The organism is Streptococcus infantis, from assembly GCF_047464615.1.
Classification (GTDB): Bacteria; Bacillota; Bacilli; order Lactobacillales; family Streptococcaceae; genus Streptococcus; species Streptococcus infantis_Y.
Map to the genome: position 1 here is coordinate 57,672 of NZ_JASHBO010000004.1, position 57,671 is coordinate 115,342.

General features: G+C 37.8%; 60 protein-coding genes and 1 pseudogene (2 of these 61 cut by a window edge). 26 read left to right on the forward strand and 35 right to left on the reverse strand.

The genetic code is table 11. The features are described from left to right. Positions 1-331: the end of an ABC transporter permease gene (locus QM450_RS03235; RefSeq protein ID WP_414319636.1), read on the forward strand. The gene continues 1,661 nt to the left of window position 1, outside the view; only the last 331 of its 1,992 coding nucleotides appear in the window; its start codon lies off the left edge, out of view; it ends in the stop codon at positions 329-331. Positions 332-472: 141 nt separating this feature from the next. Here QM450_RS03235 and tnpA read toward each other — a convergent pair whose 3' ends face one another. Beyond that, entirely contained in the window at positions 473-937 is a 465-nt protein-coding gene (tnpA, locus tag QM450_RS03240) for an IS200/IS605 family transposase (protein WP_000057435.1), read from the reverse strand. Positions 938-1,125: 188 nt separating this feature from the next. Continuing rightward, positions 1,126-1,821 (reverse strand): VIT family protein, encoded by a 696-nt coding sequence (locus tag QM450_RS03245; RefSeq protein WP_414284810.1) that lies wholly within the window; start codon positions 1,819-1,821, stop codon positions 1,126-1,128. Between the two features lie 191 nt (positions 1,822-2,012). On the opposite strand from QM450_RS03245, the gene QM450_RS03250 reads away from it, so the two are divergent. Together QM450_RS03250 and radC are read left to right on the forward strand one after the other, a co-directional pair. Continuing rightward, on the forward strand, positions 2,013-3,293 hold the full coding sequence (locus QM450_RS03250; RefSeq protein ID WP_414319637.1) for an O-acetylhomoserine aminocarboxypropyltransferase/cysteine synthase family protein: 1,281 nt from the start codon (positions 2,013-2,015) through the stop codon (positions 3,291-3,293). Positions 3,294-3,356: 63 nt separating this feature from the next. After that, on the forward strand, positions 3,357-4,037 hold the full coding sequence (radC, locus tag QM450_RS03255) for a RadC family protein (RefSeq protein ID WP_414319638.1): 681 nt from the start codon (positions 3,357-3,359) through the stop codon (positions 4,035-4,037). Between the two features lie 23 nt (positions 4,038-4,060). On the opposite strand, the gene QM450_RS03260 is transcribed toward radC, so the two are convergent. From QM450_RS03260 to QM450_RS03290, 7 genes are all read right to left on the reverse strand, one after another. Beyond that, positions 4,061-4,750 carry a gamma-glutamyl-gamma-aminobutyrate hydrolase family protein gene (locus tag QM450_RS03260; protein WP_075231365.1) on the reverse strand — a complete coding sequence of 230 codons (690 nt, stop codon included), beginning with the start codon at positions 4,748-4,750 and terminating at the stop codon, positions 4,061-4,063. 15 nt (positions 4,751-4,765) lie between these two features. Next, positions 4,766-5,407 carry a redox-sensing transcriptional repressor Rex gene (locus QM450_RS03265; RefSeq protein WP_075231364.1) on the reverse strand — a complete coding sequence of 214 codons (642 nt, stop codon included), beginning with the start codon at positions 5,405-5,407 and terminating at the stop codon, positions 4,766-4,768. An 81-nt stretch (positions 5,408-5,488) separates the two neighbouring features. Next, positions 5,489-5,704 carry a DUF4649 family protein gene (locus tag QM450_RS03270; RefSeq protein WP_070460469.1) on the reverse strand — a complete coding sequence of 72 codons (216 nt, stop codon included), beginning with the start codon at positions 5,702-5,704 and terminating at the stop codon, positions 5,489-5,491. A gap of 9 nt (positions 5,705-5,713) precedes the next feature. Continuing rightward, a complete protein-coding gene (locus tag QM450_RS03275; RefSeq protein ID WP_248034256.1) occupies positions 5,714-6,061 on the reverse strand; it encodes a DUF1831 domain-containing protein in 348 nt (115 codons plus the stop codon). Between the two features lie 4 nt (positions 6,062-6,065). Beyond that, the gene (locus QM450_RS03280; protein WP_414319639.1) at positions 6,066-7,181 is read right to left on the reverse strand and encodes a cysteine desulfurase family protein; all 1,116 of its coding nucleotides are present in this window, start codon (positions 7,179-7,181) and stop codon (positions 6,066-6,068) included. A gap of 15 nt (positions 7,182-7,196) precedes the next feature. Next, positions 7,197-8,141, reverse strand: coding sequence for a ribose-phosphate diphosphokinase (locus QM450_RS03285; protein WP_049526337.1), 945 nt, complete (start codon positions 8,139-8,141; stop codon positions 7,197-7,199). A 124-nt stretch (positions 8,142-8,265) separates the two neighbouring features. Continuing rightward, positions 8,266-8,835, reverse strand: coding sequence for a CYTH domain-containing protein (locus QM450_RS03290; RefSeq protein ID WP_414319640.1), 570 nt, complete (start codon positions 8,833-8,835; stop codon positions 8,266-8,268). A 134-nt stretch (positions 8,836-8,969) separates the two neighbouring features. Between QM450_RS03290 and QM450_RS03295 the strand changes: the two genes are divergently transcribed. The 19 genes from QM450_RS03295 to QM450_RS03385 all read left to right on the forward strand — a co-directional run bounded on the left by QM450_RS03295 (position 8,970) and on the right by QM450_RS03385 (position 25,053). Next, positions 8,970-9,641, forward strand: coding sequence for a GTP pyrophosphokinase family protein (locus tag QM450_RS03295; protein ID WP_000627444.1), 672 nt, complete (start codon positions 8,970-8,972; stop codon positions 9,639-9,641). After that, positions 9,625-10,443, forward strand: a complete 819-nt coding sequence (locus QM450_RS03300) for an NAD kinase (RefSeq protein WP_414289617.1) — start codon at positions 9,625-9,627, stop codon at positions 10,441-10,443. Before QM450_RS03295 ends, QM450_RS03300 begins: the two co-directional genes overlap by 17 nt. Beyond that, positions 10,440-11,348: an RluA family pseudouridine synthase gene (locus QM450_RS03305; protein ID WP_414319641.1), complete on the forward strand. Its 909-nt coding sequence runs from the start codon at positions 10,440-10,442 to the stop codon at positions 11,346-11,348. Before QM450_RS03300 ends, QM450_RS03305 begins: the two co-directional genes overlap by 4 nt. A gap of 6 nt (positions 11,349-11,354) precedes the next feature. After that, positions 11,355-12,329, forward strand: a complete 975-nt coding sequence (gene pta / locus QM450_RS03310; protein WP_414319642.1) for a phosphate acetyltransferase — start codon at positions 11,355-11,357, stop codon at positions 12,327-12,329. Between the two features lie 104 nt (positions 12,330-12,433). Further along, a complete protein-coding gene (locus QM450_RS03315; protein ID WP_049509199.1) occupies positions 12,434-12,727 on the forward strand; it encodes a hypothetical protein in 294 nt (97 codons plus the stop codon). Then, positions 12,720-13,055, forward strand: coding sequence for a type II toxin-antitoxin system RelE/ParE family toxin (locus QM450_RS03320; RefSeq protein ID WP_414319643.1), 336 nt, complete (start codon positions 12,720-12,722; stop codon positions 13,053-13,055). The genes QM450_RS03315 and QM450_RS03320 overlap by 8 nt, the downstream gene beginning before the upstream one ends. 79 nt (positions 13,056-13,134) lie before the next feature. Beyond that, positions 13,135-13,827 (forward strand): YjjG family noncanonical pyrimidine nucleotidase, encoded by a 693-nt coding sequence (locus QM450_RS03325; protein ID WP_414319644.1) that lies wholly within the window; start codon positions 13,135-13,137, stop codon positions 13,825-13,827. A 39-nt stretch (positions 13,828-13,866) separates the two neighbouring features. Next, entirely contained in the window at positions 13,867-14,223 is a 357-nt protein-coding gene (locus QM450_RS03330; RefSeq protein WP_414319645.1) for a hypothetical protein, read from the forward strand. Between the two features lie 47 nt (positions 14,224-14,270). After that, positions 14,271-14,654, forward strand: a complete 384-nt coding sequence (locus QM450_RS03335) for a hypothetical protein (RefSeq protein WP_414319646.1) — start codon at positions 14,271-14,273, stop codon at positions 14,652-14,654. Positions 14,655-14,771: 117 nt separating this feature from the next. Continuing rightward, positions 14,772-15,425, forward strand: a complete 654-nt coding sequence (locus QM450_RS03340; protein WP_414319647.1) for a uracil-DNA glycosylase — start codon at positions 14,772-14,774, stop codon at positions 15,423-15,425. Between the two features lie 9 nt (positions 15,426-15,434). Further along, positions 15,435-15,899: an NUDIX hydrolase gene (locus tag QM450_RS03345; RefSeq protein ID WP_001135768.1), complete on the forward strand. Its 465-nt coding sequence runs from the start codon at positions 15,435-15,437 to the stop codon at positions 15,897-15,899. A gap of 12 nt (positions 15,900-15,911) precedes the next feature. Further along, positions 15,912-17,183: a dihydroorotase gene (locus QM450_RS03350; RefSeq protein WP_414314990.1), complete on the forward strand. Its 1,272-nt coding sequence runs from the start codon at positions 15,912-15,914 to the stop codon at positions 17,181-17,183. Positions 17,184-17,193: 10 nt separating this feature from the next. Further along, positions 17,194-17,454 (forward strand): hypothetical protein, encoded by a 261-nt coding sequence (locus QM450_RS03355; protein ID WP_414260838.1) that lies wholly within the window; start codon positions 17,194-17,196, stop codon positions 17,452-17,454. Between the two features lie 11 nt (positions 17,455-17,465). Beyond that, the gene (locus QM450_RS03360; RefSeq protein WP_414319648.1) at positions 17,466-18,806 is read left to right on the forward strand and encodes an MATE family efflux transporter; all 1,341 of its coding nucleotides are present in this window, start codon (positions 17,466-17,468) and stop codon (positions 18,804-18,806) included. A 179-nt stretch (positions 18,807-18,985) separates the two neighbouring features. Beyond that, positions 18,986-19,954, forward strand: a complete 969-nt coding sequence (locus QM450_RS03365) for a thiamine pyrophosphate-dependent dehydrogenase E1 component subunit alpha (protein WP_000105346.1) — start codon at positions 18,986-18,988, stop codon at positions 19,952-19,954. Between the two features lie 17 nt (positions 19,955-19,971). Then, complete coding sequence (locus QM450_RS03370; protein WP_414319649.1) at positions 19,972-20,964, forward strand: alpha-ketoacid dehydrogenase subunit beta; 993 nt, start codon at positions 19,972-19,974, stop codon at positions 20,962-20,964. Positions 20,965-21,219: 255 nt separating this feature from the next. Further along, positions 21,220-22,263 (forward strand): dihydrolipoamide acetyltransferase, encoded by a 1,044-nt coding sequence (locus tag QM450_RS03375; protein ID WP_414319650.1) that lies wholly within the window; start codon positions 21,220-21,222, stop codon positions 22,261-22,263. A 38-nt stretch (positions 22,264-22,301) separates the two neighbouring features. After that, positions 22,302-24,005, forward strand: a complete 1,704-nt coding sequence (gene lpdA / locus QM450_RS03380) for a dihydrolipoyl dehydrogenase (protein WP_414319651.1) — start codon at positions 22,302-22,304, stop codon at positions 24,003-24,005. A 58-nt stretch (positions 24,006-24,063) separates the two neighbouring features. After that, positions 24,064-25,053 carry a lipoate--protein ligase gene (locus QM450_RS03385; protein WP_414319652.1) on the forward strand — a complete coding sequence of 330 codons (990 nt, stop codon included), beginning with the start codon at positions 24,064-24,066 and terminating at the stop codon, positions 25,051-25,053. A 60-nt stretch (positions 25,054-25,113) separates the two neighbouring features. Here QM450_RS03385 and xerS read toward each other — a convergent pair whose 3' ends face one another. The 17 genes and pseudogenes from xerS to QM450_RS03470 all read right to left on the reverse strand — a co-directional run bounded on the left by xerS (position 25,114) and on the right by QM450_RS03470 (position 45,845). Next, positions 25,114-26,184, reverse strand: a complete 1,071-nt coding sequence (gene xerS / locus QM450_RS03390; protein WP_414319653.1) for a tyrosine recombinase XerS — start codon at positions 26,182-26,184, stop codon at positions 25,114-25,116. Between the two features lie 353 nt (positions 26,185-26,537). Then, on the reverse strand, positions 26,538-28,088 hold the full coding sequence (locus QM450_RS03395; RefSeq protein ID WP_414319654.1) for a chloride channel protein: 1,551 nt from the start codon (positions 28,086-28,088) through the stop codon (positions 26,538-26,540). 11 nt (positions 28,089-28,099) lie between these two features. Next, the gene (locus QM450_RS03400) at positions 28,100-28,882 is read right to left on the reverse strand and encodes a ribonuclease HII (protein WP_414319655.1); all 783 of its coding nucleotides are present in this window, start codon (positions 28,880-28,882) and stop codon (positions 28,100-28,102) included. Continuing rightward, positions 28,869-29,720: a ribosome biogenesis GTPase YlqF gene (gene ylqF / locus QM450_RS03405; RefSeq protein WP_414319656.1), complete on the reverse strand. Its 852-nt coding sequence runs from the start codon at positions 29,718-29,720 to the stop codon at positions 28,869-28,871. Before ylqF ends, QM450_RS03400 begins: the two co-directional genes overlap by 14 nt. Before the next feature lie 168 nt (positions 29,721-29,888). Further along, positions 29,889-30,221, reverse strand: coding sequence for an Imm40 family immunity protein (imm40, locus tag QM450_RS03410; protein WP_414319657.1), 333 nt, complete (start codon positions 30,219-30,221; stop codon positions 29,889-29,891). A gap of 76 nt (positions 30,222-30,297) precedes the next feature. After that, positions 30,298-32,310: a glucosaminidase domain-containing protein gene (locus QM450_RS03415; protein ID WP_414319658.1), complete on the reverse strand. Its 2,013-nt coding sequence runs from the start codon at positions 32,308-32,310 to the stop codon at positions 30,298-30,300. Positions 32,311-32,529: 219 nt separating this feature from the next. Beyond that, positions 32,530-32,976, reverse strand: coding sequence for a hypothetical protein (locus tag QM450_RS03420; protein WP_414319659.1), 447 nt, complete (start codon positions 32,974-32,976; stop codon positions 32,530-32,532). Continuing rightward, positions 32,957-33,868, reverse strand: a complete 912-nt coding sequence (locus QM450_RS03425; protein ID WP_414319660.1) for a phosphodiester glycosidase family protein — start codon at positions 33,866-33,868, stop codon at positions 32,957-32,959. The genes QM450_RS03420 and QM450_RS03425 overlap by 20 nt, the downstream gene beginning before the upstream one ends. Continuing rightward, complete coding sequence (locus tag QM450_RS03430; RefSeq protein WP_414319661.1) at positions 33,865-34,239, reverse strand: GtrA family protein; 375 nt, start codon at positions 34,237-34,239, stop codon at positions 33,865-33,867. The genes QM450_RS03425 and QM450_RS03430 overlap by 4 nt, the downstream gene beginning before the upstream one ends. 206 nt (positions 34,240-34,445) lie before the next feature. Next, positions 34,446-35,144, reverse strand: a pseudogene (locus QM450_RS03435) (glycosyltransferase family 2 protein); the annotation flags it as partial. Positions 35,145-35,367: 223 nt separating this feature from the next. Next, positions 35,368-35,865, reverse strand: coding sequence for a YkgJ family cysteine cluster protein (locus QM450_RS03440; protein WP_000031465.1), 498 nt, complete (start codon positions 35,863-35,865; stop codon positions 35,368-35,370). A gap of 128 nt (positions 35,866-35,993) precedes the next feature. Continuing rightward, positions 35,994-37,172: a hypothetical protein gene (locus QM450_RS03445; RefSeq protein WP_414319662.1), complete on the reverse strand. Its 1,179-nt coding sequence runs from the start codon at positions 37,170-37,172 to the stop codon at positions 35,994-35,996. A 16-nt stretch (positions 37,173-37,188) separates the two neighbouring features. Beyond that, positions 37,189-40,830, reverse strand: coding sequence for a helicase-exonuclease AddAB subunit AddA (addA, locus tag QM450_RS03450; RefSeq protein WP_414319663.1), 3,642 nt, complete (start codon positions 40,828-40,830; stop codon positions 37,189-37,191). Further along, positions 40,827-44,078, reverse strand: a complete 3,252-nt coding sequence (gene rexB / locus QM450_RS03455; protein ID WP_414319694.1) for an ATP-dependent nuclease subunit B — start codon at positions 44,076-44,078, stop codon at positions 40,827-40,829. The genes addA and rexB overlap by 4 nt, the downstream gene beginning before the upstream one ends. Before the next feature lie 175 nt (positions 44,079-44,253). Then, positions 44,254-44,781 (reverse strand): DUF308 domain-containing protein, encoded by a 528-nt coding sequence (locus QM450_RS03460; RefSeq protein ID WP_414319664.1) that lies wholly within the window; start codon positions 44,779-44,781, stop codon positions 44,254-44,256. Between the two features lie 30 nt (positions 44,782-44,811). Next, on the reverse strand, positions 44,812-45,141 hold the full coding sequence (locus QM450_RS03465) for a branched-chain amino acid transporter permease (RefSeq protein WP_414319665.1): 330 nt from the start codon (positions 45,139-45,141) through the stop codon (positions 44,812-44,814). Positions 45,142-45,167: 26 nt separating this feature from the next. Beyond that, positions 45,168-45,845: an AzlC family ABC transporter permease gene (locus QM450_RS03470; protein ID WP_414319666.1), complete on the reverse strand. Its 678-nt coding sequence runs from the start codon at positions 45,843-45,845 to the stop codon at positions 45,168-45,170. A 150-nt stretch (positions 45,846-45,995) separates the two neighbouring features. On the opposite strand from QM450_RS03470, the gene QM450_RS03475 reads away from it, so the two are divergent. Further along, complete coding sequence (locus QM450_RS03475) at positions 45,996-47,171, forward strand: helix-turn-helix domain-containing protein (RefSeq protein WP_414319667.1); 1,176 nt, start codon at positions 45,996-45,998, stop codon at positions 47,169-47,171. A gap of 50 nt (positions 47,172-47,221) precedes the next feature. On the opposite strand, the gene QM450_RS03480 is transcribed toward QM450_RS03475, so the two are convergent. Continuing rightward, positions 47,222-47,893: a lysostaphin resistance A-like protein gene (locus QM450_RS03480; protein ID WP_414319668.1), complete on the reverse strand. Its 672-nt coding sequence runs from the start codon at positions 47,891-47,893 to the stop codon at positions 47,222-47,224. A 179-nt stretch (positions 47,894-48,072) separates the two neighbouring features. Here QM450_RS03480 and QM450_RS03485 point away from each other — a divergent pair, with 179 nt between their 5' ends. From QM450_RS03485 to QM450_RS03495, 3 genes are all read left to right on the forward strand, one after another. Further along, positions 48,073-48,882: a Cof-type HAD-IIB family hydrolase gene (locus QM450_RS03485; RefSeq protein WP_414319669.1), complete on the forward strand. Its 810-nt coding sequence runs from the start codon at positions 48,073-48,075 to the stop codon at positions 48,880-48,882. 269 nt (positions 48,883-49,151) lie between these two features. Next, complete coding sequence (locus tag QM450_RS03490; RefSeq protein WP_075231329.1) at positions 49,152-50,060, forward strand: ATP-binding cassette domain-containing protein; 909 nt, start codon at positions 49,152-49,154, stop codon at positions 50,058-50,060. 10 nt (positions 50,061-50,070) lie between these two features. After that, positions 50,071-50,829, forward strand: a complete 759-nt coding sequence (locus QM450_RS03495; protein WP_075231328.1) for an ABC transporter permease — start codon at positions 50,071-50,073, stop codon at positions 50,827-50,829. A gap of 39 nt (positions 50,830-50,868) precedes the next feature. Here QM450_RS03495 and QM450_RS03500 read toward each other — a convergent pair whose 3' ends face one another. The 8 genes from QM450_RS03500 to glmU all read right to left on the reverse strand — a co-directional run. After that, a complete protein-coding gene (locus tag QM450_RS03500) occupies positions 50,869-51,747 on the reverse strand; it encodes a sensor histidine kinase (protein WP_414319670.1) in 879 nt (292 codons plus the stop codon). After that, positions 51,744-52,445, reverse strand: coding sequence for a response regulator transcription factor (locus QM450_RS03505; protein ID WP_414319671.1), 702 nt, complete (start codon positions 52,443-52,445; stop codon positions 51,744-51,746). The genes QM450_RS03500 and QM450_RS03505 overlap by 4 nt, the downstream gene beginning before the upstream one ends. A 105-nt stretch (positions 52,446-52,550) precedes the next feature. Then, a complete protein-coding gene (locus QM450_RS03510) occupies positions 52,551-52,811 on the reverse strand; it encodes a SemiSWEET family transporter (RefSeq protein WP_045763891.1) in 261 nt (86 codons plus the stop codon). A gap of 540 nt (positions 52,812-53,351) precedes the next feature. Next, positions 53,352-55,640 carry a DNA helicase PcrA gene (gene pcrA / locus QM450_RS03515; protein WP_414319672.1) on the reverse strand — a complete coding sequence of 763 codons (2,289 nt, stop codon included), beginning with the start codon at positions 55,638-55,640 and terminating at the stop codon, positions 53,352-53,354. A 140-nt stretch (positions 55,641-55,780) separates the two neighbouring features. Next, the gene (locus QM450_RS03520) at positions 55,781-56,476 is read right to left on the reverse strand and encodes a 5'-methylthioadenosine/adenosylhomocysteine nucleosidase (RefSeq protein ID WP_414319673.1); all 696 of its coding nucleotides are present in this window, start codon (positions 56,474-56,476) and stop codon (positions 55,781-55,783) included. A gap of 10 nt (positions 56,477-56,486) precedes the next feature. Continuing rightward, positions 56,487-56,798 carry a cell wall synthase accessory phosphoprotein MacP gene (macP, locus tag QM450_RS03525; RefSeq protein WP_000517859.1) on the reverse strand — a complete coding sequence of 104 codons (312 nt, stop codon included), beginning with the start codon at positions 56,796-56,798 and terminating at the stop codon, positions 56,487-56,489. Then, a complete protein-coding gene (locus QM450_RS03530; protein ID WP_311522314.1) occupies positions 56,791-57,354 on the reverse strand; it encodes an NUDIX hydrolase in 564 nt (187 codons plus the stop codon). Before QM450_RS03530 ends, macP begins: the two co-directional genes overlap by 8 nt. Before the next feature lie 9 nt (positions 57,355-57,363). Then, positions 57,364-57,671 carry the 3' end of a bifunctional UDP-N-acetylglucosamine diphosphorylase/glucosamine-1-phosphate N-acetyltransferase GlmU gene (gene glmU, locus QM450_RS03535; RefSeq protein WP_414319674.1) on the reverse strand. 1,072 nt of this gene lie beyond the right edge of the window, so 308 of the gene's 1,380 nt are visible here — the last part of the coding sequence; the start codon falls outside the window, past its right edge; its stop codon occupies positions 57,364-57,366.

Below are 57,671 nucleotides of genomic sequence, written 5' to 3' on the forward strand. Positions count from 1 at the left end.
TGTACTGGTTATCTACTATAAACAAATCTCAGAAGGTTATGAAGACCGTGAACGCTTTGTCATTCTGCAAAAAGTTGGCTTGGATCAAAAACAAATCAAGCAAACCATTAACAAGCAGGTCTTGACTGTTTTTTTCCTACCTCTGGCCTTTGCCTTTCTTCATCTGGCTTTTGCTTATCACATGTTGAGCCTGATTCTCAAGGTCGTTGGTGTTGTTGATTCAGCCATGATGTTAAGCGTAACTCTTTCCATTTGTGGTATCTTTGCTTTAGTCTATGTTCTAATCTTTATGATTACTTCAAGAAGCTATCGTAAGATTATCCAGCTATAATCATAACCACCCGTCAAACGGGTGGTTTGTACCAGGGCTATAAGCCCAAATTACCAGCCAGAGCCTAAAGACGCTGGCTTTCACGTTGTTCAAGCCTTATTGCTCTTGACTCGTCACTTGCCTCTTAAAGAGACATTGGTACTACTTACCACTATCCCTAAAGGGATCCTCATATTCTTTCACACTTAATTTATCTAGTGCTATATCATGTTTTTCCTGTTCTTGGATATATTTCTTAATTGTGGCTTCATTGAGTCCAACCGTACTCACATAATAACCTTCTGCCCAAAAATGCCGATTCCCAAACTTGTACTTGAGATTGGCGTGTTTGTCAAACATCATGAGTGCACTTTTGCCTTTTAAATAACCCATGAAACTTGAAACACTTATCCTTGGTGGAATACTTACTAACATATGTACATGATCAGGCATTAAGTGTCCTTCGATAATCTCAACACCTTTATAACTACATAATCGGTGGAATATTTCTCCCAAACTACTTCGATATTGATTATAAATGATTTTTCGTCTATACTTAGGGGTGAACACAATGTGATATTTACACATCCACTTTGTGTGTGATAAACTATGTGCCTTTTGTGCCATATTTTTCTCCTTTCGCTTTACAATTGGCTTGAACACCTTTATTGTATCGCGTTTGGAGTTTTTTTGGTATAACCTTCGACGCGCACCCGCATAGCGGGTGGTTTATTTGTCTCGCACCTAACGGAGCGAGACGGACTGAAAGTCACATAATAAAAAATACCTCGATTTTTTCGAGGTATTTTTATGTTTTAAATACTAAACAACTGTCCCAATAGATAGGTAACTCCCATGGTCAACAAACCGATACAGAGGTTACGAATCATGGCTGTTTTTGTTGGGGCTTTTCCAAGTTTAGCACTAGTGTAGCCGGTAACTAATAGAGAAATCGCTACGATAAAGACAGTGGCAGGAATTCTGTATTCGCTTGGGAAAATAATAATCGAAAGCATTGGTGGCAGGCTACCAAGTACAAAGGCGATGAAGCTAGATGCTGCAGCATGCCAGGGATTAGTGAATTCCTCATACTCGATTCCGTACTTTTCCTCAACTAAGGCTTTGAGAGGATTTTTAAGAAATGCTTTATTGGTTAAGAGTTGGGCTGATGTTTCACACTCACCATTTTGAAGATAGGCTGCGTAGAGTGATTTTTTAGCAGCTTCCATATCTTTATCCAAAAGTAATTGTTCGCGGGCTACAGCAGCTTCCTCCGTGTCTTTTTGAGTAGATACGGATACATACTCGCCACCAGCCATAGAAAAGGCACCAGCAAGAATTGCGGCTAATCCTGAGAGGAAGATAATCCAGATATTGTTAGTCGCACTGGCAACCCCAATAACAACTCCAGCGATAGAGATGATTCCATCATTAGCTCCCAGCACACCAGCTCTCAAGATATTTAAACGGCCAGCAAAGTTTGCATCAATTTCATGTGTAATTTCTGACATAAATTTCTCCTTCTTGACCATTATAAAGTAAAGAGGAAGTGAATACAAACTTTTTAAACTATCTGAAAAAAGTTCTACAATTCTAATAATAGCCATAGCTATTTCTTATGCCAAGATATAACAAAGTTGTATTTGTAACCTAGTGAAATAGGTGATACAATGAACCTAATGAAATCTTTGGAGGTCTAAATATGACTCGTGAATTTAAATTTGAAACTCTTCAATTGCATGCTGGTCAAGTGGTCGATGCGACTACAAAATCTCGTGCTGTTCCAATTTACCAAACAACGTCCTTTGTATTTGATGATACACAAGAAGGTGCAGATCTTTTTGCCCTTCAAAAAGCTGGTAATATTTACACCCGTATCACTAACCCAACAACTTCAGCCTTTGAAGAGCGTATCGCAGCGCTTGAAGGAGGTGTAGGTGCACTTGCTACTGCATCAGGTATGGCAGCTATTACCTACACAATTTTAGGACTGGCTCACGCAGGAGACCATGTGGTTGCAGCTTCAACTATTTACGGTGGTACCTTTAACCTCTTGAAAGAAACCCTTCCTCGCTATGGAATCACCACAACTTTTGTTGATATTGATAATCTTGAAGAAGTAGAAGCAGCGATTAAAGACAATACCAAGCTTGTCTTGATTGAAACTTTGGGAAATCCGGCTATCAATATTCCAGATATTGAAAAAATAGCTGAAATTGCTCATAAACACCAGATTCCTTTGGTCGCTGACAATACTTTTGCAACACCATATCTTATCAATGTCTTTTCTCACGGTGTTGATATTGCAGTTCACTCAGCAACTAAGTTTATCGGTGGACACGGTACAACTATTGGCGGTGTTATCGTTGATAGTGGCAAATTTGACTGGGCTGCTTCAGGAAAATTCCCTCAATTAGTCGAAGAAGATCCAAGCTACCACAATATCAGTTATACACGTGATGTTGGTGCTGCAGCTTTTATCGTGGCTGCTCGCGTGCAATTGCTTCGCGATATGGGAGCTGCCCTTTCACCATTTAACTCATTCTTGCTCTTACAAGGTCTTGAAACACTTTCTCTTCGTGTTGAACGTCATGTTCAAAATGCTGAGAAAATCGTTGATTTCCTTGTGAACCATCCAAGAGTTGAAAAGGTCAACTATCCAAAACTTCCAGATAGTCCATACCATGCCTTGGCTGAAAAATACTTACCAAAAGGTGTTGGTTCAATCTTTACCTTCCACGTTAAAGGTGGAGAAGCAGAAGCTCGTAAAGTGATTGACAACTTGGAAATCTTTTCAAACTTAGCCAATGTAGCAGATGCTAAATCATTGGTAGTTCATCCCGCGACTACAACACATGCTCAGTTGTCAGACTCTGATTTAGAAGCAGCAGGAGTAACTAAAAATCAAATCCGTCTCTCAATCGGTCTTGAAAATGTCGATGATTTGATTGAAGATTTGCGACTAGCTCTTGAAAAAATCTAAAAATAACTAGTTTTTATTGAATTAAGCATCCTTCTCACGAATAGTAATGTGAGGAGGATTTTTATGTATAGTATTTCATTTCAAGAAGATTCGCTCTTACCAAGGGAACGCTTGGTGACAGAAGGAGTAGAAAGTTTGAGTAATCAGGAATTACTAGCCATTTTATTACGAACAGGAACTCGTCAATCTACCGTTTTTGAAATTGCACAGAAAGTATTGTCTCAATTGAACAGTTTAACTGATTTAAAAAAAATGACCTTGCAAGAACTGCAGAGTTTATCAGGAATCGGGAGAGTGAAAGCTATTGAGTTGCAAGCCATGATTGAACTGGGCCATCGTATTCATAAGCAAGAAACCATGGAGGCAGAGAGTATTCTCAGTAGTCAAAGGTTGGCTAAAAAGATGCAAGCTGAACTGGGAGATAAAAAACAAGAGCACCTGGTGGCGCTCTATCTTAATACTCAAAATCAAATCATTCATCAGCAAACCATTTTTATCGGCTCAGCTACTAGAAGTATTGCTGAACCACGGGAAATTCTCCACTATGCTTTAAAGCATATGGCAACATCTGTGATACTGGTTCACAATCACCCTTCTGGTGCTGTCATGCCAAGTAGAAATGATGACCATGTTACGAAGCTTGTCAAAGAAGCCTGTGAATTAATGGGGTTGGTCTTATTGGATCATCTTATCGTCTCACACTCCGATTATTTTAGTTACCGTGAGAAGACGGATCTGGTGTAAAAAACCTGTATATGATACAGGTTTTACAATTCATTGACGACATAGTCGAAAAGTGTTTTATCTTTGGGGCGATTTTCAAAGAGAAATTCAGGATGCCATTGAACACCGAGGTAAGGGAAACCATCCGTTGTTGTAACAGCCTCGATAATTCCATCTTTAGGATCATGAGCTACAACCTTGAGATTTGGAGCTAGGTCCTTAATACTCTGATGGTGGAAAGAGTTGATATGAGAGATTTCTCCATAGATTTCTCGAAGAATAGTATCAGGCTCGGTGACTAAACGTTGAGTTGTATACTCGGCTGAAGTATCCTGCCAATGGTCTTCAATATCTTGATAAAGAGTTCCTCCCATAGCCACATTAAAGAGCTGGGTGCCTCGACAAACAGAAAAAATTGGTTTCTTTTGTTTGATTGCTTCTTCAATGAGTGCCAACTCAAAAAAATCGCGTTGAAGGTGGTAGTCATCGCTATCGATCGTTTTAGATTCACCATAGAACTTTGGATCGACATTTTGTCCACCAGTTAAAATGAGTTTATCAATCAAGCTAATGTAGTAACTGGCCATTTCTTGATCACCAATTGGTAGGATAATGGGAATTCCCCCAGCTTCCTTGACTCCTTCAACAAAGCCCTTCGCAGCATAGCTCATCATCAGCTCATCATCAGGATGAGCTTTTTCGTTTCCTGTAATCCCAATAACTGGTTTTTTCATAAATGCTTACGCTTTCTAATCCTCTTTTCTCATGAAATAGAGGAGAGTTTGCAATTCACTAGTTAAATCCACATACTGAGCTACCACATCTTTTGGTAGTTGGAGATGAACGGGTGAAAAGCTTAAAATTCCTTTAATACCTGCTTCAACAAGAAGATTAGCTACTTCTTGTGATTTGACACTCGGAACAGTTAAGATTGCAGTTTTAACATCTGCATTTTTTATTTTCTCCTTGATTTGGGAAATTCCATAAATTGGGATTCCATCGGGAGTTTTTGTCCCAACCTCAGGATGATCATCCAAATCAAAAGCCATAATGATTTTCATTTTGTTTCGTTCGTGGAAACGGTAGTGAAGGAGAGCGTGCCCCATATTACCAATACCCACCAACATAACATTTGTAATAGAATTATCATTTAGAAGATCAGCAAAAAACGTCATTAGTTTTTTGACATCGTAGCCAAATCCACGGCGACCAAGTTCACCAAAGTAGGAAAAATCTCGTCTAACGGTAGCAGAATCAATACCAATGGCCTCGGCAATTTGTTTTGAGTTGGCTCTTTCAATCTTTTCTGCATGAAATCTTTTAAAGATACGATAATAAAGAGAAAGTCTCTTTGCTGTTGCTTTTGGAATAGCAGACTGTTTTTCTTTCACAAAATCACAACCTTTCTAAATACTATTTTATAGAAAGATTGTGAAAAAATCAACAAAAATAAGAAAAAACTAAGAAAAATCTTAGCTTATCTTCGTAAAATCATAGTGAGATAGAAAACGATAGAGATTTCCCAGAAGCCCCTGATAGATTTCTTTTCCATTATAGGTCAGAGAAGTAATGACAGTAGTATCTGGAAGAGTCACACAGCCTGAAAGTGATAGCATGAGTGCTTCATAATCTTCGTATTCTAAAACGCGATCGACTTGATAGGTGTCTTTGTAAGTTAATCGAAACATGATTGCCTTCTATCTTTCGCTTTTAGTAAAGACATCACGTTCAACAAGACTATCCATCAAGAAGTAAAATTTCTCTTGGTGGATATGAGTTTTTTCTGACTTAAAGATATCGACTAAACGTAGACCAAATTTATCAGTGATGTTGATTTTTGCACCTGTTAAGTCTTTGTTGATGATAATCTTAAGTTGGAAACCTTCCCCACTATTTGGAACTTTTTCAAGAAGACGTGTTAGTTCATAGTTACCAACCTTAGTTTCAAAAAAAGTGTTATCTTTTAGAGTGAACTTTTTGACGGTTGGGCTAAGTGTGTAATTATAACGGCAATTTTTAAGACTAATGGTTTTTTCGAATGCCATTGAGTTAACCTCCAATGATTTCTTTTAGAGTTTGTGCGAGAGTGATTATTTCTTGCTCTGTATTTTGAGGTGAAATGCTGACGCGAACGGATTCGTGTAAGCGAGGAGAGTCTTCACCGTAGAAAGCCTGAAGAACATGACTAACTTGAACGACACCTGCAGTACAAGCAGAGCCAGTTGAAATAGAAATACCTTCAAGATCTAGACGAAGGAGTAGTAGATCATTACGTTGACCTGGGAATCCAATATTAAGGACATAAGGTAGCTGGTCATTTCCTTGATTGAGGTAATAGTCTGTGTCAGCCATTTCCTTTAAGAATGTTTCTTTTAGTTTTTGAACCTTTTCAAAGTTTTGTGCTTGGTTTTCAAGATCATCCTTTAGAGCTGCTACCATTCCCACAATGGCAGGAAGATTTTCTGTTCCTGCTCTTTTTTTCTGCTCTTGATCGCCACCATGAAGGTAGGAGTCAAAATCTGTAGATGCAGCATAGAGAAAACCAACTCCTTTTGGACCATAAAATTTGTGTGCAGAAGCGCTAAGAAAATCAATTCCCAATTTTTCGGGAAGAATCTCTAATTTACCGACCGCCTGAACTGCATCGACATGATAGACGGCTGGATGATTTTTTAGAACCTCTCCAATTTCAGCAATAGGTAACAGTGTACCCGTTTCATTGTTGGCAAACATAGTAGAAACAAGAATGGTATCTTCACGCAGTGCATTTTTGACCTGGTCTGCAGTGATTTCTTGATGTTCAGGCTGTAAAATAGTCACTTCAAAACCAAAATTTTCAACCAAGTATTTGATGGGTTCTAGAACAGCATGGTGCTCAATCGCAGTAGTGATAATGTGCTTTCCACGATTTTGATGGCGAAGGCAGTAGCCGATGATAGCAGTATTATTGCTTTCAGTACCACCAGTGGTAAAGAATATATGTTGTGGCTTTGTTCCTAGTAAACTAGCTAGTTCTTGACGAGCTTCTCGTAATAGTTTACCTGCTTGGCGCCCATGTCCATGAATACTAGAAGGGTTGCCATAAGTTTCTTGCATGACTTGAGTCATTGCTGAGATAGCTACTGAAGACATCGGAGTCGTTGCAGCATTATCCAAATAAATCAAAAACTCACCTAATTTCTATTTAAATAGTGGACTAACTGGTTTTCTTTCATGAATACGAACCATAGCATCACCAATCAATTCGCTAGCAGTGATGTATTGCACGTTTTTAGGTTTTCTACTTTCTGTCAAAACAGAATCTGTAACCAAGATTTCCTTAATATTTGTTGCATCTAATAACTCTGCAGCACCGTTAACGAATAGTCCATGACTTGAAACCGCATAGATTTCAGTTGCTCCGTCGCGCTCTAGGATTTTAGCGGCTTCAGAGAAGGTACGACCAGTGTTAAGAATGTCATCAATCAAGATTGCCTTCTTACCTTCAACATCACCGATAATGTAACCTTGACTGCGTTCAGAATCATCTTGTGCATAATCAATGATGGCAATTGGAGCATCTAGGTATTCTGCAAGACTACGCGCACGTTTTACACCAGAGTTTTTAGGACTGACAACAACCACATCTGAACCAGTCAAACCTTTATCGCAGTAATGTTTTGCAAAAAGTGGAATTGTATAGAGGTTATCTACAGGAATGTCAAAGAATCCTTGAACCTGAACGGCATGGAGGTCAAGAGTCAATACACGACTAACTCCAGCTTTCACCAACATATTTGCAACCAGTTTTGCAGTAAGTGGTTCGCGCGAAGAAGCGATACGGTCTTGGCGAGCGTAGCCGAAGTATGGAAGTACAACGTTAATGGTATTAGCGCTAGCACGAACACAAGCATCAACCATAATCAAGAGTTCCATCAAGTGGTTATTTACTGGATAACTAGTTGATTGGATGATATAAACATCATATCCACGAACACTTTCTTCGATGTTAACTTGGATTTCACCATCTGAAAATTGGCGTGAAGATACTTTTCCAAGTGGAACACCTGCAGCATCTGCGATTCTTTGAGCAATTTCCTGGTTGGAAGATAGTGCGAAAAGTTTCATGTTTTTTGTATCTGACATCGATAAACCGTCCTCTTTAAACTAAGTGAATCGTTGTAGTGAAACACTTTTAGTGATAGATGCTCTCTACAACAGATTCTATTATTTTTCATCCCTTTTATTTTATCAAAAAAAGAAGATTATTTCAGTATTTTTTCATATTTTCTATAAAACGAACCAATTTTGAAGGAGCTTTTTTGTAATGGATTTCATTGTCTTGTAAAAATTCTTGGAAGTCAAGACTTCCTTGGTTGCCATCTTCCACTTCTAATTCAAGCTCATAGTCAACAATATCAAAGTATTGGCTCTGATCAAGTGCCATGAGTCCGATCGGAGTTTGCTTTTCGTAACGAACAGTAGTTAGGCAACCTAAAACTACCCAGCCACTGGTTGAAAGTCCACGGCTAGTCAATTCGTCAAGAATCATTCCTTGTGGAAGTTTACATTCTTTAAGATAATGGTTTGCTTCCTCAAGGCAGAGATCTTGATTGAACTCCATATTCCCAACTTTTTGTGGGATTTTTATGGTCAATTCAGCGCTATCTTCAAAAGTACGAATGCGCATGGCGATTTTATGTTTGCGAAGGTAAAAATCAGGCGTGTCTAGGTAGTAATTTCTTTGTGTAATAGGTGTAACTCCTGAAAAGTGATCCTGCAATCTTTGATATTCATCCTTGTTTAGAAGTGTTTTCATTTCAATTTCTAAATGTTTCATTTTTTTTACTTTTTCCTTATCTTTGAAAGCGATTGTATGGTATAATAAGCATTGTATTTATTGTATAAGATTTTTCCTAGAAAATCAAAAACTAGATAAATCGAAGTGTATAGAGAATTGGATGAAAAAGATATATGATTACAGAATGGGAAGAATTTTTAGATCCTTACATTCAGGCTGTCGGAGAGCTGAAGATAAAACTCCGAGGTATTCGAAAACAATACCGCAAACAAAATAAACATTCTCCAATTGAGTTTGTAACTGGTCGAGTCAAACCGATCGAAAGTATAAAAGAAAAAATGGCTCGTCGAGGGATTGGATACGATACGTTGGAACAGGACTTGCAAGATATTGCAGGTTTACGCGTCATGGTTCAATTTGTAGATGACGTGAGCGAGGTTGTTGCCATCCTTCGTAAGAGGCAAGATATGAGAGTGGTACAAGAACGTGACTACATTACTCATCGAAAGGCTTCAGGCTATCGTTCTTACCATTTGATTATTGAGTATACAGTTGATACGATCAATGGGGCAAGAACGATTCTGGTGGAGATTCAGATTCGTACTTTGGCTATGAATTTCTGGGCTACCATCGAGCATTCTCTCAATTATAAATATCAAGGGGATTTTCCAGAAGAAATTAAGAAACGCTTGGAAATCACAGCAAGAATCTCTCACCAATTGGATGAAGAAATGAGTAAAATTCGTGATGATATCCAGGAAGCACAGGCACTCTTTGATCCATTGCATAGAAAGTTAAATGACGGGGTAGGTAATAGTGACGATACCGATGAAGAATACAGGTAAACGAATCGATCTAATCGCTAATCGCAAACCTCAAAGTCAACGAGTCTTATATGAATTAAGAGATCGACTAAAAAAGAATAACTTTATATTAAATGATAAACATCCCGATATCGTGATTTCCATAGGTGGGGATGGGATGCTTTTGTCTGCTTTTCACAAGTATGAAGACCAGCTGGATAAGGTTCGCTTCGTTGGTGTTCACACAGGTCATTTAGGTTTCTATACGGATTACCGTGATTTTGAACTAGATCAACTGCTTACTAATTTACAGTTGGATACTGGGGCTCGTGTGTCTTATCCACTGTTAAATGTAAAGATATTTTTGGAAAATGGAGAAGTGAAAATTTTCCGTGCTTTGAATGAGGCTAGCATTCGGAGAGCTGATAGGACCATGGTTGCCGATATTATCATTAACCACGTGCCATTTGAACGTTTTAGAGGAGATGGCCTGACGGTATCGACGCCAACTGGGAGCACAGCCTATAATAAATCTCTTGGTGGAGCTGTTTTGCACCCTACTATTGAGGCCCTACAATTGACAGAAATTGCGAGTCTTAACAATCGTGTCTACAGAACCTTAGGTTCTTCTATTATTGTGCCTAAGAAGGATAAGATAGAATTGATACCAACTCGTAATGACTATCATACGATTTCTGTTGACAATAGCATTTATTCTTACCGTAATATTGAAAGAATAGAATACCAGATAGACCATCATAAGATTCATTTTGTAGCAACACCAAGCCATACTAGTTTTTGGAATCGTGTTAAAGATGCCTTTATTGGTGAGGTGGATGAATGAGGTTTGAATTTATTGCTGACGAACACGTCAAGGTAAAGACATTTTTGAAAAAGCATGAAGTCTCTAAAGGTTTGCTGGCCAAAATCAAGTTTCGAGGTGGAGATATTCGCGTAAACGGTCATCCACAAAATGCAACCTATCTCTTAGATATAGGAGATGTGGTTGTCATCGACATTCCTCCTGAGGAAGGTTTTGAGACACTGGAAGCAATTGATTATCCACTGGATATTCTGTTTGAAGATGATCATTTCTTAATCCTAAACAAACCCTTTGGTGTGGCCTCGATTCCTAGTGTCAATCATTCCAATACCATCGCTAACTTTATCAAGGGCTATTATGTGAAACAGAACTATGAAAATCAGCAGGTTCACATTGTAACCAGACTAGATCGCGATACTTCGGGTCTCATGCTTTTTGCTAAACATGGTTATGCTCATGCTAGACTAGACAAGCAGTTGCAAAAGAAAGCCATTGAAAAGCGCTATTTTGCTCTGGTTAAAGGAGATGGGTTTCTGGAACCTCAAGGTGAAATTATTGCCCCGATTGCCCGTGACGAAGATTCCATTATCACTAGACGAGTGGCAAAAGGTGGTAAATATGCCCATACCTCCTATCGTATAGTGCAGTCTTATGGCAATATTCATCTAGTTGATATTCGACTACATACGGGAAGGACACACCAGATTCGTGTTCATTTCTCCCATATCGGTTTCCCTTTGCTTGGCGATGATCTCTATGGTGGTAGTCTTGAACATGGCATAGAGCGTCAAGCTCTGCATTGCCATTACTTATCGTTTTATCATCCTTTTCTTGAAGGGCAGTTGGAGGTGGAAAGTCCACTGCCGGATGATTTCAACACCCTTATTACTCAGTTATCAAATAATAATTTATCTAAAAAGGAGTAAAAACTCATGGAAGTTTTTGAAAGTTTAAAAGCCAACCTAGTTGGTAAAAATGCACGTATTGTCTTGCCTGAAGGTGAAGAACCACGTATTCTTCAAGCAACAAAACGCATCGTAAAAGAAACAGAAGTTATTCCTGTCCTACTAGGAAACCCTGACAAAATTAAAATCTATCTTGAAATCGAAGGAATTATGGATGGTTATGAAGTGATTGATCCTGCACATTATCCTCAATTTGAAGACATGGTGGCATCACTTGTAGAACGTCGTAAAGGAAAAATGACTGAAGATGAAGCTCGCGAAATCTTGGTTAAAGACGTAAACTATTTTGGTGTTATGTTGGTATACATGGGCTTGGTAGATGGAATGGTTTCGGGAGCTATTCACTCTACTGCGGCAACTGTTCGCCCAGCCCTTCAAATCATTAAAACTCGTCCTAATGTTAGCCGTACTTCAGGTGCCTTCCTCATGGTTCGTGGTACTGAACGTTACCTCTTTGGTGACTGTGCCATCAATATCAATCCTGACGCTGAAGCTTTGGCAGAAATTGCGATTAACTCTGCAATTACAGCTAAGATGTTTGGTATCGAACCAAAAATTGCTATGCTAAGCTATTCAACTAAAGGTTCTGGTTTTGGTGAAAGCGTAGATAAAGTTGTTGAAGCAACTAAGATTGCTCATGATCTTCGTCCTGACCTTGAAATTGATGGTGAATTGCAATTTGATGCTGCCTTCGTTCCAGAAACAGCTGCTCTTAAGGCGCCAGGAAGCAAGGTTGCTGGACAAGCAAACGTCTTTATCTTCCCAGGTATTGAAGCAGGAAATATTGGCTACAAGATGGCAGAACGTCTCGGTGGCTTTGCAGCAGTTGGTCCAGTATTGCAAGGTTTGAACAAACCAGTTAATGACCTTTCTCGTGGATGTAACTCAGATGACGTCTTCAAACTTACTCTAATCACAGCAGCACAAGCTGTACACCAATAACATACAAGATAGCTCCTTTTCTGTTAAAGGAGCTTTTTGTTGAATTTTAAATCTAAAGATGATAAAATGTATTTACAAATCATCTTTACAAAGAGGTATTAATCATGGCAAGTACTCAACCAGTTAATTTTAGAGCAGATTCGACTTTTTACCAACAAACGAAAGAAATCTTAGCTGATGAAAAGTTAACACTATCAGATATTTTTAATGCTGCACTTCGTAAAATTGCGACAGGTGCAGTTGATCCTAAAGAGTTCGTATTTAGTGATTTACAAGAGACTCAATATCAGGTTGCTTTTGAAGACTTGAAAAAGGAAATCTTGATGGGACATCAAGAAATTGAGCAAGGTAAACTAACGTCTTTGGCAGATGTAAGAAAGGAATTTGGACTTGACTAATCATAAACGTTACCATGTTTCTCTTACGGATCAAGCTAAGAAAGACTTGAGAGAAATACATGATTATATTGTACTGAATTTTTACAGCCAGCAATCTGCCGATAGTAAACTAGACCTTATTTTAACGGCACTAGAAACTTTAGAAACCTTTCCAGAAGTATGCCCTTTGGTGTCGAGCCGAGGTTATGGTGAATTAACAGATGACGGAAAACGTTATCGATATATGCCAATTGAAAATTACTTAGCTTTTTATTATATCGACAAATATGAGGTTTATGTCTCCAGAATTTTAAATTCCAAGCAGAATTGGGCTAAGTTATTAAAGTAAGTAGAGGTGAAAATTTTTTAAATTTTTTTGAATCATTTAGTCCCACTCTTTGTCCCCCAAAGAAAGGAAGTTTTTAAAATTGAAATACAAATTTCTATTATTCGACCTTGACCATACCTTACTCGATTTTGATGCTGCTGAGGATGTTGCCTTAGACTTTCTACTCGCTGAAGAAGGAGTTGAGGATATCCAAACTTACAAAGATTATTATGTGCCCATGAACAAAGCCCTTTGGAAGGATTTGGAACAGAAAAAGATTACCAAATCAGAATTGATCAATACACGTTTTGCAAAATTGTTTGCTCACTTTGGCATTGAAAAAGATGGCGCCTACTTAGCAGAGCGCTACCAGTTTTTTCTATCTAAACAAGGTCAGACTTTCCCAGGTGTCGAAGATTTATTAAAAAATTTGATAAAACAAGGCTATGAGCTCTATGCTGCGACAAATGGAATTACATATATTCAGACAGGTCGTTTGGAACAATCTGGTATTAAACCGTACTTCAAGGAGATTTTCATTTCAGAGCAACTCCATACCCAAAAACCAGATGCTGCATTTTATGAGAAAATTGGAGCTCGAATCCCTAACTTTGATAAAAACCATGCCCTTATGATTGGTGATTCTTTGTCAGCTGATATTCAAGGTGGGCAAAATGCAGGAATTGATACTGTCTGGTACAATCCTCAATATTTAGAAAATACAGCACAACTACATCCAACATATGAAGTTCATTCTTATAAAGATTTGCTGAATTGTTTGGGGAAACTTTAAAGATTCTAAAATAAAATTAAATAAAAGGAGCATAAAATTATGGGAACATGGGATGCAACCATTTTTGGAAATGACACTTCCTTAGATATTAAAGAAGAATTCTTCGAGAGATACAATCAAGGAGAAGATGCAATTACAATCAAAAATGACCTGACATCGGATTTATACGATGATGATATGTATGATGTCTTGTTTGCCTTAGCACACTGTTTATGGGAAGTTGGGCAATTAGATGACGAATTCTTGATTGAAATTAAAGAAATCATTCTCAACAAAGAAGATTTAGAACTTGCCCAAGAATTAGGTGCAGATAGTGAATTTTTAGAACAAAGAAGTGAAAATCTAGAAAAGTTTTTAGAAAAAATTAGTGTAAAAAATAAAAACTTAAATAACTAATTGCTTGTCTACCTCAGTCTGATATTAAAATGACGAGGAAACCCACCATGGAAGATGTACGATCAGCACGGATTCTTGATCCTAGTTTTCATAGTGTAGAATTCAATTCATTTCGTGACTCTAAGTATTACTACTCTTTTGTAAATTGTATTTCAGGTTATTTAAAAAGTACAGCAACTAAAAAATTTGAAAAATACAACGATAGTGTTTTTGAAATAATAGGCTATCTTTCAGATTGGGGGAGTTGCTGTAGCGCGGCTTCTGGAGGATTTGATTACTATAAACAAAAATCAAGTGATGAGTTTAAGATAAGCGTTGTAAAGGAATTGAATATAAGATTTGATGAAAAACTTAATACTCGAACAGAATTGATTATTGATGAAATCGACAAAGAATTCATCCTTTCTAATACGAGAAAAGGTGTTGAATAAAGGCTCTTTAGTATAAATTCTCTATAAAACTTCTCAAATCTCAATAGATACTTTTAAAAGTGGTTTAGGTAGCCACTTTTTGCTATAATAGAGGCAGTATTAACGAAGGAGTCGGCTATGGAACACTCATCTTGGCATGCTTTGATTAAAGAGCAATTACCTGAAGGTTATTTTGGGAAAATCAATCACTTTATGGAGCAAGTCTATGCTCGGGGAACTGTTTATCCGCCAAAGGAAAAGGTTTTTCAAGCTCTTTTGACAACTCCTCTAGAAGAGGTTAAGGTGGTTGTCCTTGGTCAAGATCCTTATCATGGACCAGGTCAGGCTCAGGGCTTGAGTTTTTCAGTTCCAGATTCTATTCCAGCACCTCCTTCTTTGCAAAATATTCTAAAAGAACTGTCAGACGATATTGGAGTTAAGAATTCACATGACTTGACTACTTGGGCAGAGCAGGGAGTCTTGCTTCTAAATGCTTGCTTGACGGTTCCTGCTGGTCAAGCAAATGGTCATGCTGGTCAGATTTGGGAGCCATTCACGGATGCAGTAATTAAGGTTGTCAATAATTTAGATAGACCTGTGGTTTTTGTACTCTGGGGTGCTTATGCACGTAAGAAGAAGTCCTTGGTTAAAAATCCTCAGCACTTGATTATCGAATCAGCCCACCCAAGTCCTCTTTCTGTTTACAGAGGATTTTGGGGCTCCAAGCCTTTTTCCAAGGCCAGTGCATTCTTAAAAGAAACAGGACAAGAGCCAGTCGATTGGCTTAGATAAGGAGAGAATATGCCTCAGTTAGCGACGATTTGCTACATTGATAACGGGAAAGAACTGCTCATGCTCCACCGTAATAAGAAACCCAATGATGTTCATGAAGGGAAATGGATTGGTGTGGGTGGTAAGCTAGAGCGAGGAGAGACACCTCAGGAATGTGCTGCGCGTGAAATCCTCGAAGAAACAGGGCTTAAAGCCAAGCCAGTTCTAAAAGGCGTAATCACTTTTCCTGAATTTACGCCAGATTTAGACTGGTATACCTATGTTTTTAAGGTGACAGAGTTTGAGGGGGACTTGATTGACTGCAATGAGGGAACGCTGGAATGGGTTCCCTATGATGAAGTTCTGAGCAAGCCAACTTGGGAAGGTGACCACACCTTTGTTGAGTGGCTTTTAGAGGATAAGCCCTTCTTTTCAGCCAAGTTTGTTTATGATGGGGATAAACTATTGGATACCCAAGTCGATTTCTATGAATAAAGGAGAAAGTAGATGCTACTAATCAAAAATGGTCGTGTAATGGATCCCAAGTCTAGTTTGGATCAAGTGTGTGATGTCTTGGTTCAAGATGGGAAAATTGTCAAAATTGCGCCTGAAATCAAAGAAGAAGGAGCAGATGTGCTTGATGCTACTGGTCTAGTCGTTGCTCCTGGCTTGGTAGATATCCATGTTCATTTCCGTGAACCTGGTCAGACCCACAAGGAAGATATCCATACTGGTGCCCTAGCAGCCGCTGCAGGTGGTTTTACAACGGTTGTCATGATGGCTAATACTAGTCCAACTATTTCAGATGTGGAGACTTTACAAGAAGTTCTTCAGTCAGCTGCCAAGGAAAAAATCAATGTCAAGACGGTTGCCACTATCACCAAAAACTTTAATGGCCAAGACTTGACTGACTTTAAGGCGCTTTTGGAAGCAGGTGCCGTTGGTTTTTCTGATGACGGTATTCCGCTTGAAAGCAGTAAAGTTGTCAAGGAAGCCATGGAAGAAGCCAAAAAGCTCAATACCTTTATCAGTCTTCATGAGGAAGATCCAGGTTTGAATGGGATTCTTGGCTTTAATGAAAATATCGCTAAAAAACATTTCCATATATGCGGTGCGACTGGGGTGGCTGAGTATGCTATGATGGCGCGTGATGTTATGATTGCCTATGCGACCAAGGCTCATGTTCATATCCAGCATTTATCTAAGGAAGAAAGTGTCAAAGTTGTGGAGTTTGCTCAAAATATGGGAGCAAACGTAACTGCAGAAGTAGCTCCACAGCATTTTTCTAAGACTGAAGCTCTGCTTTTGACTAAAGGAAGTAACGCTAAGATGAATCCACCTCTTCGTTTGGAGTCTGATCGTCGCGCCGTCATTGAAGGTTTAAAATCTGGAGTTATTTCTGTCATTGCTACTGACCACGCGCCTCACCATGCTGACGAAAAAAATGTTGAGGATATTACCAAAGCTCCATCAGGTATGACAGGTTTGGAAACTTCTTTGTCACTAGGTTTAACCTATCTGGTGGAAGCTGGCGAGTTGAGTTTAATGCAATTGCTAGAAAAAATGACCTACAATCCAGCAAAACTTTATAATTTTGAAGCAGGTTATCTAACTGAAAATGGGCCAGCTGATATTACGATTTTCGATGATAAAGCTGACCGAATCGTAGACACGCATTTTGCTTCTAAAGCAGCTAATTCACCATTCATTGGTGAACAATTAAAAGGGCAGGTCAAATATACTATCTGTAAGGGACAAATCGTTTATCAAGCAGATTAGGAGCTTGAGGATGAATTATTTTCGTAAACTTAGAAATCGTAAACGAAATGCTTGCCATGGAGTATATTGTCCAGCCGCTAACCGTGCTAAAATTCAGTATGAAACCAAGGAAAAAGCTGATCACGCCGTAGACTATGATAATGGTGGCTTGGTTAGAAGCTATTATTGCGCCTCATGTAATTGTTGGCACACGACATCAAAAGCTAGTAATCCACCCTTGAGCTTGAGAAAATACGGCTTAAAGCTTTTTGGCTTGGATGAAAAGGAGTAGAAAGAGTAGGTATGCATACAACAGAAACTATTAAAGACAAAATCATCTTATTTTTAAAAATTTTCTTTCCTATTTTAATTTATCAATTCGCTAATTTTTCCGCATCTTTTGTCGATACCACGATGACGGGCCAATATAATACTCTTGATCTAGCGGGGGTTTCAATCGCAACTAGTTTATGGAATCCTTTCTTTACCTTTTTGACAGGGATTGTCTCAGCCTTGGTCCCTATTATCGGGCACCATTTGGGACAAGGAAAAAAGAAAGAAGTTTCTTCGGATTTTTATCAATTTCTTTATTTGGCTTTAGCCTTATCTATCGTACTTTTTGGCTTGGTTTTCTTTTTAGCACCAATTGTCTTACAATTCATGGGGCTGGAAGTGGCTGTATCCAGTGTTGCTATACGTTATCTGTGGCTCCTAGCCATCGGTATTATTCCACTTTTGCTTTTTAGTGTGATACGTTCTCTACTTGATACACTCGGACTGACAAAATTGTCTATGTATCTTATGCTTCTTTTACTTCCTTTAAATAGTGGATTTAACTATTTACTAATATATGGAGCTTTTGGTTTTCCTGAGTTAGGAGGTGCAGGAGCAGGTCTGGGGACTTCCCTTGCGTACTGGGCATTGTTGCTGATTTCAGTTTTGGTCTTGTTAAAGCATAAAAAGCTTAAGGAATATCAACTCCAAAAGCCTATGCCCCTACAAATCAAAAAAATCAAGGAAGCTATTTATCTTGGTCTACCAATTGGTGGGACGGTATTTGCTGAAGTAGCCATTTTTTCAGTTGTTGGTTTGATTATGGCGAAATTCTCATCACTTATTATTGCAAGTCATCAGTCAGCTATGAACTTTTCAAATCTGATGTATGCTTTTCCTATGAGTATTTCAACTGCGATGGCCATTGTGATTTCTTATGAGGTAGGAGCTAAACGGTTAGACGATGCAAAACAGTATATCCATATTGGCCGTTTAACAGCTATGGTGTTTGCGGTTTTAACACTTAGTTTTCTCTACATCTATCGTGAAAATGTAGCTAGACTATATGGTCAAGATTCAGAATTTATTCAACTGACAGCATCTTTTATGACCTATAGCTTGTTCTTCCAGTTAGCTGATACCTTTGCGGCACCTTTACAAGGTATTTTAAGAGGTTATAAGGATACGATTGTTCCTTTTTGTCTTGGTCTTCTCGGATACTGGGGTGTTGGGATTCCGCTTGGGTTATATCTTGATTATTCGACTAGTTTAGGTGCGTACTCCTATTGGATTGCTCTTATCATTAGTTTAATGGTAAGTGGAATTCTTTATCAGTGGCGTTTACAGGTTATTATGAAAAGATTCAAATAATTTGTTGAAAAACGATGAAAAAACATCTTGTGAAATTTGTATTTTATATAAAGAAAAGTCTTGATTTTACTGACTTTTCTTTTTTTATATTGTGAAAAATTGCAAGCATATTTTTTGACACTAATTAACCTATAAAGTAAAATAGAACTATAAGAATTTAAACTTAGAAAGGCAAGATTATGTCAACTTTAGATAAAAATCTTTTGCTTGAGATGTTCCGTAAGATGGAAGAAATTCGTCGTATGGACTTAAAAATTGCTCAATTAGTAAAAAAAGGAAAAGTGCCCGGTATGACGCACTTTTCTGTTGGTGAGGAAGCTGCTAACGTCGGAGCTATGTTAGCTCTAAACGCAGATGATCTGATCACTTCAAATCACCGTGGTCACGGTCAAGCCATCGCTAAAGGTATTGACCTTAATGGCATGATGGCTGAAATCCTAGGTAAGTATACCGGAACTTGTAAAGGTAAAGGTGGATCAATGCACATCGCCGATCTTGATGCAGGTAACCTTGGTGCCAACGGTATTGTAGGTGGTGGTATGGGAATCGCAGTAGGTGCTGCCCTTACTCAACAAATGAAAAACACTGGTAAAATCGTTGTCTGCTTCTTTGGTGACGGTGCAACAAACGAAGGTGTCTTCCACGAAGCGGTGAATATGGCTTCAATCTGGAATCTTCCTGTTATTTTCTACTGTATCAATAATGGTTACGGAATTTCAGCAGATATTAAGAAAATGACCAATGTTCAACATATCCATGAACGTAGCGCAGCTTACGGTATTCCTGGTATGTTTATCGAAGATGGTAACAATGTAATCGATGTCTACGAAGGATTTAAGAAAGCAGTTGACCATGTTCGTTCTGGTAAAGGTCCTGTCTTGATTGAGAGTGTAACCTACCGTTGGCTTGGTCACTCATCTTCAGACCCAGGTAAATATCGTACACGTGAAGAAGTAGAAGAGTGGAAACAAAAAGATCCAATCGAAAATCTTCGCAAGTACCTTGTTGAGAACAAGATTGCTAGTGCAGAGGAACTTGAAGAAATTCAAGCACAAGTTAAGGAAGCAGTGGAGGCATCTGTTAAATTTGCAGAAGAAAGTCCATTCCCTCCACTAGAATCAGCATTTGAAGATATTTACGCAGACTAAGGAGAAGTAGAGAAAATATGGAAACTAAATTAATGTCTTTCCGCGATACCATTATCCTTGCAATGTCTGAGGAAATGCGTCGTGATGAAAATGTGCTTTTGATGGGTGAAGATGTCGGAGTTTTCGGTGGAGACTTCGGTACTTCAGTAGGTATGCTTGAAGAATTTGGTCCAGAACGTGTTCGTGACTGTCCAATCTCTGAAGCTGCTATTTCTGGTGCAGCAGCAGGTGCTGCTATGACAGGACTTCGTCCAATCGTTGATATGACTTTCATGGACTTTTCTGTAATTGCCATGGATGCTATCGTTAACCAAGCCGCTAAAACTCGTTATATGTTTGGTGGAAAAGGTCAAGTACCAATGACAATCCGCTGTGCAGCTGGTAACGGAGTTGGTTCTGCAGCTCAGCACTCACAATCATTGGAAACATGGTTTACTCATATCCCAGGATTGAAGGTTGTAGCTCCAGGTACACCAGCTGATATAAAGGGACTTCTTAAGTCTTCTATCCGTGACAACAACCCTGTTATCATTCTTGAATACAAATCCGAATTTAACCAAAAAGGTGAGGTTCCTGTTGATCCAGACTACACCATTCCACTTGGTGTCGGAGAAATCAAACGCGAAGGAACTGATGTAACAGTAGTAACCTACGGTAAAATGCTTCGTCGTGTTATGCAAGCAGCTGAAGAATTGGCTGAGGAAGGCATTTCAGTAGAAGTAGTAGACCCACGTACTTTGGTTCCACTTGATAAAGACATCATCATTAACTCAGTTAAGAAAACAGGAAAAGTAGTTCTTGTCAATGATGCTCACAAGACAAGTGGTTTTATCGGTGAAATCTCAGCTATCATTTCTGAATCAGAAGCATTTGATTACTTAGATGCTCCAATCCGTCGTTGTGCAGGTGAAGATGTACCAATGCCTTATGCACAAAATCTTGAAAATGCAATGATTCCGACAGTTGAAAGCATCAAAGATGCCATTCGTAAAACTCATAACAAACAATAACACATAATATAAATTATGTAATATATGATAAATCAGACGAGAAGCTTTGTATCTTTTAGGTGCAGAGTTCTCTGCGTTCTTGATATCTTAGATTAGAGCACGGGCTAAAAGCCCTTTGCATCATAAAATTGAACTCGGGCTAAAGTCTGGGTGAAAAAGATAAACTTTCCTAGAAACTAAAGTTTCTTCGTCAAGTTTCCTATTTTCACTGTGAATTTTTAAGCCCTTTGCATCATAAATAGAATAGGAGAGGTCATGGCTGATGATAAGCTAAGAGCGACTCCTGCAGCTAGAAAATTAGCAGATGATTTAGGGATCAATCTCTACGACATTTCTGGCTCAGGCGCAAACGGTCGTGTCCACAAAGAAGACGTGGAAACATATAAAGACACTAACGTGGTTCGCATTTCACCACTCGCAAAACGAATTGCACTAGAGCATAATATTGCTTGGCAAGAAATCCAAGGAACTGGTCATCGTGGTAAAATCATGAAGAAGGACGTTTTAGCTTTCCTTCCTGAAAATATCGAAAACGATACGATTAAATCACCTGCTCAAATTGAGAAAGTCGAAGAAGTTCCAGATAATGTGACACCTTATGGAGAAATCGAACGTATTCCGATGACTCCTATGCGTAAGGTTATTGCACAACGTATGGTTGAGTCTTACTTGACTGCTCCAACATTTACGCTTAACTATGATGTAGATATGTCTGAAATGCTTGCCCTTCGAAAGAAAGTGCTTGATCCAATCATGGAAGCAACTGGCAAGAAAATCACTGTTACAGATTTGCTTTCACTAGCAGTTGTTAAGACGCTTATGAAACACCCTTACATCAACGCTTCATTGACAGAAGATGGTAAGACAATCATCACTCACAACTATGTCAACCTTGCGATGGCAGTTGGTATGGATAATGGATTGATGACACCAGTTGTCTATAATGCAGAAAAAATGAGCTTGTCTGAGTTGGTAGTTGCATTTAAAGACGTTATTGGACGTACCTTGGATGGTAAACTAGCTCCTAGCGAATTGCAAAATTCAACCTTCACCATCAGTAACTTGGGGATGTTTGGTGTTCAATCATTCGGTCCTATCATCAATCAACCAAACTCAGCAATTCTCGGAGTTAGCTCAACAGTTGAGAAACCAGTTGTAGTTAATGGTGAAATCGTGATTCGTCCAATTATGAGTCTTGGATTGACAATTGACCACCGTGTCGTAGATGGTATGGCTGGTGCTAAGTTTATGAAAGACTTAAAAGTTTTGATTGAGAACCCAATCTCAATGTTGGTTTAAAGTATTTGTTTTAGAAATATAGATAGAGGAAGTAAGATATGGCCTTAGAAGTAATTATGCCAAAAGCCGGCGTGGATATGACAGAAGGACAAATCGTCCAATGGAATAAAAAAGTCGGAGAATTTGTAAAAGAAGGAGAAATCCTTTTGGAAATCATGACTGACAAAGTCAGCATGGAATTGGAAGCAGAAGAAGATGGATACTTAATCGCTATCCTTAAAGGGGATGGTGAAACTGTTCCAGTTACAGAAGTAATCGGCTATCTTGGTGAAGAAGGGGAAAATATCCCAACAGCTGGCGCAGCAGCACCTGAAGCTAGTCCAGCACCTGCTGCAAGTGCTTCAAACGATGATGGTAAGAGCGATGACGCTTACGATATCGTTGTTATCGGTGGTGGACCTGCTGGTTATGTTTCTGCTATTAAAGCCGCACAATTAGGTGGTAAGGTTGCTCTTGTTGAGAAATCTGAACTTGGTGGTACTTGCTTGAACCGCGGATGTATTCCAACTAAGACTTACCTCCATAACGCTGAAATTATCGAGAATATCGGTCATGCAGCAAATCGTGGTATCGTGATTGAAAATCCTAACTTCACTGTTGATATGGAAAAACTATTAGAAACTAAATCTAAAGTTGTTAATACTCTTGTTGGCGGTGTTGCAGGATTACTTCGTAGCTATGGAGTTGATGTTCATAAAGGTATCGGTACTATTACTAAAGATAAGAATGTCTTGGTAAATGGTTCTGAATTGCTTGAAACTAAGAAGATCATCCTTGCTGGTGGTTCTAAAGTAAGCAAGATTAATGTCCCTGGTATGGAATCTTCACTTGTAATGACGAGTGATGACATCCTTGAAATGAATGAAGTTCCAGAAAGCCTCGTTATCATCGGTGGTGGTGTTGTCGGTATCGAACTTGGCCAAGCCTTCATGGCATTTGGTTCAAAAGTTACTGTTATCGAAATGATGGATCGTATTGTTCCAGCTATGGATGCTGAAGTATCTAAGAACCTTCGTTTAATCCTTGAACGTAAAGGTATGACAATCTTGACGGATACTAAACTCCAAGAAATCATTGAAGAAGATGGCAAGCTCCGTATCAAGGTTGAAGGAAAAGATGATATCATCGCAAATAAAGCCCTTCTTTCAATCGGTCGTGTTCCAGATCTTGAAGGTATCGGAGAAGTTGAGTTTGAATTAGAACGTGGTCGTATCAAAGTTAACGAATACATGGAAACTTCTGTTCCAGGTATCTACGCACCAGGTGATATCAACGGTACTAAGATGTTGGCTCACGCTGCCTTCCGTATGGGTGAAGTTGCGGCTGAAAATGCGCTTAAAGGAAACCACGCTGTTGCCAAATTGAACTTGACTCCTGCAGCTATTTATACACTTCCTGAAGTAGCAGCTGTTGGTTTGACTGAAGAACAAGCTCGTGAAAAATACGATGTTCAAATTGGTAAATTTAACTTTGCTGCAAACGGACGTGCAATTGCATCAGATGCTGCTCAAGGATTTGTTAAAGTCATTGCAGACAAGAAATATGGTGAAATCCTTGGTGTTCATATCATTGGTCCTGCTGCTGCAGAGTTGATCAACGAAGCGTCAAGTATCATCGAAATGGAAATCACTGTTGAAGAAATGCTTAAGACAATCCACGGACACCCAACATACTCTGAAGTTATGTACGAAGCATTTGCTGATGTTCTTGGCATGGCCATCCATTCACCTAAGAAAAAATAAAAATAGATAGACTAGACTGGAATTATTTTCCAGTCTCTATCGTATTAGAAGGTAACTTATGAAATACATTATCAATCATTCAAATGACACTGCCTTTAATATTGCTTTAGAGGAATATGCTTTTAAACACCTTTTGGACGAGGATCAAATCTTCCTTCTTTGGATTAACAAACCATCTATTATTGTAGGACGTCACCAAAATACTATCGAAGAAATTAACCGTGACTATGTTCGTGAAAATGGAATTGAAGTAGTGCGCCGTATCAGTGGTGGTGGGGCTGTTTACCATGATTTGAATAACCTTAACTATACAATCATTTCTAAAGAAGATGAAAATAAGGCCTTTGACTTCAAGAGCTTCTCTACTCCAGTAATCAATACACTTGCTCAACTTGGTGTTAAAGCTGAATTTACAGGCCGTAACGATCTTGAGATCGAGGGTAAGAAATTCTGTGGAAATGCGCAAGCTTATATTAACGGACGTATCATGCACCACGGTTGCTTGCTCTTTGACGTAAATTTGTCAGTTCTTGCTAATGCTCTCAAAGTGTCAAAGGACAAGTTTGAGTCTAAAGGTGTTAAATCTGTTCGTGCTCGCGTAACCAATATCATCGATGAGTTACCAGAAAAGATTACTGTCGAAGAATTCCGTGACTTACTTTTGGAATACATGAAAAAAGAATATCCTGAAATGACAGAATATGTATTTTCAGATGAAGAATTGGCTGCAATCAATCGAATCAAAGAAACTAAGTTTGGAACTTGGGACTGGAATTATGGGAAATCACCAGAGTATAACGTCCATCGTGGAACTAAATTCCCTAGCGGTAAGGTTGAAATCTTTGCTAATGTTATCGAATCAAAAATTCAAGACATCAAGATTTACGGTGACTTCTTTGGTATCGAAGACGTAGCAGCTGTAGAAGATGTCCTTCGTGGTGTTAAATACGAACGCGAAGATGTACTTAAAGCTCTTCAAACCATTAACCTAGGTCGTTACTTCGCAGGAATCACTGCAGAAGAAATTGCTGAGGCGGTTGTAGAATAAAGAAAAAAGAAGTTGGACTTTACCAACTTCTTTTTAAATTGTTACATAATTTATATTATGTTACAAACTATCCAAGGCATTCTTTTGCTCATCATTAACGATATGGGTATACAAATCGGTAACTTGTGTGCTTGCATGTCCCAGCTGGTGACTGACCAAAACCTGTGATTTGGTTGCATCATAGAGACGCGTTGCTAGTGTATGACGCAGTTTATGGGGCGTCACGCGGACTTTGAAGTCTTCTGAATACTTGGCGACCATCTTTTCGACACTAGAAGCGTCAATACGGTTTGGAACACCTCTATATAAAGTTAGAAAGAGAGCTGTATCAGTCTTTTCTGTCTTATAACGTTTGTCTCGAATAGCAAGATATTGCTCTAGATAAGGCTTAGCAAAGGCAGCAACATTAACCGAGTCTCGTTTTCCACCTTTTCGAGTTACATCAATCACCATCATCTTGAGGTTGAGATCTCGAAGGTCAAGGTTAACTGCTTCAGAAAGACGTACACCAGAGGCAAGAAGGAGTGCAATAATTGCTAAATCTCGCTCTTTATTCTTATTAAAGGAAGATAGGGCTCGATTTGAGAGTGTTTGAGGGTACTCCTGGTCGATATAGTTAAGGAAACCTTCTGTTTCATCGCCTAAAAAGAGTTTTTGTTTGATATTTTCAGCCCGTGCAGCCAAGGTTTCTTTCTTTTTCTTGGTAGCAACCTTCTTCATGACATTGCGATAGAAATAAGGTTCTCCCTGGTCATTTTCAACCTCCTCAGTCAGATACTTGTAAAGACTAGACAATGCTGACAAGGTTCGATTGATGGTCGTTTGGGAAACTCCATTTTTAGTCGTATTAGCATTGAGCAAAGGACGTTCACGTAAGTAAAGAATAAAAGATTCCATATCTTTCTTGGTCATGTTCTCAAGAACATCCAAAGGAATATTTGCCATAGTATCAGCATCCGATATGCCAGATTCTAAAACCCAGGTGAAAAATCGATCGTATTCCTTTAAGTATTCGTACAAGGTTGTAAAACTGTATGGAACAGTCAGTTTCGATTGGTAATATTCTAATACATACCATGGCATGACTTGTTTAAGTTTATCGATACGTTCTAATAAGATCTCGCGTTTCATGTTTTTTTTCCAAACCTTTCTATATTAGTAGTATAGCATAGCTAGATATATTTTTCAAGAAAATTATAGTTTTTCGGAAAGATGATATAGGAGATATATGGGATTGTCTTAGTAAGCTATATAATGGAAAAATCGCTTAAAATATGGTAAATCATTGCTTCATTGAACTTATAGTTTTTTAAATGTTTAAACTTATACAATTTATTCGAATGTAATATAAAAACTCGATTCCATCTTTCAGGGACCGAGTTTTTGTTTTTAAATATTTTAATCTGTAAGAATCTGTCGATTAATCTGAAAAGAATTTTTCTTAAATCATTACCACATAACATAAATTATGTAAATAAATACTGCTATAAAAGCAAATCTTTCACTTTTCCAATTTCACTTTTTGGAATCACGAGATGAATCATATCACCTAGATACATCCTTGTAGATCCATTAACTGTCTTACTTTTACCGTTATGTATCTGGGTTGTGATAAGCACATTATGAGGTAAATTGAGTTCGTGTACTTGTTTACCAGCTATTTTGTCTGAAACCGGGATTTCAATTAGTGTAACTTCTCCATCATCAGTTGCTGATTCAGGTAACATTTTTTCCAGCATAGCTTCATAGACAGGCGCTCCTTTTAGTAAATCCATGACGATGTAGGCAACTAGGGTCACCATACCTAAAGGCATGAGATTGCGGATGTCACCAACCATTTCAGTCACAAGAATCATAGCTGTCAAAGGTGCTTTTGAGATAGCCCCAAAATAACCACTCATTCCAAGAATCACAAAGATAGGAAATTGCTGCTGGGTAACAAGACCAAGATTGACACAAATAACGCCTACTAGGGCACCAAGTAAGGATCCTAATGCTAAAATCGGTAAGAAAATACCACCTGGCAGTCCACTTCCGTAACTAATCATGCTCCAGATAAAGCGAATGATGAAGTAAATTAAAAGAATTTGGAAACTATAATCTTGTTCCGTTAAGGACAAGACAAGCTGATTGCCTCCACCAAGTATCTGTGGCAGGAAGATTCCAACTGGAATGATCAGGATAAAAGCAAAAATTGGATGATAAGTTTTATCAATATGAACCTTTTGGCCAATCCAATCATAAACTTTTCCGACATTTAGAACGGCTTTTTCATAAAGAAATCCTGAGAGCCCAAGAAAAATTCCCATCACCAGATAAATCCAATATTGACTAAGACTCATAAGAGGGATATCATCCGGCATATCCAAAACAGGTGTTAAGCCGAAGATGAGAAGAGAGACAAAGTTTGCTACTAGACTAGCAGCCAAGGTAGAAACCCAGAAAAATCTTGAAAAGTGATGGTAAACTTCTTCAACTACAAAAAGCAGACCTGCTATTGGAGCGTTAAAGGCTGCAGCAAGTCCAGCAGCAGCTCCACTAGCTATTAAAGAGCGCTCCTCTACTGGACTAGATTTCAGCCATTTAGCAATTCCTTTACCTCCAACAGCACCTAGTTGAATACTTGGACCTTCACGCCCTAACATGAGTCCACTAGCAATTGCGAGAATACCAAGAATATATTTCTTCCAGAGCACACTCCACCAGTTGAGTGACATGAGACCTTTTAACTCTGCTTCAACTTGAGGAATACCTGAACCTTTAATATCTTTTTCCGAGCGTGTTAATTTGGCGCTAAGCCAGCAAATAACAAGATAAAGCAGGGAGATAATCAACAGGTTACGTACAAGATTATCTTGATCATGATAAAGCCCTTGGATGACATGAAATCCTTTTTCAATAGAAAACCGAAAAGACCCAACAATAAGGCCTACGACTAATCCAACGATAATTCCTCGCCCTACTTGAGATAGAATTGTACTAGATGCAAAGGCAAATTCTTTCTTGGAACTAAGTGTTTCCGACTGTTCCTCCATAATTCTCTCCTTTAATTATCTTTTTCAGCTTCTGAAACGATCGTTTTAATCGGTTCAAAGCTTGTGCGATGAATGGGTGTAACACCGTGCTTTTCTAAACCTTCTAAATGTTTAGCCGTTCCATAACCAGCATTTTGAGAAAAATCATAACCTGGAAATTCCTGATCATAGTTTGCCATGATTTTATCTCTGGTAACCTTAGCAATGATGGATGCAGCTGCAATGGATAGGGAATTCGCATCTCCTTTGATGATGGATGTCTGAAAAATCGGCAAATCCAACTTCATAGCATCAATCAAAAGATGTTCTGGTTGAGGTTCAAGCTGAGAGATAGCTTCTTTCATTGCTAGTTTAGTTGCTTCATAGATATTGACGTGATCAATGACATGATTGTCCATAATGCCAATACCGATTGTAAGAGCCTTATCTTTAACGGCTTGAAAAATCTCCTCATGTTTTTTCTTAGGAATCTTCTTACTGTCATTCAAGCCTTTTATCTTACAATTATTTGGCAGAATGACTGCTGCGGCAACAACAGGCCCAGCTAAAGGCCCACGTCCAACTTCATCTACTCCTGCAATTAAGCTAATACCTTGAGCGTAAAGCTCTTTTTCATAGCTAAGCATGGCTTCTAAGCGGAGATTTTCATCAATTTCAGCTTGAATGGCTTTCTTACGCTTTTCAATTTCCTTTTGTACACCTGAACGAGAATCTTTTTCAAATTCCTTAAACAAGGGACTTTCAAGTTTAGTTATCTTTGCTAATTCTTCTTTTATTTCTTTAATCGTTGCCATTGAGATCTTCCAATGTATCTAATGTATAATTGCCTAATTTTCCGTCACGAACTTCTTTGACAAAGAGATTGTAAAAGCGATCGTAATCATCACGGAAACCAAGAATACGAGTCATGTCCATGATGATTTCAGGAGCTTCATCGTCCAGATTCATTTGTTTAAAACGTTCTTGAAGCTTATCAGGATAATGGGTTTTAAAGTAATTGAGACCGAAAATAGTCACTTCATCCATTGGAAGCAACTGATCCTTGATTGCTCCGGTAAGGGCAAGTTTAAGAGCGACAGTTTCATCTTCAAATTTTGGCCAGAGAATCCCTGGAGTATCCAAGATTTCCAAATCCTTATTTGTTTTGAGCCATTGTTGGCCTTTGGTCACACCTGGCTTGTTACCAACTATAGCAATTTTCTTACCAGCCAAACGGTTCATCAGCGTTGATTTACCAGCGTTTGGAATACCGATTATCATGGTACGTAAGGTTTCGATTTGAATCCCACGTTCCTTTTGACGAGCTATCTTATCTGCCATGAGTTTCTTAGCAGCATCCGTTACAACTTTTACTGTAATTTGCTCTTTAGAATTAATTGCCAGTGTTTGAATGCCTTGTGATTCAAAGTGCTGACGCCATTCTTTTGTTAATACTGGGTCCGCTAGATCTGCCTTGTTCAAAATCAATAGTCTTGGTTTATCTCCAATGATTTTAGTCAGCATCGGATTTTGACTAGACAAGGGCAAACGTGCATCGACTAAAACTGTTACAAAATCAACAAATTTTAAATTTTCCTGGACCTGACGACGCGCCTTTGACATGTGCCCAGGAAACCATTGAATAGTTGCCATGAGAGTATAATTCCTTTCTCTTATTGGATTTGTATCTATTTTTCCAGTTTCAAATATTAAATACAAATCCTTTTTCTAAAATAAATCACTATCTTTTATTATAACATGATTTCTCGTATTTGACGCTTGATTCATTGCCGATTGTAAAATGTTTTCTAAGCAAATCAGTCACAAATGAAATTCCTCATTGTCTAAAACGATTGAAAAATAATAGTGTTCACCATGATTTTTTACATAGTTGCTGATATACCTTTCTGTTTGAAAAATGGATTTACTGCTATCAATAGTTGGATCTTGTTTCTCGTAATACCAATTATCATAAGTATGTGTCAATTGGCCATTCTTATAACAAAACACATCACCACCTAATATTGTCAGATTGTTTGCTTGGACAATAGCAAGTAAGTCTGGGATCGCTGAATAATCATAAGCGTATGCATCAATCCCTAAGTCACGTAAATCAATTCCTCTTTTATTTATATTCTCAATATTCTGTTTCATAAAGTTAATTCCTCAAGTTTCTCTTGATAAGCAAAATCGATAACCACCATACAGTCGTTATCGATTTTAATGATTTTTAATCTTTTTCGCCTAGCTGACTATTGATTCTCATCATGATGCTTGCAATTTTTTCTCCCCAATATGGATCTGAAGCATAGAGGACATTCATACCTGATGCTTTATTTCCTAGGTATGTTCTGCCATTATCAATGTAATTTTCGCGAATCCACTTAGCTGCACCTAAGATACCCTTATCAACATCATCAAAGCTTTTAGCTGAATCATATGGTGTTGTATCGTAAGCTGCGATACCGAAGAAATTATTTTTATCCTTGGCAATCTGGCTACGTCCCCATGAACTTTCAAGGGCACTATGGGCGATTAGATATAGAGCGTTGATCTGATAACGTTCTTCAGCTTCTTTAAAGATTGCCCCCTTACCTGCCAGACGACTTCCCTTGATATTCATAAGAGAATAGACTTTATCTAATTCCTCAGCCGTGTAATTGCTTGGTTTTCTTAAATCTCTAAATAAGAAAGGATTTTTAACTGTAAAGTTTTCAAAGTTAATACCATCAGCTGAATAATACTTTTTACCAATAGTCATTGATGAACTATGTGGTGCAACTCGAATACTTGCGTAAGGTGACAACTCATGGTAAAGATAACGACCATCCGTAGTATAGTGAGGAATGAATTCACTATCTGAGCTGACCGCTACTAGATCACTCTTGTTCATATATCCTGAAAGTCCTGATATTTTGACTGGAAGTCGACCACCTTGAACTTCAGCCCCAGTAACCGAAACAATGCTACCTTGTGAGATATAGCTGAGTCTATCACCAGAAGCACTGTATACATAAGCTGTAATTGGTGTTACTTTATAATAGGATGATGGATCAGAAATCCATTTTCCATTGCTTTGGAATGAATAGTCTTTACCTTTGATGTTGAAAGTCCCTGTTACATATACCCCATCCTCTTTGAGGTAATACCAAGCATCATAGTTCTTATCAAAAATCCATTCATTCTTAGCCATATAGCCACCAGATTTTAGATAGTAAGCACCCTGCCATTGATTTTCAGCATAGGCACCGTCCGACTTGAGGTAGAACCAGCTATTATATTTCTTATCAAAGATCCATTCATTCTCAGCCATGGCTCCACTATCTTTTAGATAGTATTTAGATTTCCATTGGCTACTTAGCATGTCACCATCTTTATTAAAATAGTACCATGTACCGCTGATTTTCTCCCACTTGTCGCGAATAATTTTTCCTGATTCTGTAGCAAAGTACCATTTATCAGCAATTTTTACCCAGGAATTTTCCGCCATAGCACCACTATTCTTGAGAAGATAATCATTATAAATAGTAGCACTTAGCATGGTACCAGATTCATCAAATCGATACCAAACACCAGCTATCTTTTTCCAACTATTACGAATAATTTTCCCATCTTCATTGGCATAGTACCATTTATCAGCAATTTTTACCCAAGAATTTTCTGCCATAGCACCGCTAGTCTTGAGAAGATAATCATTATAAATAGTATTGCTTAACATTGTGCCAGATTCATCAAATCGATACCAAACACCAGCTATCTTTTTCCAACTATTACGAGTAATTTTCCCATCTTCATTGGCATAGTACCATTTATCAGCAATTTTTACCCAAGAATTTTCTGCCATAGCACCACTATTATTCAATAGATAATCATTAAAGATAGTGCTACTAAGCATGATACCATCTTGATTGAAATAGTACCAGACTCCTGCTATTTTTTTCCAATTTGAAACAGGCTGATTATTTTCATAATAACGCCATTGGTTATTTTCTTTTTGCCAACCTTCTTTGTTAACTACCTCTACTATTGCTTCTTTTGAAGATTGTTCGTGGGTATCAGGAGTTTGAGAGGTTGCTTTTTCAGCCTCGTTTTGATGTTTCTTCTCATTTCCTACTGTATTCGAAGAAGTTCTTTCTGATGATTGAATATTATTGGTAGCTTGAGAATCCCCGGCATAGACGGTTGTTTTTGCAAAACATGCCATAGAGAGGGCAACCGTACTTGCCAGCAATATTTTTTTCATTCTTTTCTCCTCGCAAATACCAAGATTGGGATTGGGATTTGTTTTTCCTAAATATTGTATTAAAATCGCTAATTATCAATTTTATTATACAATATTCTGTTAAATATAAAAGTAGTATCTTTCAGAAGAAAAGAACTTGTAATATTTTTAAAATATTTTAGAAATAAAAGTCAATAAAAAGTAGTCGAACATCAGCTGAACGACTACTTTTTTATAACATTATGCCTGACCATAGACTTTTTTGCGATTTTTTTTGGTTGCTTTAGTAGAATTCTTCCAAAGGTTTGGATTGTTGAAAATAGTGACGATCGCTAGTATTGCAAAACCAATGCCAACATACCAGTAGGGTGAATCCAAGGTTGTAGAACGTCCTGAGAGATTGACAATTCCACGAAATAGTGTACCTGCTGTAATAATCGCTACTGCCGAATTCCATAGATTTAGGCTAATACGAGAGAAATGTGGAAGAACTTTGAGAAAGATTGCAAGTAGAATTCCCCCGACAAGAGGTACTGCAAACAAATAGTGCATATGAACAGAAGTTTCTCCAAAGCTGAATGCTTCGTAAATTCTAGAAAATGCAAAGAAGAAAATAGTGATTAGTGTATAAGAAATGACTGTTTTTTTAAACCGTTTTTTGCCAAAATTAGTAACCGATGTAGACAATATCACTCACCGCCCTTTCTGAAATTTTGTTTCCTCCAGTCGTTGGTTTATTGATAACCTGACCGTTGAAGTAAAGTGTAGATGATCCACCACCATCAAGGTTGTAGGCTGTTTTTGCTCCATAAGATTTCATAACCTCAGCAAGCTGATAAAGAGAGAGACCTTCACTTTCAGAGGTACGTCCATCTGAAACCACGATGATATAGTGGTTTTCATCGATAATACCAATAGCTGTACGAGGATTTGAAGCCATGGCCTGTCCTACTTCTGTATTGGTATCAACTGCAATTTCACCATTTTCGACCAAGGCTGGTCCAAAAGCCAAGAGATTGACGACACCGTCATTTACTAGTTGCTCAGCTGAGATCTGATCTTCGTAAATAACCTTGAAAGAGCCGTCTTTATAAATAGCTAAGTCCCCATTACTAGAATCTTCACGAACAGTATCACGATAAACTACTCCATTACGGATAACATAACCTGTAGAGTTAGCACCATAGTAGTCCCCGTTTACCGCTAAAATTGCATTGTTGTCAGCTGCAGTTACAGAGGTTTTTGCAGTTACGTTAGTTCCATAAGCATTTTGAGCGAAGGCAGTTTTCAGATAATCTGATGAGCTGAGAGTAATATCAGCAACGTAGACTTGGGTATTATTGACAGTCGTTTCAGACAAATTAACAGAAATATTGTCATCTTTATAACTAGAGTCAGTGACAGTAGCCGTTTTAGCAGCTTGACTTGCTGCTGTAGCATTGGAACTTGTGCTAGTTGTAGCAACTGTCGAGATAGTTTCAGCGAGGACAAAGGTCTTTAGCATTGAGTAACTAAAGGATCCTGTCAAGAGTAGGCCAAGAACTGAGGCGTAAGCATAGCGTTTCTTTAAAAATTTCATAATACAGTTGATGTCCTTTCCTTAAAGATAAATTTCTTCTGAACTGTCCAAGAAACAGCGAAGAGAAGGATGCCGACGATAACTTTGGCAATCAGAAGGTTGATACCAAAGACTGTAAAGAAGAGACGAATCAGTAGCGTGTCTAAGACAAAAAGTCCGACTGCTAAACCAAAGTATCCCATCCCTGTTTTCACAAGGCTATCGTCGTTTTTAAAGACTAGTTTTTTATTTGTAGAATAGTTGAAAATAGAGCTAGTCACACGAGCGACTCCGTTTGCTAGAAAGATTCGTAGACTCGTCGGAACTGTCGACAAAATCAAGATTGCTAGGGCGTAAACGATATATAGTAGATTGAATATAGAATAGTACACTACAACTGCTAAAAATATTTCTAGAAATTAGTTTGACTTTTCTAATCTCTCTGTTCATATCTTATTTCAATCCACTAGATAAACATTTTTTCAATTTTAAATTTATAGTAGATCAAATACAAAACGGTACACTGTGAATTCTAAAAAATGCTAGAAATTGACTTAACTACTCTGGTAAATTTGTTTAGATTCTATTTCATTTCACTATAGTCTACAACAAAGCTACTAAGAGATGATAAGGCAAATTTAAAGATATTTTTATAAATCATGAGCCCGTCTTGGATTGGGCGGAAGTGCGAAGCCTCATTGTCATTAATATAGACAGTTTCAATAGGAACTTCTAAAATCTCGTATTCTTTCGTTGCTTCGAGCAACATATTCATTTCATATTCGTAACGTTGGCCTTCAATCTTAAGCATAAACGGTATCAAGTTTGTCGTAAAAGCACGAAGACCTGTCTGCGTATCTGTTACTCCTACTCCTGTTTGAAGCTTAAAGAGAGCTTTGGTTAAGCTGTTACCAAAACGGCTACGAAGGGGAACTTTCCCAGAAAAGCCACGTACACCCAAGATTAGCTTGTTTGGATTTTCAGAAGCTTTATTAGCCGTGCGGAAAATATCCCATACCTTGTGCTGTCCATCCGCATCTGCTGTGACAACCGTACCATAAATGTTTTGTTCTTGGATATAAGTAAAGGCTGTTTTTAGAGCCTGCCCTTTACCTTGGTTCACCTGGTGACGAATGACAGTAGCAAATTGTTTTGCTTTATCAAAGATTTTTTGGCACTCTGATGAACTGCCGTCGTCTATGACTAAGATATGAAAATCACTCTTTTCGTGAATTTTTTCGATGAGTTTGATAAGTTTATTATCTGGTTGATAAGCTGGAATGACTATGTAGTTCATATCGATACCTCTTTCTTTGATGATGGAATAACTATACAGAACATCGCTTAAAGATACCTTATATCAGTTTTCTTTAAGATTAGGTTTGAAAAACTTTAAGCTTAAGAAAGGGATTATCAATTAATAAGAAATTTAGTTTGAATTTTCAGATAAAAATAAATATACAAAAATCCTCAAATAACAACTGTATTTGAGGATGAATCTTATCATACAATGAAAGTACTTAGTCTATTTTCTCTCTTAATCTTTCAACAAAAAGATAGGCTGCAGGACAAGTTAAAGTGTTTTTGATCGTTAGATTATTGATTTGGTAAATCTTCTTACGGTCAGTATGTGGAAATTCACGACAGGCTTTGGGACGGACATCGTAGATGGAACAGAGATTATCGCCTCCTAGAAATGGACAGGGCATAGATTTGAAGACCTTATCCCCATCCTCGTCTACCTGCAAAAACTCAGCTTCAAAGGCTGGCAATTTCATTTTAAAATACTTGGCAATACGTGTGATATCTGCTTCTTTAAAGTCTGGACCAAGACTCTTGCAGCAGTTAGCGCAGGCTGTACAATCAATTTCATTAAAAACTTCTTGATGGATTTCAAGCGCAATTTTATCTAAATTTTTAGGCGCTTTCTTCTTTAGATTTCCTAAAAACTTACGATGCTCTTTTTGTTTTTGCAAGGCTAGTTGGTGATAATATTCAATATCGATTTCTTTTGACATAGTTTCTTTCTAATTTTTTAATGTTGATACAAATATTTTACGTAGGTACATAAATTAAATTATGTCAAATAACTTTGAGACATAATTTTAACAATAATGAGTTTCTCCATGCAGGACGAAAACTACCGCTATACTATCATTCTTTCTAAAAAAGGTTTGATGCAGTTGGTTAAAATGCCTTCTATCCAAGATTTTTGTGCAGAAGATAGATTTTCTGCATCTAAACATTCCTTTAGAAAATCACATACCTGATCAGGTGCTATTTCAAACTCAAAAGCCTTCATTTTGTAGAAAAAATCAAATAGATTATTAGATAGGTATTCTCTTGAAAATGGTATTTCTCCAGTTTTTCGATACATGATTAGAAGTCGGGAAAAGCGAGCTTTTTCTTCGGGTATATCCTTAAAATACGAGTTAAGCAACCAGACTTGCTTTTGTTTTCTTTCAAGAGGGTCTTGACTAGCAATGCGTTGATCCTTTTCAAGCTCTCTCTGGTACTGTTTTGATTTGATAGAACGTTCTGCACGATTTTTACCAAAGAGAATTTTTTCCCACTGGCGTTCCTCTAGAGTCAGTGTTTCGCTCAGTCCAAAGTAATCCTGATAGGCACGTTCAGCTGGTCCCATTGCTAGAACCAGGTTATCCGCATATTGTTTAGCAATCTTGTCTCGCTTCTTTCGCTCCTTTTCAGCCTTGATGCGAAGTTCCTGCTCATAGTCAATTTTTTCTTTTCCTAGTTTAACAAGATAGAGCTGATCGTCAGATTTTCCAAGTAGAAAGGGTTTGATAAATTTTTCAAGGACTTCCTCCATACGAGCTTTCTTCAAAGGCTCTGCCTTACTCCAACTTCCACCTTGAAAAACTTCCAAAAAGAGTTGATAATCCTTTTCTGGCGAAAATTGATTACCTCGATTTGACTTAAAAACTCCCTTTTCCCATAGCCAGTTGATTAGTCGCTCATCAAAATCCGTTTTATTAACTCGAATGGCTTCTTTTTTCTGGGCCTTTCTGGTTAGATTTTCAAGCTTTCTGAGAAGTTTTTCTTCCTCTTCTAGCTGTTGATCTAGGCTAATTCTTTGGAAATGACGCACACAGTCACTCCCAATGGGAAAAAGTCGTTTGCCAGTAACTCCGTTAAAAAGTTCATAAGCATACTTAATAGCATTACCGCAGACACAATTGCTCCGACCGATTCCATTAAAAATCAAGGAAACTTCACTCCATTCTTTGGTAGCTTGTTCCCAAGTATCGGCTTTAGATGCCTCTAAAACTACATCATATAAGTTTTTTCTAACAGGAATGGACATGATATCTCCTTTCTTTTTAAAGTTTAACGACTTCTACTTGGTCTTTACCAAGTAGAATCAAATATTTCTCAACTGTTTCTATCTGATATGAACGAGATAGAGCCTCTGCATAGAGAGCTAATTGTCCTCGATAGCGTTCAATAAGTTGACTAGCATGCTCATAACGATCTGTCTTGTAGTCAAAGAGAGCAATCTTATCATTGTAGAGGAGATATCCATCTAAGATTCCGCGGACAACAAAATCTTCCTGACTCTTAGCATCTCTTTTCAACATTGAGAAAGGTTGTTCTCGATAGAGTTTATCTTGGTTTGCAAGAATCTCTTGACCTAGAGCCGTATCAAAGAAGGACAAAATCTTATCAAGATTGATTTTGGATTTGACAGCTGAACTTACTTGAACTTGCTCCAAGGCCTCTGTTAAAGTCTCTAAAGTGGGTTTCTTAGCTAGATTAATTCTCTGCATGAGTTCATGGGTAGCACTACCAATTTCAGCACCAGTAACTTTCTTAGTTTTAGAGAAATCAGGAAGGTTGAATTGAACCGTACTTTCTTTTAGTTGACTTTGACCAGCTACTACTACACCTTCCATATCCATGACAGGTTCATAGAATTTTTTAAGCTGACTAGGGGTTTGTACACTTGGAAGATTGATTGCTGCACGGTGGACTTGATTATACATTTCCACTTCTTTTAGCATTTCCAACGCATCTTTGATGGTTTCTGACTGGCGATTATCTGCTTGGGATTGGTCTTGGAGCTGGCTTTTATTTTCCAATTCTCCGATAGCTTCTTTGGTTAGGTCTTCTTCACCCTCAAAGCGCACAGTGAAATGCAAATCCTCCTTAGAAAATGCTTGATAAATGGCCCAAATCCAATCTTGGAAATTTTGAGCATCTAACCTGGTTTGACGGGTTAGGAGACCTTGCCCATTTGTCGGGTATTCTTTAGACTCCAACTTTTCCCTCGATCCCTTTCCGACTAGATAAAGTTTTTTCTCAGCTCGCGTCATAGCCACATAAAGCAAACGCATGAGTTCAGAATAACTTGCTAACTGAAGTTCTTCTTCGTTTTGCGTATAGGTCAAGCTAGGGATAGATAATTTAATCGTAGATGGAACGTATTCCTCTTTGGCATTTGTAGCAACTCTAGCAACATACTTGAGACCAAGGCCATTTCTTCGACTTAGGATGACCTCAGACATGGAATCTTGCTTGTTGAATTGCTGATCAATGTTAAGGATAAAGACATAAGGGAACTCAAGGCCCTTACTTTTATGAATACTCATAAGTTCTACAGCATCTTTAGGTGGTGCCACAGCGACATTAGCAAGATCATGCTGGGCTTCCAAGACTTGGTCAATCATTCGAATAAATCGGGATAATCCCTTGTAATTACTCTTTTCAAACTGATCTGCTCTTAGAGCAAGGGCGTAGAGATTTGCCTGTCTGGCCTGACCATTTGGCAACGCACCGACATAGTCATAGTAAAAGCGGTCGCTATAGATTTTCCAAATGAGATCATAAAGTGAGTGCGTTTTAGAATACAAACGCCAAGCCTGGACAGTTTCCATGAAGAAGTTTAGTTTCTTTTGTAATTCAGCTTTGATTAAATCCTTTTGAAGACCCGTATTTGCTTGAGCATTGACTAGTTTTTCATAAAAATTTTCTTGAGGTTTTTCTTCAGATTTTTGGAGAGCAAGACGAGCTAATTCATCCTCGTCAAAGCTAAACATTGGAGACTTCATGAGAGCAACTAAAGCAAAATCTTGAAGAGGGTTGTGAATGACACGAAGAGTATCCAACATAACCTGCACTTCTAGGGATTGCAAATAGTTTGATTGGGCGCCGTCTGTCTTGACTGGAATACCATACTCAGACAAGGCAAGTAGGACCTGGTCATTGCGACTTCTGCTGGCAGTTAAGAGAGCCATGTCCTTGAAAGGTACACTCTTATCATTATGAAGGTGAATTATCTCCTTAAGCACCATGCGCATTTCACCAGTTAATTTGTTGGTTGCAAGTTCCTCATCATCAGAATCGCTATCATCCTTATCATATAAGAGAACTTCTGCCTTGTTTTCAGGATTTGCTTGAATATCAGTATTCCCAAAAACAAGCTGGTGCATACCATCATAAGTAATCTCGCCAACCTTCTCATCCATGAGATGTTTAAAGACGTCATTCGTAGCATCTAGAACTTCTGAACTACTACGGAAATTTTCCTTAAGCAGAATTAGCTGACCTTCTTTGTCATCTTGAGCAAATCTATGAAATTTTTCGTTGAAGATTTGTGGATCTGCTTGTCTAAATCGATAAATGGACTGCTTAATATCTCCTACCATAAAACGATTATGACCGTTTGAGAGGAGTTCCAGCATTCTTTCCTGGATGTGGTTGGTATCTTGGTACTCATCGACCATGACTTCGTGGAAGCGTTCCTGATATTCTTGTCGAACCTGAGGGTAGTTTTCTAAAATTTCAATGGTATAGTGGCTAATATCAGCAAATTCGAAGGCATTTTCTTCGCGCTTCCGTTGTCGATAAGCTACAACAAAATCTCTCATGAAAACTTGGAAAGTCTTAGCCAAGTCCCAAGACTCTTGATGATATTCTTCCTGGAATTTCACTAAAGTAATTTGGTCATTTAATGCGTTCAGCTTTTCAAACTTGTCTTTTCTCTCTTGGTTGTAGGCTTCTTTTAGAGCTTGGAGTTCAGCCTTGCGACTAGCATTTGTAAGAGCACGGCCACCCTTATCCTTAGAAATATTCACAACTCGCTCTAGAACTTCTTGATATTGATTAAAAGTTGATTCGTTGGTTAAAGCTCCGATTTCATCAAGAACTTGTTGGACAGTTTCTAAGTAGGCAGCTTTGCCAAATTCCTTGGCATCACTATCCAGATGATAACGGAAAAAGCTTTCTAAATCCCAAAGTCTTTCTTTTATATCCTCTGCAAGGTTTTCTTTAGCAACCGTAAAATCAGCCTTTTCAAAGCCTTTTAGAAAGGAATTTTCTAGCCAAGCCTGAGGATTACTAGTGGATTGCAAAAAATCATAAATCATATAGACTTGTTTACGCAGTCCACGCGCATCCTTGCTTCTACCTGCAAAGTTCTTCACCAACTGACTAAATCGTTCCTGTTCTTTACCTTGGTAGTGACTTTCAAAAACTTGACGAAAAACTTCATTTTTGAAGAGAAGCTGCTCACTTTCATTCTGAAGAATGCGAAAATTTGGAGAGAGGTCAAGGAGATAACCATGCTTGGTCAGGAATTTTTGCGTAAAAGAGTCCATGGTTCCAATCGCAGCGTTGGGTAAATCAGCTAATTGTCTTCCAAGATGTTTTTTTAGCTCCAAATCTTGAGTCTCTTGGATTTGTTGGCTGATTTTCTTTTCCAAGCGTTCTTTTAACTCGGTTGCTGCCTTTACCGTAAAGGTTGAGATAAAGAGTTGGCGAATTTCTACACCACGCGCTAGTTGATCAAGAATTCGTTCAGACATGACGAAAGTCTTCCCTGAACCAGCTGAAGCCGAAACTAGGATATTTTTCCCAGAGCTATAGATAGCTTGAATTTGTTCAGCTGTTTTCTTGGGTTTCTTGTTAGACTGAGCTTCTGCTATTTGCAAGGCTGCAATCTCTTCTTGGGTTAAAAATTTCATCGCTCCAACTCCTCTCTGATTTTATTAAACCAAGCTTCCTTGGCATTGTTCTTGGCAACTTTCTCTAAAAATCTCGCCTGACCTAAATGATAATTGGCTTCAAAACCTGTAATAGCTTGATATTGTTGAACATAGGGTGCAATGCTTCTACCGTTTTCTGTATAAGGGTTGATCGCAAATTCACCAGATAAAATCTTCTCTGCCGCTTTTTTGTAGAGAAGGGCATTATAGTCCAACAATAACTGGAATTCCTCATCAGACAACTGATAAGTCTTGTTTTTATTGTAAAACTCTCCAAGGTTTTTTATCTCTTTTTCAAGAAAGAGGCCTTGGTATTTCATAGTCTTATTCGTTTCTGCTACTACTTTAGAAAGAGTTTTAGCAGTTTGTAATGACTGAATTGGTTCAGCCATTTCTAGGTACATAGCACCAAAGAAGTCTCTATTCCCTTCTTGCTTGAGGGCGGCTAGATAGGTTGGTAATTGCGAATTAAGACCGTTATAAAAGAGAGGAAACTTAAACTGAGTCAAAGAAGACTTATAATCTACAACACCGATAGCATCAGAAGTTTTCAAACGGTCAATTCGGTCAACCTTACCACGAACATAGACATTTCGACCATTATCTAGCTGAATAAAGGCTTGTTCTTTGCCACCAAAGACTGCTTCTTCCTGAATCGTTTCAACATCCGCATTATATCGAAGAATATGTCCAGTAGCGCGTGCTACATCCAAAAGAACTTCCTGGGTGAATTGAGCCTCCAAGCTTTCCTGATAAATGGCTTGAAACTCACGTTCTTGACTAGTTTCATAGATTGCTTGTTCTAAACGACGATCAAAGGATTCATCACTCGGCATTTTCAATGCACGTTCAAAAATACGATGCAAGAAATTTCCGTGACTTCGTGCATCAGGTCGCAGACGCAATTCTTCCTGCAAACCTAAGACATAACGGAGATAGTAACTGTATTCATTACGGTAAAATTCTGTTAATCCAGAAGTAGATAGATAGAAATCTTGTTCCTGCGGATATAAAGCTTCCAGTGTATCATTAGCTAAAGCCTTGCTTTTCGGACTTGTCGGTAGGACAGGATTTTCCAAACCTTGGTCTTCCAACTTTTTACCCATCACACGAGCCAGAACTTTTACAAAAGTTAAGTCTTGGTCACTTGTCTCCATCTCACCTTGCTGATGATAGGCAACCAGACTAGACAAAAGACTGTGATAAGAACCAATGTCATCTTTCGATAGATTTTTTCGATCAATTCTCTTTTCAATCTTGCTAAAACCAAAGTCCTGCAATTCTTTCAGATAAACTGACTCTTTACTCTCATTTTCATTGAGTAAACTTGGTGCTGATAAGACTAATTGCTTCCTAGCAGAGTTGACCAACGAAAGCATAGTGTAGCGATTTTTCTTGAGGTTTTCTTGACTTGCAATCAGTAATTGAGAACCTTCTTGAGTCATTTGATTCAAGGATTCTCTTTCTTCATCGCTCAACAAACTGGTGTTTTGAGCAATTTTGGGCAAATGATCTTGAGTTAAACCAATTGCATAGATGTAATCAGCTGTCAAAGGTGCAATCAAATCATAACTTTGCACCAGAACAGTATCTACTGTTGCTGGAATTGTACGGTAATTTGACAAGCTCATACCTGAATGAAGAAGTGCCAAGAAATCATCTAAAGTGACCTGAGAACCTTCAAATACAGTTGCAAATTGCTCCATTACGTGGCAAAATGCTTTCCAGACCTCCTCTTGTCTTTCTTGCTCTGCTACTTCCATTGTTGCAGATAAGGTTTGTAACTGCTTGGTCAAATGAGAATCTTTCAAAAAGTTGTTCCATTTTGCAAGAAGATTCTCAGCTTTTTGCTTACGACTAGATAATAAAGTTTCTAGTGGATTTAGAACACGAACACGAAGCTTATTTAATTTTTCTAAATCAAACTTTCCATGATACGACTTTGTGAATTCTTGTTTAAAGTTAGAAAGACCATCAATCCCCAGATAGCGGAGATATTGTTCAAAGCTATCAATTTCCTCTTGACTAAGGTCCGTATAAAAGTTAGTTCGTAGGAGATTAATCAAATCTTCCTGACGGAAATTGTATCGTTTCAAACGTCCGATGGATTCTACAAATTGCGTTAAAGGATGATGAGCCATGGACTCACTCTTGCCCAGATAAAATGGAATCTGATACTGATTAAAAATTGTCTGCAAGGATAGTTTATAGGACTCTACGTCACCAAGTAGGATTCGAAAATTCTTATAGCTAAGTTTTGGCTCTGGGTGCAATTTCTGACGAATACTACGAGCAACTAACTCCAACTCTTCTTTTTGGGTCAGACAAGACCAGATTTGCAAGTCCTTTCTATCTTCGTCATTCACATCTAAACTAATTTCGGAATAATCATAGGCACTTTCGAGAAGTTTTGAGGCTTTAGCAAAGGCATCAAGATTTCCGTGTTCTTGACATGCATTTTCTGCCTTAGTCTGATATTTAAAAGCTAAATGACGTAGAAATTCAACACTGGCTTGATAGAGGTTCCCTTCACTAAAAGGGCTATTGTAGGCTTTCTTAGTCGCATATACACCAATGATAATTTCAACACCTTTACGATGAAGCAAATCCACTAGGTGTTCCTCTTCTGCAGAAAAACGGGTGAAACCATCAATAACTAGGGCAATCTGACTAAAATCACTACTGACCTTATTTTCTTCGATAGCATCAATCAGATACGATAATGGGCTTCCTTGTGAAACTTGACCTTGATTTAGATAAGCTGTTATTTTTTCAAAAATCAAGAGTAAATCAGAGCGTTTATCAGCGTCAGCCAGACTTTCCAAGTCCAAAAAACTCATCTTTGCAGTTGAAATTTCATGATAAATCTCAATCAGTTGCTGGATGAATTGCGGATCTTGTTTAATAGCCCCGTATACACGTAAATCCTTAGCGTCTATCTCAGACAGACACTTATAGAAAGCCATACCAAGACCGATATCATCGAGACTTGACCTCTCAGGAATATCATTTAAAACCAAATAACGAGCCATTTGAGCGAAGCGCGTGACTGTGATCGCAAAAGAAGCCTGCTGACTCAAATACTCCAGCACGGCACGTTCCTTTTCAAAAGAAAGAGAGTTAGGGGCGATATAAAAGACTCGTTTACCTTGGGCAACCAGTCCCTGAGCCTCCTTGGTTAAGATTTCTGTTAAAGAAGTCCGAATATCGGTATAAAGTAGTTTCATCTCAGCCTCGTTTAATTTTTTCATTACTCTACATTATACCATTTTTTAGGGTGAAAATACTTGATCAGCTTATTCCTTTAAGCATCTAGTGATACTAATATTCCTTGAACAAAGACATAAAAAAACTATTCTCTATATTTCAAGAATAGCCTTTACAGTTTTATTATTATTGTTTTCAAGTGGTCCCTTTTTGATTGTAGTTTTTTTGAATCATACTTTCTAATCCATCGACTAAAAAAAATAGACCTACTAGATAAGCAAAAACTGGACTCGTAATGTTAGTTGGAATCAATACAAGCATAGCAAATACAATCAATACAACCCCTGTTAGTAAGGTCTGTTTTGCTTTTGAGATTTTCAAATCATACAATTGCCAACCTATGACAATGTAAGCTATTCCAAGCATAATAGCCCACATTCCAACATAACTAGGTGATGAACTTGTAACATCTTTTATACTAAAGAATAACAAAATAATTGAAAATCCTATTGGAAGAATTGCCTGGCTAAAGGTCCAGAAATTTTTTGATTTTGTAAAATAAACTACAAAATCTTTCAATCCTACAAATATAAAATAACTTGCTAGTATTGAAGCGTATATCTGTAAATCTAAATCTGTATGAAAAACTAAATACAAGATTATAAATACAGGAATAAGAGCACTGAGATAATTTAGTTTTAACCAATCTCTTTTAATAAACATAAGAATCTCCTCTAAATAGTTAACAAAATGTTACAGTATGTTTAAATGAATGATTGCTATATAAAACAATGTACCACCAGCAATAGAAAGTAGCATATTCTTCTTCCATTTATGTAATAAAATCACAAGTAATACGGAGACGAGCTTTGGAACTACATCAGATACTACAGTCAGTTGAGTATCCTTTAAGCTAAAAATAACCAAGAGACCAAAAATTGCTGGAGTCAATACTTTTCCAAGATACAGGATATAGGTCGGTGTTTTTTCCTCCGATGGAAATAAGAGAAATGGGACAAAACGTGTGATTAAAGTTCCTAATATGACCATAGCTATTGTCACAATTTGTTGAAAAATTGTCATTTTATAAATCTGCCTCCAGTTTCTTTCTAAATAATGTAAAAATAAAAATAATTAAACCCATACTTGCAAGGATAAAATATTCTTTTCCAAATAGAATGAAACAGAAAAATGAAACAAACAAACAAACCAATGATAGAACTAAGTTTCTGATTTTTCTTTTTGAAACTTTCCATAAAAATGACTACAAACATGGCTACCATAACAAATTCAATACCTTCTACCTTAATCGAAAGTAAATTACCAAGTAAACCACCAATCGTAGCTCCTGAAAACCAGTATAGATGATTGAGTAAGGTCACAAAAAACATAAACCAACCACGATCCACACCGTCTGGTACTTCTGCACTAGAATTTATTGAGAAGGATTCATCACACATCCCGAAGATAAGATAGACTTTTTTAAAACCAGTATTCCGAAAAGGCTCTAACATAGCTAAACCATAAAAAAGATGTCTAGCATTTATCATAATAGTTAACAATAAAGCTTGAATAGGATCAAAAGCTCCTAAAAGCATATTCCCAGCGACAAATTCAACTGAACCTGCAAAAATCAGTAAACTCATCAAGGATGGATACCATGCTGAAAATCCTAGATGGTACATATAAATTCCGTAGCTCAATCCCAAGCACCAAAATGCAGCAAAAATTGGGATTGTATGAGGAAACGCAACTTTTAAAGCTTCTATTATTTTATTTTTTCTCATTCTAATAGCTCACCCATCTCTTTAATAAAAATACGATTATTTAGACTATAGTAATAGTACTAACTTAACCAACAGAATTATTTAATTCATTTTAACAAAATAGAATATTTCATTATTGTAAAATTCTATTTTTTTTTATAAAATAATCTTATGATTAATGTTTTTCAGTACTGCAACTCGTTCTACCACGCTAACTATATTCCGATTTCCTACTATAATCACAAAGGTGAGTTGTTAACAACCATTCCAGCTCAAGCTCAATCTTTTAAAAATATTTTCCAAAAATTTGAAGAGAAGGTTGATTTAGCTATTTTATATGTATCTGGTTTTTCCATTTTTTTTAAGATTAATCTCGAAAAGTCTAATGGTACATTAATTCTAGGTCCTTTTTGTACAGATAGTCCTACTTCTCAAGAGCTGAATAATTTTTTTAATGAATTGGATGTTATTTTTGATGAAAGAAAACAATTAGAGCAAGTCATTCGACAAATACCAATTACGTCTATCAATCAAAGTATTTACATTCTAGATCAGGTCTATACAGCCTTAAAACAAAAACAAATCAATATATTTGAACTCTTTGGACTTATCCAGCCAACAAAACAGAGTATCCAAGAGGATTTAACCGATCAATTGTACGATGCAAAGGAAGAGGCTCGTTATCACAATACCTATTATTTTGAAAAACGAATAAACCAAGCGATTACTAGCGGTAATAGCAATAAGCTTCATAATTTATTGGTGAAACAAGATCAAACGTATCATGCTGGACAACTGTCCACTAATAAACTTCGTCAACTTAAAAACATTTTTATTACAACTACTACTCTGGCAGTTCGTGCCGCAATCGAAGGTGGATTATCAATCGAGAAAGCTTATCAGCTGAGTGATATCTACATTAATGATTGTGAACGATTATCAGACGAAGTAAGTATATACGGTCTTACCTACACCATGTATATGGATTTTGTTAGGAGAGTTGCAGACAGTAAGTCACTGTCCAATCTTAGTCAACCAGTCAAAGATGCTTTAGACTACATTCAAAATCATACGAACACACCATTGACTGTTCAGATGGTTGCAGATCACGTTGGCTTTAGCTACTCCTTCTTTAGCAAGCAATTTAAAAATGAAACAAATAAGACAATCAATGAAGCAATCTTAGAAGCTAAAATCGAAGAAGCCAAGGATTTATTAGCTTATACGGATAAACCAATTAGCCATATCAGTAGCTATCTAGCATTTTCAAGCCAGTCTTATTTCCAAAATCAATTCAAAAAAGTGACTGGATGCACACCTCTCCAATATCGAAAAGCAAAACAATAAATAATTGTTTAGTATCAAAAAAGTCGGAATAAAATCCGACTTTTTAGTATTTACCTAGAATTAAACAAGAGTACCCATAATTCCCAAAATGCTGTAATGTTAATCATGATATGGAGTAAAATGGGATAATAGAGAGAGTGAGTTTTTCGGTAGAGGAATGCATAAATTGCTCCACCACTTGCATAGGTGAAAAAGGCGAGTGGTGTTAAACCTGAACTGACATGCACATAGCCAAAGACACAGGCTGATAGTAAAACATCTCCATACCAAGGTGAATCTTTCAAAAATGTATTCATCAGAACTCCTCGATATACCAATTCTTCTGTAATTGGTCCTAGCAGACAAACAATAAGTAAAAGATAAGGTAACTCTTGTTGCCCTGTCATCTCAGTCAATTCATTTAAAGCAATTTGATTGGACGTTGCTGGGGTTAAAAAGGACAATGCAATATCTAAAAGATAATTGACACCATAAGCAAGAATCAAATAAACTGGATATCTCCATTTCCACTTCAACTCAAGAATTTTCCTACCTTCGAATACTAGTAAATAAAGAATAGCTAGAAAAGTAACGCTAAACTCTAAAAAAGCAAGAATTTGAAAAAATTCTCTACTAGCAGGTACAAGCCTACCTGCAAAATGATTAAAAATCCACCAAAACCATGTCTTCCTATAAATAATTACTAACAAGGCTAGTAAAATCTGTACTGTTCTTCTTTTCATGATAAGTCCTCTGCTTTTTTATCCATTATCAGTATATTGCAAGTTTAGTATAGCATATATTTGCCAAAAAGCTTCTTCAAATCATGAATTGTAATTGAAACATCCTAAATTGACATAGTAATCCTTATTTCATCCAAAATATGCTATAATATAGACAAAATACGTGAAAAGGAAATACTATGATTAAATTACTTGCTCTTGATATGGATGGAACTCTACTCAACGAAGCCAAGGAAATCCCTCAGGCTCATATTGATGCCATTCATAAGGCTATCGACAAAGGTGTTAAACTGGTTCTTTGTACTGGTCGCCCTCTCTTTGGAGTTCTTCCCTACTATAAGAAACTTGGTCTTGATTTGCAGAATGAATACGTCATCGTCAACAATGGTTGTTCTACCCACCAAACTAGTGATTGGGGACTGGTTGACTGGAGAGAACTTAGCAAATCAGACATTGAATACCTGAATGATCTTGCTGAAAAGAGTGAGGTCCAATTGACTCTCTTTGACGAGGAACACTACTTCGTTCTCGGAGGCGAACCAAATCCTATCGTAAAATACGATGCGACACTTGTCTTTTCTGACCTGACTGAAATTTCACTAGAGGAAGCTACCAGTGGTAAATATCGCATGTTCCAGGGTATGTTCTTAGGTACAAAAGAACAAACAGATGATTTTGAACAACAATTTGCTGATGAACTTTGTCAGAGATTTAGCGGAGTTCGTTCACAACCAGTTATCTATGAAGCAATGCCGCTTGGTACAACAAAAGCTTCAGCTCTTTCTCGCTTGACTGAGATTTTAGATATTCAACCTTCTGAAATCATGGCCATGGGTGATGCCAATAACGATATTGAGATGTTAGAATTTGCAGGGCTTGGGATTGCCATGGGAAATGCCAGCGACCACGTCAAATCTCTTGCTGATGCCGTAACTGCCAGCAACGAAGAAGACGGCGTTGCACGCGCTATTGAGAAATATATTTTGTAGAAAATAAGCCCAGTCAACTAGTATTTCTAGCCAACTGGGCTTTTATTTTTTAGAAACTTAAAAACTTTAGAAACTCTTTAGAAATGCTTGACGATTCTTTGATATCTATGCTTTATACTAGAGTTATAAAAATAAAACATCTTATACTCTTCGAAAATCAAATTCAAACCACGTCAGCTTCGCCTTGCCGTACTCAAGTACAGCCTGCGGCTCGCTTCCTAGTTTGCTCTTTGATTTTCATTGAGTATTAAAGGTTAAAGGAGAAAACTATGAAAACAGTCCTCGAAATCCATGGCTTGTCCAAACAATTTGGCAAACAACCCATTCTACAAGATCTTAATCTCTCAGTAAAAGAAGGAGATATCTATGGACTTATCGGAAAGAATGGGGCTGGTAAAACAACTTTGATTAAAATCATTACCCAATTATTATCTGCTGACCATGGAACTATTTCCCTCTTTTCTAGTCAAGGGTATAAGGAGTGCACGAAAGCCCTATCTCGAGTAGGTTCAGTCATTGAATCCCCAGTAGCTCACAATCATTTAACAGCCTATCAAAATCTAAGATACTATTGTACTATTCGACATATCCCAAATGCTGATCAAGTCATTCAGGAAACACTAAAGTATGTGGGGTTAACAGATACAGGTAGAAAAGTTTTTAGAGATTTCTCTCTTGGTATGAAACAACGCTTAGGCATTGCGATTGCCCTCCTATCAAAACCAGACTTTCTCATCCTTGATGAACCCATCAATGGACTTGACCCAATCGGTATCAAAGAGTTTCGTCAAATGATTCAACGTCTGAATCAAGAACTAGGAATAACAATTCTCATCTCTAGTCATATCTTGTCAGAACTCTATCTGGTTGCCAATCGCTTTGGAATTTTAGACCAAGGGAAAATCATTCGAGAAATCAGTAAGGCCGAATTTGAGACACTTAACGAAGACTATATTGTTCTAAAAACAAGTGACAAAGAAAAAGCTAGTCAAATCTTAAAAGACAAAGTACATCTTGAATTTAAAGTTGTTAATTCAGACAATGAGATTCATATTTTTAGTCATGAACAAGATGTCAAACGCATTCTCAAAGAACTTACTCTAGCAGATGTTGCCGTGGATGAGATTTACTATGCTCGTCAAAATCTTGAAGAATACTTCACACAATTAGTAAAATAGGAGGAACACCATGATACACACAATTCAAGCAGACTTTTACCGTCTTTTCCGTTCCAAAGGCTTTTGGATTACAGAGATTGTTCTCTTTGCACTCATGTTGATGGGAGCCACTATTGGGGCTACAGGACATCTAATGTCAGTTGATACAACACCTCCAGAAACTGAACTTCCAAGTAAAGGCTGGGATGGTATTCAAGCCCTTATTAACGCATCGAGTCAAGGTTCAAACCTAGTTTTCCTCTGCATTATCCTTGCTTGCTTAGTTCTAGGAGTTGATCTTATCGGAAAACTCTATAAAAATAGTTTGACAGTGGGTGTTTCTCGTACAGAATTCTTCTTTGCCAAATCTGTTGTATTAGCAAGTATCGCTCTAATGCAAATTTTTGTTAGCCTAGTTATTGCTTTTGTACCAGCAACTATCCTAAACGGGGTTGGTACGATGCCAGAAGGATTTATTGGCAATCTACTTCTAACAATTGGTCTTCAATTCCTATGTCTTCTTGCTTGGCTTTCCATTGTTTCCTTCATTCTCTATGTGACTCATTCTTATTTGGCTGTTTTCATAGGCTATTTAATCAGTTCTATCTTGCTTTCAACACCGATGCTTATCTTTCCAGATATCGAGATTTTACGCTATTTATCCTTGAATTTTGCCTATGCCATGACTGTCTATAGTCAAGCTGTTCTATACACCATTGTCGTTACAGTGACTGTTATTCTATTCTTTACCATAAGTGGACTTGCTGTTTTCAAAAAGAAAAGCTTATAAAAATGACCTCCTCTGTTCAAAAAGAGGAGGTTACTTGTTTTAAAAGAGTATCTTAACTGTAAACCAAGCACCATCTGTACTTAGTTGTAGTTCTGCCCCTAGTAGGTGAGATAATTCTTCTGTAATATAAAGACCTAAACCAGAGGATTCTTCTGTATCGGATAGGTTTTCAGAGTAAAATCGTTGACTGAGATTTTCAATTTTACGAATCGGTTGTTTAACCAGATTAGCAATTTCCAAACAGATGTGATTGTCCACTTCTTTCAAAGAAAATATCGCTTCATCCTTACCATGTTTCAGAACATTGCCAATAAGATTTTGTAACATACGGTCTAATAAATCTGGATCTGTTAATAAATAGAGACCAGGTTCTACTTGCAAATCAAGGTCAATCTTTGCCGTCTGAAAAGAATCATAATAGGTTAGTAATTTTTGTGTCATAAATGTCGAGACTTCTAACTCAGATAAGTCAGGTTTAACTGCTCCTTCCATTAATCGACGATAGTCCAAAAGAGCCTCTAGCCGTTTTGAAACTTGATTGAGATGATGAGCAATTTTTTTCAAACTCTCAGACTCAGGATTTTCTGTTTTAAGCAATTGCTGAGTGTAACCCGACGCAATCGTTAAAGGTGTTCGAATATCATGGGCAATATTGCTAATAGCCATATCCAAGGTCTGCTTCTCACGCTTCATAATCAAGCGTGATTGCTCAACTTCTTGAAAGAGATGATTGATTTGCTGGTAAAGATGTAAAAAATCCTTGGAGAAAGTTGACACTCCGATTCTCTTCATACTTCCAGTATGAATCTTTTCTTCAACTTGTTGGCTCAAGTTCACGAGTGCTAGATGATAGCGAATCAACCCTATCGTCAATAGGATAATAACCAGTAGTAGCAAAGAAAGTAAAATATAGATCATTGCTCATCTCCTTTTAATCGAACACCAACTCCCCAGATAGTTTCAATATACTCTTGCTCTGGATCTAGTTGGCTTAATTTTTTACGGAGATTACTTAAATGAGTGTTGAGAGTATTGTCGCCTGGTAAATAAGTATCCTCCCAGACTAATTCATAGAGTTCTTCTTTCGTGAAAATTTTCTTAGGATGTCCCAACAAGGTTTGGAGAATCAAGCATTCTTTCTTAGCTAGGCGAATAGTTTCCTGGCAATTTTTGATTTCAAAACTATCTGCATCAAATTGAATATTTTTTAACTGTTGAATCAATTTGTCAGGATGTTCTATTTCAGCTGATTGCTTGTCACTGTTTTGACGTAATTGAACCGTAACCCTAGCAAAAACTTCATCCAAATCAAAAGGCTTTACGATATAATCATTAGCGCCATCTAAGAGATATTGGCTGATGAGCTTTTTATCACTTAGTGCAGTTAGCATGATGACAGGAATTGAACTATCTTGTCTAATGGATTTTAAAACCTGATCACCATTTTTTCCTGGAAGCATAATATCTAACAAGATTAGATCAATGTCACCTTGTTCAAATCGTATCATTCCTTCAGTACCAGAAAAAGCCTGAATCACCTCATGCTTCTCAGAAAGTAGAGTTCTCAAAATTTCTTGAATCTCATTATTATCTTCAACGATAAGTATTCTAGCCATAAACACCAACCTTTCTAATAGTATTATATCATGTTTTTTTAGGAATTTCGGATAAAGAAAAACTCACCTTCATAGTTAAATACGAAGAAGAGTTCATTCTATGTATTAAATTAAAGCTGTCAAAGCGGTGATAAGTCCAAAAACGATACCAGGTGCATTGGCTGCTGCCAAAGGAATATCTCGTTCTTTTTTAAAGAGACCGTAGTAAACCCAAAGACTGCAGTTAAGTGCAGCTACTGCTGGTTGGATAAAATTCCCTTTTTGACCCGCAAGGTTGTTCATAATTTGAGGAATATAAGAGACATACATCATTACAGACATAAAGGTTGCAATCCAACCTAAAGTTTTCATTTGTTTTTCAGTCATTTTCTTCTCCTTTCAAAAACAGTCTCAATTATACACTATTTTCTAAAATCGTGTGAGCAAAAAAACTTTTTGTTAAAAAAATGTAAATTATCACAAGATTGTGACCAGAGGTAACTTGTTTGTTCTTATCTTTAGAAAAGGTATGGTGGCTAACAGTTTTATCATACTATTATTATTTAAAAAATCTCGGATGACCATTTACATCCAAATAAAAAACTACCTTCGCCTCCTTATCTGAAATTACTAATGTATAGTCTCCGAATAAAAAATTATTTGGCGGATACTTTACCAGCATGAACCATAATGTTGAACCTTTGCAATTCATCTTTTCAAACTCATATGGATAAGAGTGCTCTAATCTTAAAAGTTTAGGATCTAAAACACATTCACCCTCAAGTTTATTGTTAGAATGAAAATTTTTACCAATTTCAATAACCTGTAAAGGTTATAAATTCGTATTCTTTTTCATAGTCATATACCACTGATTTCCATAGAACAAATGAATCTATTATCATTAACTTCAAAAATTGAAACTATGTACTACTTTTTCTCAATCGGTGCTACACTGGCTAGGAGTTTTTTGAGTCCGACTTCTGGGAAATTGATTTTTAATTCCTGTGTTGATCCACTACCTGATACTTCAAGGACAGTCCCTTGACCCCACTTCTTATGAAGGGCAATATCACCAATTGACCAATTTGTTTCACTAGAAGAAGATTTACTATTAGATGCAAATTGTCCAAAAGGTAGTCCTTTTGATTCAATGGATCTTGGTGCTGCGTTGCGTTTGCGATCTTGTAGAGCTTGAGCTAGGCTCATGCCTTGAGCAAAGGCGACACCTCCACTACTATAGGATGCTTTGAAGCTACTATTGGCTGGACGAGCCAAACCTTGATAGGTCAATAAATCTGAACTAATCTCATTGATAAAACGTGTTGGGCGATTATAGTTCGTACGTCCAAACAACAAGCGTGAGTTAGCGTTGGTCAGATAAAGAATTTTTTCTGCGCGCGTGATACCGACATAGGCCAGACGGCGTTCTTCTTCTAGTTCATCCATGTCTTCTGCTGCGCGACTAAGTGGAAAGACATTTTCTTCCATCCCAATCAAGAATACAACTGGAAACTCCAGTCCCTTGGCAGCATGGAGTGTCATCAAGGTTACTTCTGATGTCTCTTGACTGCCCGAGTCAGTATCAGCAATCAAAGCCAAGTCATTGAGGAAGCGACTGAGTTTATCCAGTCCAGTTTCTTCTTCCTGATTATCTGGATTATCATCAAAGTTTTTGGTAACAGAAAGAAACTCTTCGATATTTTCGACGCGAGCTTTACTTTCCAAAGTAGCCTGTGCATTGAGAATATCCACGTAGCCTGTCTTTTCCAAGACTGCTTCCACTAACTCAGTAATGGATAATTGATCCAGTTGCTCCCGCAAATCAAGAATCATATTGGCAAAATCCCAGATCGACTGAGCTGCCTTGCCTTTTATCCCTGATAACATGATGTTAGCTGAAGCATCAAGCATCGACATGTTTTGTAGGTTGGCAAAGTCACGGATTTTCTCTACTGTTCCTGGTCCAATGCCACGTTTAGGTTCATTAATGATGCGTTCAAAACTAATATTATCACTCAAATTAGAGATGAGATTCAGATAGGCGATAATATCACGAATTTCTTTACGGCTGTAGAATTTTGTCCCACCAACCATGGTATAAGGAATATTGGACTTGAGCAGAGCTTCTTCAATGGTACGAGACTGGGCATTTGTACGGTAAAGAACCGCAAAATCCTTGTGGAGGAAGTTTTGGCTTCGACCAAGTTCATCGATGGTTTTGGCTACAAAGATAGCCTCGTCTTGTTCATCATTGGCACGATAGTAGACAATTTGTTCACCATCTGCATTTTGAGTCCAGAGACTCTTAGGACGGCGATTTTTATTGTTTTTAATGACATCATTAGCTGCTTGGAGAATGGTCTTGGTTGAACGGTAATTTTCCTCCAACAAAACAACTTTGGCTTGAGGATAATCCTTCTCAAAGTCCAAGATATTTTGCATGTCAGCACCACGCCAACCATAGATAGACTGGTCTGCATCCCCAACTACACAGATATTTTGGAAGCGAGAAGCCAGGAGTTTAACTAATTGATACTGGGCATGGTTAGTATCTTGATACTCATCAACGTGGATGTACTGGAACTTTTGCTGGTAATAAGTCAAAACATCAGGATTTTGGTCAAAGAGCCGCAAAGTCAACATGATTAAGTCGTCAAAGTCCACCGACTCTGACTGACGAAGTTCTTTCTGATAGGCCGTATAACACTTAGCTACAATTTGCGTGTACATATCTCCTGCCTGGGCAGCATAAGCCACATCGTCAATCAGATCATTCTTAGCATTGGAGATAGTTCCTAAAATGGTGCGTTCATTCCATTTTTTAGGATCCAAGTTCAACTGCTTGAGAATACGTTTCATGAGCGTCCGCTGCTCCCCTGGATCCACAATCGTGAAATTGCGATTATAGCCAATGTGGTCAGCATCACGACGTAGTATACGCACGCACATAGAGTGGAAGGTCGCAATTAAACAGTCCTGAGTAGCTGGATTGAGTCCATAAGCACGCTCCTTCATTTCACGTGCAGCCTTATTGGTAAAGGTAATGGCCAAGATATTCCATGGATTGACCATCTTTTCATCAATTAAGTAGGCAATACGGTGGGTTAAAACACGAGTCTTACCAGATCCTGCCCCCGCCATGATCAGCAAAGGGCCTTCTGTGGTTTGAACAGCCTCGGCTTGACGGTCATTCATTCCCTTTAATAATTCGTTCATTTTCTCTTCCTTATTCTTCAAGTCAATGTTTCTATTATATCAAAAAAGTTTGAAAATAACTTTTCTTAAGAGCCTTCTGATTACTTTAGGAGATTAGACAAGAAAAGAACACTGGAGGAGTGTTCTTAGTAATTCTTCTATTAATCCTTTATAGACTGCAAAAGCGTCATTAGGGCTTGGGCAGAACGACGTCCTGCTTCTACGATAAATTCATCAAAGGAAACGGATGCTTCATGATTGGCATTGTCACTCATAGCACGAACGACTAAGAAAGGAAGGTTCAAAGCCTGAGCTGCTTGAGCAATAGCTGCCCCTTCCATCTCTACAGCAAGAACTTGAGGGAAATGCTCTTTTATCGCTTTGATTTTATCTTCTCCAGCAACAAAACTGTCTCCTGTCGCAATCAAACCTAAATACCAAGTTTGGTCCAGTTTAGACAAACTCTCTTGAATCAAGCTGATAAACTTTTTGTCTGATTCAAAATAGAGAGGCTGTTGAGCCATTTGACCGTAATCATAGCCAAAGGCAGTCACATCAACATCGTGGTAGGCAAGCTTGTCTGCAATCACTACATCCCCTACTGCGATTCCACTTGCCACTGCACCAGCAGAACCAGTATTAATCACTGCATCGACTTGAAAGTGATCCGCTAAGATAGCGACACTCATCGCAGACATGACTTTACCAATACCACTCTCTACAAGTACAAGCTCAATAGAACCAATCATACCAGTATGATAGCTATTTCCCAGAACCTTTTCTTCACTGGCATCATCCAAGTGTTGAATCAAGTAAACTAGCTCTTCTGGCATAGCTGCAATAATTCCAATTTTCATGATAGACCCCTTAAATAAATCTCATTGCTAGAATCAACAAAATCAAAAGAAAAATGACTGCAAAAAGAATCTTGTTTAATTTAGAATTAAAGACATTTCTCTTAGTATTTTCAATCCGACGACTTTTGTGAATAGAAGGTTCAACTTCTATGGTCAGTGTATCCTGGCTAAAACCATGATCTTTGGTTCGCGAATAGCCAAAATTTTGAGAAGAAGTCGGTAAAATCTTAGTTTCCTCATCATCTAGCAAGGGAGGCCCTGAGATGTCCTCTCCTCGATTGGCACGTTCAATCATTTCATCTGTTAATAAAGGTTTACCCATGGGTTCCTCCACTATTTTTTTGTAATTCCCAGTACTGAATAGCCATGATAGTCTTGGCATCACAAATATCACCTGACTGGATCAGTTCTTTAGCTTGGTCAAGACTGACTTCAAGTAACTCTAAAGTCTCATCTTCATCCTGAGGACGAGGATTTTCAACTTTTGTCAAATCACTTGCCAAGTAAAGTTTTAAGCGCTCGTTACAAAATCCAATCGCAGAGTAAAAATCATAAAGAAGGCTTAATTTACCAGTATAGGCCGCTTCTTCTTCTAATTCCCGAAGTGCTGCAGCTTCTGGATCTGCATTTTCACCTACTTCAAGCTTACCTGCAGGAATTTCATAAGAGACTTTTTCAATCGCCTTGCGATATTGCTTAACAAGAACAATCTTATTTTCTGGAGTGACTGCAAGAACACAAACTGCACCATTGTGGAAAATCAAATCACGTTGCGCTCTACCTTTTCCAGAAGGTAGTTCAACCTGATCTTGAACTAGCTGAAAAATAGGTCCTTTATAAATTTCTTTACGACTAAGCGTCTTTTCTTCAAATTCCATCGTTAGCTCCTATTTATTGTTAGGATGGTGAGGGAGGCGAGTTGCATATTCGTCCTTATTAATTTGGCGACCTCGTCCAATAGCAATGGCATCAGCTGGAACATCCTTAGTAATAGTTGAACCTGCCCCAACAAGAGAATTATCTCCGAGTTCTACTGGAGCAATGATGGTTGAATTTGAACCAACGAAAACATTGTTACCAATGGTTGTTTTAAACTTGTGTTGACCATCGTAATTTACAGTGATGGTTCCTGCACCGAAGTTGACATCACTACCAACTTCACAGTTACCAATATAAGTCAAATGACCAGCTTTTG

Bases quoted from the DNA above. Each gene is read 5' to 3' on its own strand.
- tnpA (WP_000057435.1), bottom strand. From the start codon at position 937: ATGGCACAAAAGGCACATAGTTTATCACACACAAAGTGGATGTGTAAA.
- QM450_RS03245 (WP_414284810.1), bottom strand. From the start codon at position 1,821: ATGTCAGAAATTACACATGAAATTGATGCAAACTTTGCTGGCCGTTTA.
- QM450_RS03250 (WP_414319637.1), top strand. From the start codon at position 2,013: ATGACTCGTGAATTTAAATTTGAAACTCTTCAATTGCATGCTGGTCAA.
- radC (WP_414319638.1), top strand. From the start codon at position 3,357: ATGTATAGTATTTCATTTCAAGAAGATTCGCTCTTACCAAGGGAACGC.
- QM450_RS03260 (WP_075231365.1), bottom strand. From the start codon at position 4,750: ATGAAAAAACCAGTTATTGGGATTACAGGAAACGAAAAAGCTCATCCT.
- QM450_RS03270 (WP_070460469.1), bottom strand. From the start codon at position 5,704: ATGTTTCGATTAACTTACAAAGACACCTATCAAGTCGATCGCGTTTTA.
- QM450_RS03275 (WP_248034256.1), bottom strand. From the start codon at position 6,061: ATGGCATTCGAAAAAACCATTAGTCTTAAAAATTGCCGTTATAATTAC.
- QM450_RS03285 (WP_049526337.1), bottom strand. From the start codon at position 8,141: ATGTCAGATACAAAAAACATGAAACTTTTCGCACTATCTTCCAACCAG.
- QM450_RS03290 (WP_414319640.1), bottom strand. From the start codon at position 8,835: ATGAAACATTTAGAAATTGAAATGAAAACACTTCTAAACAAGGATGAA.
- QM450_RS03295 (WP_000627444.1), top strand. From the start codon at position 8,970: ATGATTACAGAATGGGAAGAATTTTTAGATCCTTACATTCAGGCTGTC.
- QM450_RS03300 (WP_414289617.1), top strand. From the start codon at position 9,625: ATGAAGAATACAGGTAAACGAATCGATCTAATCGCTAATCGCAAACCT.
- QM450_RS03305 (WP_414319641.1), top strand. From the start codon at position 10,440: ATGAGGTTTGAATTTATTGCTGACGAACACGTCAAGGTAAAGACATTT.
- pta (WP_414319642.1), top strand. From the start codon at position 11,355: ATGGAAGTTTTTGAAAGTTTAAAAGCCAACCTAGTTGGTAAAAATGCA.
- QM450_RS03315 (WP_049509199.1), top strand. From the start codon at position 12,434: ATGGCAAGTACTCAACCAGTTAATTTTAGAGCAGATTCGACTTTTTAC.
- QM450_RS03330 (WP_414319645.1), top strand. From the start codon at position 13,867: ATGGGAACATGGGATGCAACCATTTTTGGAAATGACACTTCCTTAGAT.
- QM450_RS03335 (WP_414319646.1), top strand. From the start codon at position 14,271: ATGGAAGATGTACGATCAGCACGGATTCTTGATCCTAGTTTTCATAGT.
- QM450_RS03340 (WP_414319647.1), top strand. From the start codon at position 14,772: ATGGAACACTCATCTTGGCATGCTTTGATTAAAGAGCAATTACCTGAA.
- QM450_RS03345 (WP_001135768.1), top strand. From the start codon at position 15,435: ATGCCTCAGTTAGCGACGATTTGCTACATTGATAACGGGAAAGAACTG.
- QM450_RS03350 (WP_414314990.1), top strand. From the start codon at position 15,912: ATGCTACTAATCAAAAATGGTCGTGTAATGGATCCCAAGTCTAGTTTG.
- QM450_RS03355 (WP_414260838.1), top strand. From the start codon at position 17,194: ATGAATTATTTTCGTAAACTTAGAAATCGTAAACGAAATGCTTGCCAT.
- QM450_RS03360 (WP_414319648.1), top strand. From the start codon at position 17,466: ATGCATACAACAGAAACTATTAAAGACAAAATCATCTTATTTTTAAAA.
- QM450_RS03365 (WP_000105346.1), top strand. From the start codon at position 18,986: ATGTCAACTTTAGATAAAAATCTTTTGCTTGAGATGTTCCGTAAGATG.
- QM450_RS03370 (WP_414319649.1), top strand. From the start codon at position 19,972: ATGGAAACTAAATTAATGTCTTTCCGCGATACCATTATCCTTGCAATG.
- QM450_RS03375 (WP_414319650.1), top strand. From the start codon at position 21,220: ATGGCTGATGATAAGCTAAGAGCGACTCCTGCAGCTAGAAAATTAGCA.
- lpdA (WP_414319651.1), top strand. From the start codon at position 22,302: ATGGCCTTAGAAGTAATTATGCCAAAAGCCGGCGTGGATATGACAGAA.
- QM450_RS03385 (WP_414319652.1), top strand. From the start codon at position 24,064: ATGAAATACATTATCAATCATTCAAATGACACTGCCTTTAATATTGCT.
- xerS (WP_414319653.1), bottom strand. From the start codon at position 26,184: ATGAAACGCGAGATCTTATTAGAACGTATCGATAAACTTAAACAAGTC.
- QM450_RS03395 (WP_414319654.1), bottom strand. From the start codon at position 28,088: ATGGAGGAACAGTCGGAAACACTTAGTTCCAAGAAAGAATTTGCCTTT.
- QM450_RS03400 (WP_414319655.1), bottom strand. From the start codon at position 28,882: ATGGCAACGATTAAAGAAATAAAAGAAGAATTAGCAAAGATAACTAAA.
- ylqF (WP_414319656.1), bottom strand. From the start codon at position 29,720: ATGGCAACTATTCAATGGTTTCCTGGGCACATGTCAAAGGCGCGTCGT.
- imm40 (WP_414319657.1), bottom strand. From the start codon at position 30,221: ATGAAACAGAATATTGAGAATATAAATAAAAGAGGAATTGATTTACGT.
- QM450_RS03415 (WP_414319658.1), bottom strand. From the start codon at position 32,310: ATGAAAAAAATATTGCTGGCAAGTACGGTTGCCCTCTCTATGGCATGT.
- QM450_RS03425 (WP_414319660.1), bottom strand. From the start codon at position 33,868: ATGAAATTTTTAAAGAAACGCTATGCTTACGCCTCAGTTCTTGGCCTA.
- QM450_RS03440 (WP_000031465.1), bottom strand. From the start codon at position 35,865: ATGTCAAAAGAAATCGATATTGAATATTATCACCAACTAGCCTTGCAA.
- QM450_RS03445 (WP_414319662.1), bottom strand. From the start codon at position 37,172: ATGTCCATTCCTGTTAGAAAAAACTTATATGATGTAGTTTTAGAGGCA.
- addA (WP_414319663.1), bottom strand. From the start codon at position 40,830: ATGAAATTTTTAACCCAAGAAGAGATTGCAGCCTTGCAAATAGCAGAA.
- rexB (WP_414319694.1), bottom strand. From the start codon at position 44,078: ATGAAACTACTTTATACCGATATTCGGACTTCTTTAACAGAAATCTTA.
- QM450_RS03460 (WP_414319664.1), bottom strand. From the start codon at position 44,781: ATGTTTATTAAAAGAGATTGGTTAAAACTAAATTATCTCAGTGCTCTT.
- QM450_RS03465 (WP_414319665.1), bottom strand. From the start codon at position 45,141: ATGACAATTTTTCAACAAATTGTGACAATAGCTATGGTCATATTAGGA.
- QM450_RS03470 (WP_414319666.1), bottom strand. From the start codon at position 45,845: ATGAGAAAAAATAAAATAATAGAAGCTTTAAAAGTTGCGTTTCCTCAT.
- QM450_RS03475 (WP_414319667.1), top strand. From the start codon at position 45,996: ATGATTAATGTTTTTCAGTACTGCAACTCGTTCTACCACGCTAACTAT.
- QM450_RS03480 (WP_414319668.1), bottom strand. From the start codon at position 47,893: ATGAAAAGAAGAACAGTACAGATTTTACTAGCCTTGTTAGTAATTATT.
- QM450_RS03485 (WP_414319669.1), top strand. From the start codon at position 48,073: ATGATTAAATTACTTGCTCTTGATATGGATGGAACTCTACTCAACGAA.
- QM450_RS03490 (WP_075231329.1), top strand. From the start codon at position 49,152: ATGAAAACAGTCCTCGAAATCCATGGCTTGTCCAAACAATTTGGCAAA.
- QM450_RS03495 (WP_075231328.1), top strand. From the start codon at position 50,071: ATGATACACACAATTCAAGCAGACTTTTACCGTCTTTTCCGTTCCAAA.
- QM450_RS03500 (WP_414319670.1), bottom strand. From the start codon at position 51,747: ATGATCTATATTTTACTTTCTTTGCTACTACTGGTTATTATCCTATTG.
- QM450_RS03505 (WP_414319671.1), bottom strand. From the start codon at position 52,445: ATGGCTAGAATACTTATCGTTGAAGATAATAATGAGATTCAAGAAATT.
- QM450_RS03510 (WP_045763891.1), bottom strand. From the start codon at position 52,811: ATGACTGAAAAACAAATGAAAACTTTAGGTTGGATTGCAACCTTTATG.
- pcrA (WP_414319672.1), bottom strand. From the start codon at position 55,640: ATGAACGAATTATTAAAGGGAATGAATGACCGTCAAGCCGAGGCTGTT.
- QM450_RS03520 (WP_414319673.1), bottom strand. From the start codon at position 56,476: ATGAAAATTGGAATTATTGCAGCTATGCCAGAAGAGCTAGTTTACTTG.
- macP (WP_000517859.1), bottom strand. From the start codon at position 56,798: ATGGGTAAACCTTTATTAACAGATGAAATGATTGAACGTGCCAATCGA.
- QM450_RS03530 (WP_311522314.1), bottom strand. From the start codon at position 57,354: ATGGAATTTGAAGAAAAGACGCTTAGTCGTAAAGAAATTTATAAAGGA.